Annotated in this window: 50 protein-coding genes and 4 pseudogenes (1 of these 54 running past the window's edge); 21 read left to right on the top strand and 33 right to left on the bottom strand. The window is 63.7% G+C overall.

What is annotated here, in order from left to right; all coding sequences use genetic code 11:
- From nadD to leuS, 4 genes are all read right to left on the bottom strand, one after another.
- On the bottom strand, nt 1-22 hold the 5' portion of the coding sequence (gene nadD, locus J9892_RS01320; protein ID WP_210537930.1) for a nicotinate-nucleotide adenylyltransferase. It extends 632 nt beyond the left edge of the window; 22 of the gene's 654 nt are visible here — the first part of the coding sequence; its start codon is at nt 20-22; its stop codon lies beyond the left edge, outside the window.
- Complete coding sequence (gene holA, locus J9892_RS01315) at nt 16-1,050, bottom strand: DNA polymerase III subunit delta (RefSeq protein ID WP_010673764.1); 1,035 nt, start codon at nt 1,048-1,050, stop codon at nt 16-18. Before holA ends, nadD begins: the two co-directional genes overlap by 7 nt.
- Nucleotides 1,051-1,077: 27 nt before the next feature.
- Nucleotides 1,078-1,560, bottom strand: coding sequence for an LPS assembly lipoprotein LptE (gene lptE / locus J9892_RS01310; protein ID WP_043153202.1), 483 nt, complete (start codon nt 1,558-1,560; stop codon nt 1,078-1,080).
- A 112-nt stretch (nt 1,561-1,672) separates the two neighbouring features.
- Nucleotides 1,673-4,261 (bottom strand): leucine--tRNA ligase, encoded by a 2,589-nt coding sequence (gene leuS / locus J9892_RS01305; RefSeq protein ID WP_210537929.1) that lies wholly within the window; start codon nt 4,259-4,261, stop codon nt 1,673-1,675.
- A gap of 251 nt (nt 4,262-4,512) precedes the next feature.
- Between leuS and J9892_RS01300 the strand changes: the two genes are divergently transcribed.
- Entirely contained in the window at nt 4,513-5,001 is a 489-nt protein-coding gene (locus tag J9892_RS01300; RefSeq protein ID WP_103243597.1) for a zinc ribbon-containing protein, read from the top strand.
- 85 nt (nt 5,002-5,086) lie between these two features.
- Here the strand turns inward: J9892_RS01300 and lnt are convergent, their stop codons facing one another.
- From lnt to miaB, 5 genes are all read right to left on the bottom strand, one after another.
- Complete coding sequence (gene lnt / locus J9892_RS01295; RefSeq protein WP_042014505.1) at nt 5,087-6,616, bottom strand: apolipoprotein N-acyltransferase; 1,530 nt, start codon at nt 6,614-6,616, stop codon at nt 5,087-5,089.
- A gap of 181 nt (nt 6,617-6,797) precedes the next feature.
- Nucleotides 6,798-7,679: a CNNM family magnesium/cobalt transport protein CorC gene (gene corC, locus J9892_RS01290; protein WP_010673769.1), complete on the bottom strand. Its 882-nt coding sequence runs from the start codon at nt 7,677-7,679 to the stop codon at nt 6,798-6,800.
- A gap of 95 nt (nt 7,680-7,774) precedes the next feature.
- On the bottom strand, nt 7,775-8,239 hold the full coding sequence (gene ybeY, locus J9892_RS01285; RefSeq protein WP_039041101.1) for an rRNA maturation RNase YbeY: 465 nt from the start codon (nt 8,237-8,239) through the stop codon (nt 7,775-7,777).
- Nucleotides 8,236-9,294 carry a PhoH family protein gene (locus tag J9892_RS01280; protein ID WP_010673771.1) on the bottom strand — a complete coding sequence of 353 codons (1,059 nt, stop codon included), beginning with the start codon at nt 9,292-9,294 and terminating at the stop codon, nt 8,236-8,238. The genes ybeY and J9892_RS01280 overlap by 4 nt, the downstream gene beginning before the upstream one ends.
- Nucleotides 9,295-9,344: 50 nt before the next feature.
- Nucleotides 9,345-10,778 (bottom strand): tRNA (N6-isopentenyl adenosine(37)-C2)-methylthiotransferase MiaB, encoded by a 1,434-nt coding sequence (gene miaB, locus J9892_RS01275; RefSeq protein ID WP_010673772.1) that lies wholly within the window; start codon nt 10,776-10,778, stop codon nt 9,345-9,347.
- A 224-nt stretch (nt 10,779-11,002) separates the two neighbouring features.
- Here miaB and J9892_RS01270 point away from each other — a divergent pair, with 224 nt between their 5' ends.
- From J9892_RS01270 to J9892_RS01260, 3 genes are all read left to right on the top strand, one after another.
- Nucleotides 11,003-12,166: an FAD-dependent monooxygenase gene (locus J9892_RS01270; protein WP_053288740.1), complete on the top strand. Its 1,164-nt coding sequence runs from the start codon at nt 11,003-11,005 to the stop codon at nt 12,164-12,166.
- A 140-nt stretch (nt 12,167-12,306) separates the two neighbouring features.
- Nucleotides 12,307-12,873 (top strand): isochorismatase family cysteine hydrolase, encoded by a 567-nt coding sequence (locus J9892_RS01265; RefSeq protein WP_160837068.1) that lies wholly within the window; start codon nt 12,307-12,309, stop codon nt 12,871-12,873.
- 103 nt (nt 12,874-12,976) lie between these two features.
- Nucleotides 12,977-13,612, top strand: coding sequence for a cold shock domain-containing protein (locus tag J9892_RS01260; protein ID WP_134996972.1), 636 nt, complete (start codon nt 12,977-12,979; stop codon nt 13,610-13,612).
- A gap of 45 nt (nt 13,613-13,657) precedes the next feature.
- Here J9892_RS01260 and J9892_RS01255 read toward each other — a convergent pair whose 3' ends face one another.
- Nucleotides 13,658-14,545 carry a LysR family transcriptional regulator gene (locus tag J9892_RS01255; protein ID WP_134996971.1) on the bottom strand — a complete coding sequence of 296 codons (888 nt, stop codon included), beginning with the start codon at nt 14,543-14,545 and terminating at the stop codon, nt 13,658-13,660.
- Between the two features lie 114 nt (nt 14,546-14,659).
- Here J9892_RS01255 and J9892_RS01250 point away from each other — a divergent pair, with 114 nt between their 5' ends.
- Both J9892_RS01250 and J9892_RS01245 read left to right on the top strand, forming a co-directional pair.
- Nucleotides 14,660-14,884 (top strand): hypothetical protein, encoded by a 225-nt coding sequence (locus tag J9892_RS01250; RefSeq protein ID WP_010673776.1) that lies wholly within the window; start codon nt 14,660-14,662, stop codon nt 14,882-14,884.
- Nucleotides 14,881-15,464, top strand: a pseudogene (locus J9892_RS01245) (HAD-IA family hydrolase). Before J9892_RS01250 ends, J9892_RS01245 begins: the two are co-directional and overlap by 4 nt.
- A 21-nt stretch (nt 15,465-15,485) precedes the next feature.
- On the opposite strand, the gene J9892_RS01240 reads toward J9892_RS01245, so the two are convergent.
- Both J9892_RS01240 and J9892_RS01235 read right to left on the bottom strand, forming a co-directional pair.
- A complete protein-coding gene (locus J9892_RS01240) occupies nt 15,486-16,946 on the bottom strand; it encodes a GGDEF domain-containing protein (protein WP_246876606.1) in 1,461 nt (486 codons plus the stop codon).
- A 105-nt stretch (nt 16,947-17,051) separates the two neighbouring features.
- Complete coding sequence (locus J9892_RS01235; protein ID WP_010673779.1) at nt 17,052-17,654, bottom strand: nitroreductase family protein; 603 nt, start codon at nt 17,652-17,654, stop codon at nt 17,052-17,054.
- 290 nt (nt 17,655-17,944) lie between these two features.
- Here J9892_RS01235 and J9892_RS01230 point away from each other — a divergent pair, with 290 nt between their 5' ends.
- Complete coding sequence (locus J9892_RS01230; RefSeq protein ID WP_010673780.1) at nt 17,945-19,489, top strand: sensor domain-containing diguanylate cyclase; 1,545 nt, start codon at nt 17,945-17,947, stop codon at nt 19,487-19,489.
- A 241-nt stretch (nt 19,490-19,730) separates the two neighbouring features.
- Nucleotides 19,731-20,221: pseudogene (locus J9892_RS01225) on the top strand (glycine zipper domain-containing protein).
- Between the two features lie 37 nt (nt 20,222-20,258).
- Here J9892_RS01225 and J9892_RS01220 read toward each other — a convergent pair.
- Entirely contained in the window at nt 20,259-21,215 is a 957-nt protein-coding gene (locus J9892_RS01220; RefSeq protein ID WP_039041095.1) for a D-2-hydroxyacid dehydrogenase, read from the bottom strand.
- Between the two features lie 116 nt (nt 21,216-21,331).
- Nucleotides 21,332-22,102: a DUF3530 family protein gene (locus tag J9892_RS01215; protein WP_042880268.1), complete on the bottom strand. Its 771-nt coding sequence runs from the start codon at nt 22,100-22,102 to the stop codon at nt 21,332-21,334.
- 309 nt (nt 22,103-22,411) lie between these two features.
- On the opposite strand from J9892_RS01215, the gene J9892_RS01210 reads away from it, so the two are divergent.
- Genes J9892_RS01210 through J9892_RS01195 form a run of 4 tightly spaced genes read left to right on the top strand, consistent with a single transcriptional unit; the run spans nt 22,412 to nt 25,733 of the window.
- The gene (locus J9892_RS01210; protein WP_210537928.1) at nt 22,412-23,452 is read left to right on the top strand and encodes an isopenicillin N synthase family oxygenase; all 1,041 of its coding nucleotides are present in this window, start codon (nt 22,412-22,414) and stop codon (nt 23,450-23,452) included.
- A 21-nt stretch (nt 23,453-23,473) separates the two neighbouring features.
- The gene (locus J9892_RS01205; RefSeq protein WP_010673785.1) at nt 23,474-24,286 is read left to right on the top strand and encodes a MetQ/NlpA family ABC transporter substrate-binding protein; all 813 of its coding nucleotides are present in this window, start codon (nt 23,474-23,476) and stop codon (nt 24,284-24,286) included.
- Nucleotides 24,283-25,077: an ATP-binding cassette domain-containing protein gene (locus J9892_RS01200; RefSeq protein ID WP_128273433.1), complete on the top strand. Its 795-nt coding sequence runs from the start codon at nt 24,283-24,285 to the stop codon at nt 25,075-25,077. Before J9892_RS01205 ends, J9892_RS01200 begins: the two co-directional genes overlap by 4 nt.
- On the top strand, nt 25,062-25,733 hold the full coding sequence (locus J9892_RS01195; RefSeq protein WP_124244808.1) for a methionine ABC transporter permease: 672 nt from the start codon (nt 25,062-25,064) through the stop codon (nt 25,731-25,733). Before J9892_RS01200 ends, J9892_RS01195 begins: the two co-directional genes overlap by 16 nt.
- 94 nt (nt 25,734-25,827) lie before the next feature.
- Here J9892_RS01195 and efp read toward each other — a convergent pair whose 3' ends face one another.
- The 3 genes from efp to J9892_RS01180 form a co-directional block, all read right to left on the bottom strand.
- Nucleotides 25,828-26,394, bottom strand: coding sequence for an elongation factor P (gene efp / locus J9892_RS01190; RefSeq protein ID WP_010673788.1), 567 nt, complete (start codon nt 26,392-26,394; stop codon nt 25,828-25,830).
- Between the two features lie 45 nt (nt 26,395-26,439).
- Nucleotides 26,440-27,636 carry an elongation factor P maturation arginine rhamnosyltransferase EarP gene (gene earP, locus J9892_RS01185; RefSeq protein ID WP_210537927.1) on the bottom strand — a complete coding sequence of 399 codons (1,197 nt, stop codon included), beginning with the start codon at nt 27,634-27,636 and terminating at the stop codon, nt 26,440-26,442.
- 95 nt (nt 27,637-27,731) lie between these two features.
- Entirely contained in the window at nt 27,732-28,775 is a 1,044-nt protein-coding gene (locus J9892_RS01180) for a GMP reductase (RefSeq protein WP_010673790.1), read from the bottom strand.
- A 379-nt stretch (nt 28,776-29,154) separates the two neighbouring features.
- On the opposite strand from J9892_RS01180, the gene J9892_RS01175 reads away from it, so the two are divergent.
- On the top strand, nt 29,155-29,646 hold the full coding sequence (locus tag J9892_RS01175; RefSeq protein ID WP_246876605.1) for a RimK/LysX family protein: 492 nt from the start codon (nt 29,155-29,157) through the stop codon (nt 29,644-29,646).
- A 67-nt stretch (nt 29,647-29,713) separates the two neighbouring features.
- Here J9892_RS01175 and J9892_RS01170 read toward each other — a convergent pair whose 3' ends face one another.
- The 7 genes from J9892_RS01170 to J9892_RS01140 all read right to left on the bottom strand — a co-directional run bounded on the left by J9892_RS01170 (nt 29,714) and on the right by J9892_RS01140 (nt 36,206).
- Entirely contained in the window at nt 29,714-31,156 is a 1,443-nt protein-coding gene (locus tag J9892_RS01170; protein ID WP_210537926.1) for an ATP-binding protein, read from the bottom strand.
- Nucleotides 31,153-31,845 (bottom strand): response regulator, encoded by a 693-nt coding sequence (locus J9892_RS01165; RefSeq protein ID WP_210537925.1) that lies wholly within the window; start codon nt 31,843-31,845, stop codon nt 31,153-31,155. Before J9892_RS01165 ends, J9892_RS01170 begins: the two co-directional genes overlap by 4 nt.
- A gap of 82 nt (nt 31,846-31,927) precedes the next feature.
- Nucleotides 31,928-32,575, bottom strand: coding sequence for a tetratricopeptide repeat protein (locus J9892_RS01160; RefSeq protein ID WP_210537924.1), 648 nt, complete (start codon nt 32,573-32,575; stop codon nt 31,928-31,930).
- Nucleotide 32,576: 1 nt separating this feature from the next.
- Nucleotides 32,577-33,419 (bottom strand): SDR family oxidoreductase, encoded by an 843-nt coding sequence (locus J9892_RS01155; protein ID WP_210537923.1) that lies wholly within the window; start codon nt 33,417-33,419, stop codon nt 32,577-32,579.
- Nucleotides 33,416-34,072 (bottom strand): iron-containing redox enzyme family protein, encoded by a 657-nt coding sequence (locus tag J9892_RS01150; RefSeq protein WP_210537922.1) that lies wholly within the window; start codon nt 34,070-34,072, stop codon nt 33,416-33,418. The genes J9892_RS01155 and J9892_RS01150 overlap by 4 nt, the downstream gene beginning before the upstream one ends.
- Nucleotides 34,069-35,550: an AMP-dependent synthetase/ligase gene (locus J9892_RS01145; RefSeq protein WP_210537921.1), complete on the bottom strand. Its 1,482-nt coding sequence runs from the start codon at nt 35,548-35,550 to the stop codon at nt 34,069-34,071. Before J9892_RS01145 ends, J9892_RS01150 begins: the two co-directional genes overlap by 4 nt.
- The gene (locus tag J9892_RS01140) at nt 35,547-36,206 is read right to left on the bottom strand and encodes a thermostable hemolysin (protein ID WP_210537920.1); all 660 of its coding nucleotides are present in this window, start codon (nt 36,204-36,206) and stop codon (nt 35,547-35,549) included. The genes J9892_RS01145 and J9892_RS01140 overlap by 4 nt, the downstream gene beginning before the upstream one ends.
- A 183-nt stretch (nt 36,207-36,389) precedes the next feature.
- Here J9892_RS01140 and J9892_RS01135 point away from each other — a divergent pair, with 183 nt between their 5' ends.
- Both J9892_RS01135 and J9892_RS01130 read left to right on the top strand, forming a co-directional pair.
- Nucleotides 36,390-37,031, top strand: coding sequence for a class I SAM-dependent methyltransferase (locus tag J9892_RS01135; RefSeq protein WP_210537919.1), 642 nt, complete (start codon nt 36,390-36,392; stop codon nt 37,029-37,031).
- A gap of 74 nt (nt 37,032-37,105) precedes the next feature.
- On the top strand, nt 37,106-38,326 hold the full coding sequence (locus tag J9892_RS01130; protein ID WP_210537917.1) for a winged helix-turn-helix domain-containing protein: 1,221 nt from the start codon (nt 37,106-37,108) through the stop codon (nt 38,324-38,326).
- A gap of 67 nt (nt 38,327-38,393) precedes the next feature.
- On the opposite strand, the gene frdD is transcribed toward J9892_RS01130, so the two are convergent.
- From frdD to mscM, 7 genes are all read right to left on the bottom strand, one after another.
- Nucleotides 38,394-38,750, bottom strand: coding sequence for a fumarate reductase subunit FrdD (gene frdD, locus J9892_RS01125; protein WP_043762147.1), 357 nt, complete (start codon nt 38,748-38,750; stop codon nt 38,394-38,396).
- A gap of 10 nt (nt 38,751-38,760) precedes the next feature.
- Nucleotides 38,761-39,159, bottom strand: coding sequence for a fumarate reductase (locus tag J9892_RS01120; protein WP_043762146.1), 399 nt, complete (start codon nt 39,157-39,159; stop codon nt 38,761-38,763).
- A 16-nt stretch (nt 39,160-39,175) separates the two neighbouring features.
- Entirely contained in the window at nt 39,176-39,910 is a 735-nt protein-coding gene (locus tag J9892_RS01115) for a succinate dehydrogenase/fumarate reductase iron-sulfur subunit (protein ID WP_210537915.1), read from the bottom strand.
- A complete protein-coding gene (gene frdA / locus J9892_RS01110) occupies nt 39,903-41,687 on the bottom strand; it encodes a fumarate reductase (quinol) flavoprotein subunit (protein ID WP_210537913.1) in 1,785 nt (594 codons plus the stop codon). Before frdA ends, J9892_RS01115 begins: the two co-directional genes overlap by 8 nt.
- 515 nt (nt 41,688-42,202) lie before the next feature.
- Nucleotides 42,203-44,080, bottom strand: coding sequence for a methyl-accepting chemotaxis protein (locus tag J9892_RS01105; protein WP_010673807.1), 1,878 nt, complete (start codon nt 44,078-44,080; stop codon nt 42,203-42,205).
- Nucleotides 44,081-44,236: 156 nt separating this feature from the next.
- On the bottom strand, nt 44,237-44,914 hold the full coding sequence (locus J9892_RS01100; RefSeq protein ID WP_109111952.1) for a glycerophosphodiester phosphodiesterase: 678 nt from the start codon (nt 44,912-44,914) through the stop codon (nt 44,237-44,239).
- A 29-nt stretch (nt 44,915-44,943) separates the two neighbouring features.
- A complete protein-coding gene (mscM, locus tag J9892_RS01095; RefSeq protein WP_045525588.1) occupies nt 44,944-48,219 on the bottom strand; it encodes a miniconductance mechanosensitive channel MscM in 3,276 nt (1,091 codons plus the stop codon).
- A 153-nt stretch (nt 48,220-48,372) separates the two neighbouring features.
- Between mscM and J9892_RS01090 the strand changes: the two genes are divergently transcribed.
- A complete protein-coding gene (locus tag J9892_RS01090) occupies nt 48,373-49,707 on the top strand; it encodes an MATE family efflux transporter (RefSeq protein WP_109111950.1) in 1,335 nt (444 codons plus the stop codon).
- 87 nt (nt 49,708-49,794) lie between these two features.
- Here J9892_RS01090 and J9892_RS01085 read toward each other — a convergent pair whose 3' ends face one another.
- Nucleotides 49,795-50,622: a M23 family metallopeptidase gene (locus J9892_RS01085; RefSeq protein WP_039039573.1), complete on the bottom strand. Its 828-nt coding sequence runs from the start codon at nt 50,620-50,622 to the stop codon at nt 49,795-49,797.
- 137 nt (nt 50,623-50,759) lie between these two features.
- Here J9892_RS01085 and J9892_RS01080 point away from each other — a divergent pair, with 137 nt between their 5' ends.
- Together J9892_RS01080 and J9892_RS01075 are read left to right on the top strand one after the other, a co-directional pair.
- On the top strand, nt 50,760-51,080 hold the full coding sequence (locus J9892_RS01080; RefSeq protein ID WP_210537911.1) for a hypothetical protein: 321 nt from the start codon (nt 50,760-50,762) through the stop codon (nt 51,078-51,080).
- Nucleotides 51,081-51,120: 40 nt separating this feature from the next.
- Nucleotides 51,121-51,903, top strand: a complete 783-nt coding sequence (locus J9892_RS01075; RefSeq protein WP_201921779.1) for a BPSS1780 family membrane protein — start codon at nt 51,121-51,123, stop codon at nt 51,901-51,903.
- A gap of 61 nt (nt 51,904-51,964) precedes the next feature.
- On the opposite strand, the gene J9892_RS01070 is transcribed toward J9892_RS01075, so the two are convergent.
- The gene (locus J9892_RS01070) at nt 51,965-52,879 is read right to left on the bottom strand and encodes a LysR family transcriptional regulator (RefSeq protein ID WP_109111949.1); all 915 of its coding nucleotides are present in this window, start codon (nt 52,877-52,879) and stop codon (nt 51,965-51,967) included.
- 120 nt (nt 52,880-52,999) lie between these two features.
- Here J9892_RS01070 and J9892_RS01065 point away from each other — a divergent pair.
- The 3 genes and pseudogenes from J9892_RS01065 (at nt 53,000) to oxyR (ending at nt 55,535) form a co-directional block, all read left to right on the top strand.
- A pseudogene (locus J9892_RS01065) lies at nt 53,000-53,869 on the top strand (Vmh family MBL fold metallo-hydrolase).
- Between the two features lie 74 nt (nt 53,870-53,943).
- Nucleotides 53,944-54,581 (top strand): annotated as a pseudogene (locus J9892_RS01060) (DsbA family protein); the annotation flags it as partial.
- Nucleotides 54,582-54,638: 57 nt separating this feature from the next.
- On the top strand, nt 54,639-55,535 hold the full coding sequence (gene oxyR, locus J9892_RS01055; protein ID WP_010673817.1) for a DNA-binding transcriptional regulator OxyR: 897 nt from the start codon (nt 54,639-54,641) through the stop codon (nt 55,533-55,535).
- Nucleotides 55,536-55,778 lie beyond the last annotated feature (243 nt).

Genomic DNA, 55,778 nt, shown 5'->3' with positions numbered 1-55,778 from the left:
TCCCGATGGGCGGTGTCAGCATGATTCCGTCTCCAGCAGGGGGAGCGGGGTACCGTCACGAAAGCCGAGGGCGATGGTTTGCAGCATCAACCAGGCCTGCTCGGTGTCGAAATGGCGCTGGGCATGGTCCAGCTGGGCCATCAGTTGCCAGAGTTGCCGGATCTTGGGGAAGGGAAGCCGGGTCAGCGCCTGCTGGATGAGCTGCTGGCGACTCTGCCAGATGCGCAGGCGGCTGAAATGCTCCACCAGGGGCTGTCCGGCGCGGGCGGCCAGCGCCAGCTCGGTGAGCTGCTCCAGTTCGCGGCACAGGGTCCAGGCCAGCATGCCGGGTTCGGTGCCTTCGGCGCGCAGGGCCAGCAGGATGCGCTGGGCCCGGTTCACCTTTCCTTCCAGCAGGGTATCGACGAGCTGGAAGGGAGTGAAGTGGGCGTGGCGGATGATGGTCTCCTGCAGATAGGCGACGCTGATGGGCTGGGGCGGCGAGAGCAGGGTCAGCTTCTCGATCTCCTGGCTCGCGGCCAGCAGGTTGCCCTCGTAGGCGTGGCACATGAAGTTGACCGCATCCGGCAGTGCCTTGAGGCCGAAGCGCTGAAAGCGGGCGCTCATCCAGCGCGGGAAGAAGCGGGGCTCGGGGTGGTTGACCGGCACATAGGTGCCGCTCTGGCTCAGCTTGTCGAACCAGGCCGCCTTCATCTGGGTCTGGTTGAGGCGGGGGCCCGAGAGCACCAGCAGCAGGTCGGGGTGGAGCTGCTTGCCAATGTCGCTGATGCGGGCGGCGAGATCCTTGTCGATCTTGGCGGGCAGCTCCAGCTCGATGATCTGGCGGGCCGAGAACAGGCTCATGGCCTGGCAGGCATCGTAGACCTGGTTCCAGTCCAGCCCCTGTTCCACCACGAAGCTGTGGCGCTCATCGAAGCCCTGTTTGCGTGCCACCTGACGCACGGCGTCGACAGCTTCCAGTTTGAGCAGGGGCTCGTCCCCAAAAATGAGATAGCAGGGCTTGAGCCCTGCCTTGAGATGATCCGCAAACTGCTCGGGATAGACTCTCATCAACACCCTCTCATCAAGATACGCGCATCAGAACTTGACCTGACTGAGCTGGCGAATAACCAGGTTGGCGGCCTGCTCCTGCATCTCCTTGCCCAGCTGCTCCTGCTCGCGGGAGGAGGCGAGTGCCGCATCCGGCTTGTTCAGGAAGCTGCGGTTGAAGGTGATGGGGAAGACCTGGGTCGGTTTTCCCGGCATGACCACGGTGAACTGGGTGCTGTAACTGAGCAGGTATTCGCGGTCCTGGCCGATGGAGTCGACGGAGGCGACCTGGCTGCGGCTACGTACCCCAGCCAGGGTCAGCACCGGGATGCCCTCCTTGTCGGCGAGTTCGACGCCAGCGGCCTTGAGACGGGTGGTGACCAGCCGGTAGAAGTCGCTCTTGTTGTCACCGACCACTTTCATGGTCATCAGCTCGGGGGGAATGGCGGTGCCCCGCATCTGAAAACCGCAGGCCTGCAGCAGCAGTCCTGCCAGCACGATGGCCATCCAGCGCGTGAAGATGGTGCCCATAAAAAATCCTCTTTGCATGAAGGGAAGAGCGGCGGGCGCAGGGCCCGCCGTCATCATCCGTGTGTCGTCAGCCCCTGGCCCAGACCGTCGGCCGCCGCCAGGGGAGGCGTCATCAGTTGGCCACGATGTTGAGCAGTTTGCCCGGCACGTACACGACTTTGCGCACGGTCAGACCGTCGGTGAACTTCTGTACGGACGCATCGGCCATGGCCAGCTTCTCGACGTCGGCCTGGCTTATCTCGGCCGGCACGGTCAGCTTGCCGCGCATCTTGCCGTTGATCTGCACCACCACCAGCTTCTCGGTCTCGACCATGGCCGCTTCGTCAGCCACCGGCCAGGCCGCGACATCGATGTCCCCTTCCTTGCCCAGCATTTTCCACAGCTCGAAGCCGATGTGCGGGGTGATGGGGTAGAGCATGACCACGACCGCTTCCAGCGCTTCCTGCATCAGGGCGCGATCCTGAGCGTCGCTGCCCAGTTTTGCCAGGTTGTTCATCAGCTCCATGATGGCAGCGATGGCGGTGTTGAAGGTCTGACGGCGACCCACGTCGTCGCTCACCTTGGCGATGGTCTTGTGCAGCTCGCGGCGCACGGCTTTCTGGTCGCTGGTGAGGGCGGCGACGTCCAGTGCGGCAACGGCGCCACCGGATACGTGCTCGAAGGTGATGCGCCACAGGCGACGCAGGAAGCGCTGGGCACCTTCCACGCCGGAGTCGGACCACTCCAGGGTCATCTCGGCCGGAGAGGCGAACATCATGAACAGACGGACGGTATCGGCGCCGTAACGCTCCACCATCAGCTGCGGGTCGATGCCGTTGTTCTTGGACTTGGACATCTTGGTCATGCCGGAGTGCATCACTTCACGACCCTCAAGGTCGACAGCCTTGGTGATGCGGCCCTTGTCGTCGCGCTCAACCTTGACGTCGAGGGGGCTGACCCAGACGTTGCCGCCCTTCTCATCCTTGTAGTAGAAGGCGTCGGCCAGCACCATGCCCTGGCAGAGCAGGCGCTTGAACGGCTCGTCGCTGTTCACGAGGCCCGCATCACGCAGCAGCTTGTGGAAGAAGCGGGCATAGAGCAGGTGCATACAGGCGTGCTCGATGCCGCCGATGTATTGATCCACCGGCAGCCAGTGGTTGGCAGCCGCCGGATCCAGCATGCCCTTGTCGTAGTCCGGGGAGCAGTAGCGGGCGTAGTACCAGGAGGACTCCATGAAGGTGTCGAAGGTATCGGTCTCGCGGAACGCTTCCTGGCCGTTGTAGGTGGTCTTTGCCCACTCGGCGTCGGCCTTGATGGGGCTCTGGATACCGTCCATCACCACGTCTTCCGGCAGCAGAACCGGCAGCTGCTCTTCCGGGGTCGGCACCACGGTACCGTCGGCCAGGGTCAGCATGGGGATGGGGGCGCCCCAGTAGCGCTGACGGGAAACCCCCCAGTCGCGCAGACGGTAGTTGACGGTGCGCTTGCCCTTGCCGAGCCCTTCCAGCTTGTTGGCGATGGCATCGAAGGCACCCAGGAAGTCGAGACCGTCGAATTCGCCGGAGTTGAACAGTACGCCCTTCTCGGTATAAGCCGCTTCGCTCACGTCGACGTCGCCATCAACCGGCTTGATGACAGGCTTGATGACAGGCTTGATCTCGAGGCCGTACTTGGTGGCGAATTCGTGGTCACGCAGGTCGTGACCCGGTACTGCCATCACGGCGCCGGTGCCGTAGTTCATCAGCACGAAGTTGGCGACCCAGACGGGCACCTTGCGGCCATCCAGCGGGTGAATGGCGTAGAGGCCGGTGGCCATGCCCTTCTTCTCCATGGTGGCCAGTTCAGCTTCGGCCACCTTGGTGTTCTTGCACTCTTCGATGAAGGCGGCCAGCTCCGGATTGTTCTGGGCTGCTTGCAGCGCCAGCGGGTGACCGGCGGCGATGCCCACATAGGTCACACCCATGAAGGTGTCCGGACGGGTGGTGTAGACCTCGAGGTGCTCGGCCTGACCGTCGATATTGAAGCTGATGTTGACCCCTTCGGAGCGGCCAATCCAGTTGCGCTGCATGGTCTTGACCATTTCCGGCCAGCCTTCCAGATTGTCGATGTCGTTCAGCAGCTCTTCGGCGTAGTCGGTGATCTTGATGAACCACTGAGGGATCTCTTTCTGCTCCACCGGGGTGTCACAGCGCCAGCAGCAGTTGTCCACTACCTGCTCGTTGGCCAGTACGGTCATGTCGTTCGGGCACCAGTTGACGGAAGAGGTCTTCTTGTAGACCAGACCCTTTTCGTAGAGCTTGGTGAAGAACCACTGCTCCCAGCGGTAGTAGTCCGGCTTGCAGGTGGCCAGCTCCCGATCCCAGTCATAGCCCAGACCCAGCATCTTCAGCTGGTTCTTCATGTATTCGATGTTTTCGTAGGTCCAGGGGGCCGGCGCCGTGTTGTTCTTGATGGCGGCGTTTTCTGCCGGCAGGCCGAAGGCGTCCCAACCGATGGGTTGCAGCACGTTCTTGCCATTGAGCCGTTGATAACGGGAGATCACATCACCTATGGTGTAGTTGCGAACGTGCCCCATGTGCAGACGACCAGACGGATAGGGGAACATGGAGAGGCAGTAGAACTTTTCCTTGTCTACTTTCTCCACCGCCTTGAAGGTTTTCTTGGCATCCCAGTGCTTCTGCACTGCTGGTTCTATGGATTGGGGAACGTATTGCTCTTGCATTGGTGACATCCGGATCTGTGAAATGAATAGATAAAACGGCTGGGAAATCCCGATAGAATACCCATATCCTGCGGCGGCAACAACCGCCAGCATCCGCCCGGTCTCGGGCCAGGTCCGGTACCCGCGAGGATTTGCAGAGCCGCAAGAGCCGCGAGAGTCGCAACGAAGTGAGAATGGCAACCGCCGCCCGTATCCGCCGAGCCCGAGGTCAGGGTCTGGCTCGATCGGGATTCAGCAGAGGAGTGATGGCCATGGACAAACGTCGACAAGGGTATGAAGCCTTTATCGCCCAGCTCAAGAAGCAGTGGGAAGAGACGGAAGCGTTTCAGGGAGAGCGCCTCAACCGGATGATCGCCAAGGTGCAGGCCTATCTGGAGGCGGCCGGGGATCTGACCCAGGACGAGCTGGCGCTGATCGCCGAGTATGTGAAGCGGGATCTGGGCAACTATGACGAAGGGCGCAAGGATGAGCAGGTGGAGGAGTCCGCCTTCATGCTGGCGCTCAAGGACACCGCCTGGTCCTGGCTGGCGGACGTGACCGACCGAACCCAGGTGGAGTGGCAGGAGTTGGCGGACGAGCTGGAACACAAGGGGGTCTACCGGGCGGGGGACTGGGTGGGACTCGGGGTGCTGGTGTGCGACCACTGCGAGTGGCGCCATACCGTGCTGCACCCGGAGCAGCTTGACACCTGCCCGGAGTGTGGGGCCGATGAATATCATCGCGAGCCGCTGTCTCCTTGAGCCGCCAGACTGTGCCAAGCCATAAGCCAAACCATAAAAAGAGGCGCCCAAGGGCGCCTCTTTTGTTTATCGGCGTTGTGTGGTCTTAGCCCTTGCGTGCCCAGGGGTGGGCACGTGGGCGCAGCCACAGGGCCAGCCCCAGCAGGGCGGCGGCCAGGCCATACATGGGCCAGCTGCCAAAACGCAGATAGGGGGTCTGGCCGTGGGCGGGGCGTACCTCGGCACGCAATACTCCAGCCTCGAATTGCGGGATCTGGGCGATGATGCTGCCGTCTATCTCGGTGACGATGGTGATGCCGGTGTTGGTGTCGCGCAGCAGCGGGCGGGCCAGCTCGAGGGCGCGCATGCGGGCGATCTCCATGTGCTGCCAGGGGCCGATGCTGGTGCCGAACCAGGCGTCGTTGGAGACGGTCAGCAGAAAGTCGGTATCCGGCTGCACATTGCGGCGCACCTCGTCCGGGAAGATGATCTCGTAACAGATGGCGGCGGCAAACTTGAGCCCCTTGGCGATCAGGTTCGGCTGCACCTCGTCACCCCGGCTGAAGGAGGACATGGGGAGGTTGAAGAAGGGGGCGATGGGACGCAGCAGATCTTCAAAGGGTACGAACTCGCCGATGGGCAGCAGGTGGTACTTGTAGTAGCGGTTCTTGTGCTCGTAGTAGTAGGACTCCTTGCCCTCAGCATCCTGTACCCCCATGCCGAGCACGGTATTGAAGAAGCGCTGCTGTTTCAGATCGTAATGGATGATCCCCGCCAGCAGGCCGGTGTCGTTCACCTTCATCGCCTTGTCCAGGCTCTCCAGATAGGTACCCATCTCCTTCTCGATGGCCGGGATGGCGGACTCCGGCCAGACGATGATGTCGGCATCCTGGTTCTCGCGGCTGAGATCCTGATACTTGCGCACGGTCGGCACCAGGGCCTCCGGATCCCACTTGAGGGACTGCTCGATGTTGCCCTGCACCAGCGCGACCTTGACCGGCTCACCCCGGGTCACCCAGTTGAGCTGCATCAGCCCCTGGGCGGCGCCCACCAGGGCGACGGGGAGCAGCAGCCAGGCCGGCTTGCGGTGCTGCCATACCAGCCAGAGGGCGGAGGCGGTGAGCAGCAGGGCGAGGGTGATGCCCTGCACCCCGAGAAGGGGAGCGAAGCCCTTGAGGGGGCCGTCTATCTGGGTGTAGCCGAACCAGAGCCAGGGGTAGCCGGTCATCACCCAGCCCCGCAGCCAGTCGGCCATCAGCCAGAGCGCCGGGAAGGCGAGCAGCCAGCGACTCCAGTGGCGGCCGGCAAAGAAGCGGGCGAAGAGCCAGCAGGCCAGGGTCGGGTAGAGGGAGAGATAGGCGCAGAGCCCGGCCAGCAGCACGAAGGCGGCCGGCAGCGGAATGCCGCCAAACTCCGTCATGCTGACGTGGATCCACCACTGCCCGGGCAGGAACAGACCCATGGCGTAGCCGAAGCCGCGCCAGGCTGCCTGTTTGGGGGTGGCCTTGTCCAGCAGGGCGTAAAGGCCGAGCAGGGAGGGGATCACCAGGGGCCAGTAGCCGAAAGGGGAGAAGGCCAGCACGGCGATGGCGCCGCTGGCAATGGCAAACAGGCTGGTCAGGAGTTTCGATTTCACGGGGGATCGGGGCTCGAATTGGACTGAATGGAAACACAATGGCCGACATCTTAACCGCAAACCGGGTCAACGGCGAGCCTCGCGGTCGGCGTGGGTCCAGGGGCGGTCGCGCGGCGGGAGAGAGGCAAAAAAAAGCGCCCCTGACGAGAGGGGCGCGGGATGTGCGTGGGGCTGGGCGGGATCAGGACTCCGGCTGCGCCGCCGCATGATGCTCGGGGATCTTCACCTGCAACTGTTGCAGGCGACGGCGATCGGCGTGCATCACCTTGAACAGGTAGCCGTCGAGTTCGATCTCTTCACCCTTCTTGGGCAGGTGGCTGAAGGCGTGCATCACCAGACCGCCGACGGTGTCCACCTCTTCATCGCTGAACTGGGTGCCGAAGAAGTCGTTGAAGTCCTCGATCTCGGTCAGCGCGCTCACCGAGAAGACCCGCTTGCTGATGCGGCGGATCTCTTCCGGCTCGTCCTCGATGTCGTCGAACTCGTCGTCAATCTCGCCGACGATGAGCTCCAGAATGTCCTCGATGGTTACGAGGCCAGAGACACCGCCAAATTCGTCCACTACGATGGCCATGTGGTAGCGCTCTTCCCGGAACTCCTTGAGCAGGCGATCGACCCGCTTGCTCTCCGGCACGATCACCGTGGGACGCAGGATCTTCTCCAGCTGGAGCGGTTCGCTGGCATGCTGGCCGCCAAAACCGAACGGCAACAGATCCTTGGCGAGCAAGATGCCCTCCACGTGATCCTTGTCTTCGTTGATCACCGGGAAGCGGGAGTGGCCGGATTCGATGATGACCGGCAGGAACTCGTCCACCGGCTGGGACTTCTCGATGGTCACCATCTGGGAGCGGGGGATCATGATGTCACGCACGCGTAGCTCGGCAATTTCGAGCACGCCCTCGATCATGTCCTTGGTGTCCTGATCGATGAGGTCCCGCTCTTCGGCATCGGCGATGACCTCTACCAGATCATTGCGGTCTTTTGGCTCGCCCTGGAAGAGTTGGCTGAGTTTGTCGAGCCAGGTTTTCTTCGGCGAGCCGGTACTAGGGTGATCGTCGGTCATTTTCTCTCTTGGTTACTCGTATGAACACACTTGAAATCGTTGTGGCTATATGAGGATGGGCACCGGCTGTTTCAAGACGATGACCATCCGGTTCGTTACTCTTCGTCGTTCAGATAAGGATCGGCGAAGCCCAGTTCCTGCATGATGTCGCGCTCGAGCTGCTCCATCTCCTCGGCCTCCTCGTCCTCGATATGGTCATAACCTAGCAGATGCAGACTGCCATGCACAACCATGTGAGCCCAGTGGGCCATCAGGGGCTTGCCCTGTTCGACGGCTTCGGCCTCGACCACCTGGCGGCAGATCACCAGATCCCCGAGCAGGGGCAGCTCGAGACCCGGTGGCGCTTCGAAGGGGAAGGAGAGCACGTTGGTGGGCTTGTCCTTGCCGCGATAGGTGTGGTTGAGCTCGCGGCTCTCCGCCTCGTCCACCAGGCGCACCGTCACCTCGGCCTCGGGCTGGAAGCCCAGAATGGTACCGTCGAGCCAGCCTTGCAGCTGGGCCTCGGTCGGCAGGCCGTCCGGGCTGGCGCAGGCCAGTTGCAGATCCAGGGTCACGCTCATTGGGCACTCTCTTTGCTGGTGTTCTCGTTGCGGGGAGTGGCTGCGCTCTTCTCGGCCGCCTGCTGGGCATCGAATGCCTCGTAGGCCTGCACGATGCGGGCCACCACGGGATGGCGCACCACGTCCTTGGACTCGAAGAAGTTGAAGGAGAGGCCATCGACCCCCTGCAACACCTCCAGGGCGTGGCGCAGACCGGATTTGGTGCTGCGAGGCAAGTCCACCTGGGTGATGTCGCCGGTCACCACTGCCTTGGAGTTGAAGCCGATGCGGGTCAGGAACATCTTCATCTGTTCCGTGGTGGTGTTCTGGGCCTCGTCCAGGATGATAAAGGCGTCGTTGAGGGTGCGGCCGCGCATGTAGGCAAGCGGCGCCACCTCGATGACGTTGCGCTCCATCAGCTTCTCCACCCGCTCGAAGCCCAGCATCTCGAACAGGGCGTCGTAGAGGGGGCGCAGGTAGGGGTCCACCTTCTGGGAAAGATCGCCGGGCAAGAAGCCGAGCTTCTCACCGGCTTCCACCGCCGGGCGGGTCAGCAGGATGCGGCGGATCTCCTGGCGCTCCAGAGCATCCACGGCGGCGGCCACGGCGAGATAGGTCTTGCCGGTCCCGGCGGGCCCGATGCCGAAGCTGATGTCGTGGCGCACGATATTGGCGATGTACTGGGCCTGGTTCGGGCTGCGGGGCTTGATGAGACCGCGCTTGGTCTTGACCGTGACCTCCTTGCCATACGGCAGGGAAGGGGCGGGTTCGTCGTCCTGCTCCAGCACGCGGGACTCCTGCACCGCCAGGTGCACCATCTCGGGGGTGATGTCGCTCACCTTGCTCCCCTTGAGGGGTTGGGTTTCCACATAGAGGTGTTTGAGGATGACGGCAGCCGCCTCCACCTGGGCCTGCTTGCCGATCACTTGGAAGTGGTTGTCCCGGTAGCTTATCTCGATGCCGAGACGGCGCTCCAGCTGCTTGAGGTTGTCGTCAAAGGGTCCGCACAGGCTGGCGAGGCGCTGGTTGTCGGCGGGTTCCAGATGCAGATTCAGGGTGGAGATGTGTCGGCTCAAGGTGTCCTCTTATCGGTTGTTCCCCCGCCACGGGGCGGGGGAGAGAGTCATCAATGGGGTCTGAAGGCCGCAACGCCCAGATCATCGGGCACGTTGTCAGGACGACGGGCGAGGATCTCGCTCGGGGCCGTGGCGATGCGCAGGTTCATTTCGTCCTCGCCGCGGATGAAGCGGCCGCGCAGGGAGTAGGGGCGTACGTCGGTGATCTCCACGTCGGCGAAGCCGCCGATGAGGCGGTGCGGCCCCTCGAAGTTGACCACCCGGTTGTTCTCGGTGCGGCCACTGAGCTGCATGGGATCCATCTTGGAGGGCCCCTCCACCAGGATGCGCTGCACCGAGCCCAGCATGGCGCGGCCGATGAGCATGGACTGGTGATTGATGCGGTTTTGCAGTCGGGTCAGGCGGGCCTTCTTCACTTCCATGTCGACGTCATCGGGCAGGTCCGCGGCCGGGGTGCCGGGGCGCGGGCTGTAGATGAAGCTGAAGCTCATGTCGAAGTTGATCTCCTCGATGAGTTTCATGGTGGCCTCGAAGTCTTCGTCCGTCTCGTTCGGGAAGCCGACGATGAAGTCGGAGCTCATGGTGATGTCGGGACGCACGGCGCGCAGGCGGCGGATCTTGGACTTGTACTCCAGCACGGTGTGCGGGCGCTTCATCATGGTCAGGATGCGATCCGAGCCGCTCTGGATAGGCAAGTGCAGGAAGCTGACCACCTCGGGGGTATCACGATAGACCTCGATGATGTCGTCGGTGAACTCGACCGGGTGGCTGGTGGTGTAGCGAATGCGGTCGATGCCGTCGATGGCAGCCACCAGGCGCAGCAGTTCGGCGAAGGTGCAGACCTCCCCGTCGAAGGTCGGCCCCCGGTAGGCGTTGACGTTCTGGCCGAGCAGGTTCACTTCGCGCACCCCTTGCTGGGCGAGCTGGGCGATTTCATAGAGCACGTCATCCAGTGGCCGGCTCACCTCCTCGCCACGGGTGTAGGGCACCACGCAGAAGGAGCAGTACTTGGAGCAGCCTTCCATGATAGAAACGAAGGCGGTCGCCCCCTCGGCACGGGGTTCGGGCAGGTTGTCGAACTTCTCGATTTCGGGGAAGGCGATGTCCACCTGGGCACCGCGCCCCTCCTGCACCTGCTTGATCATGGTCGGCAGGCGGTGCAGGGTCTGGGGTCCGAAGACGATGTCCACATAGGGCGCCCGGCTGCGCAGGTTCTCCCCTTCCTGGGAGGCGACGCAGCCGCCCACCCCGATCACCAGCCCCGGTTTTTTCGCCTTGAGCTTCTTCCAGCGACCGAGCTGGTGGAACACCTTCTCCTGGGCCTTCTCGCGGATGGAACAGGTGTTGAGCAGTAGCACATCTGCCTCTTCCGGCTCCTCGGTAAGCGTGTAGCCATTGCTGGCATCCAGCAGGTCCGCCATCTTGGACGAGTCGTACTCGTTCATCTGGCAGCCCCAGGTCTTGATATGAAGTTTCTTGCTCATTGCTTCTCGTGACTGGTTTTGAAATCGGCAGGATCAAAGGACCGGCCATTTTACTCCGCAATCCCGGTGCTGACCAGTCTGGGGCCGCCCGTCGCCATCAGGGCCGGCTTGTCGTCGGCAATTGCGCATCCCCCTCACTGTTTCTGCCGCCTCCTTGCGTTATCATGCCCCATTCGGTTCGGCCCTTGCCCCTTATCGCGGGGACTCCTTGCAGGAATCAAGTTATGGAACAGTGTGATATTGCCATCGTCGGCGCCGGCATGGTGGGCGCCGCCACCGCCTGCCTGCTGGCGGCAGAGGGGCTCTCGGTTCGGGTCATCGAGACCCGGTTGCCCGAGCCCTATGCCCCCGAGCAGCCGCTGGATCTGCGGGTTTCCGCCATCAGTCAGGCCTCGGTGGCGCTGCTGACCCGGGCCGGTGCCTGGCAATATCTGCAGCAGATGCGGCTGTGCCCCTATCGCCGGCTGGAGACCTGGGAGCTGGACGGCTTCGCTACCCGCTTCGACGCGGTGGATCTCGGGCTGCCCCAGCTCGGCTACATCATCGAGAACCGGCTGATCCAGCTCGCCCTGCTGAAAAGGATGGAGGATTTCCCGACCATCCAGACCCATACCCCGGCGGCGGTGACGAGTCTGCGCCAGAGTGCGGATGACGCCGTGCTGACCCTGGATGACGGCACCGAGCTGCAGGCGCGCTGGGTGCTGGCCTGCGATGGTGCCGAATCCCACACCCGGCGACTGGCCGGCATCGGGGTGTCGCGTTTCGAGTACCGCCAGCACTGCATGCTGATCAACATCGACACCGATTTTGCACAGGAAGACATCACCTGGCAGCAGTTCACCCCGAGCGGCCCGCGCGCCTTCCTGCCGCTGCCGGGCCGCCATGGCTCCCTGGTCTGGTATGACAGCCCGGCCCGCATCCGGGCGCTGGCCGCCATGAGCAACGAGGCCCTGGCCGTCGAGGTGCGCCGCCACTTCCCCAGCCGCCTTGGCGGTTTCACCGTGACGGCCAAGGGGAGCTTCCCCTTGGTGCGCCGCCACGCCAACGACTATCACGCCGGGCGAGTGGTGCTGCTCGGGGATGCGGCCCACACCATCAACCCGCTGGCGGGGCAGGGGGTCAACCTCGGTTTCAAGGACGTGGCCTGCTGGGCCGGGTTGCTCGGCAAGGCGGGGGCACAGTGGCATGAGCTGGCGCTGGCCGGGCGTTACGAGGGGCGACGCCGCCCTGACAACCTGCTGATGCAGTCGGGGATGGATCTCTTCTACGGGGTCTTCAGCAACGAGATAGGCCCCCTCAGGCTTGCCCGCAACCTGGCGCTGAATCTGGCGGACAAGGCGGGCCCCCTCAAGGAGATGGCGCTACGCTATGCGCTTGGGCTGGTATGAGGCAGTGCGTGGCACTGCCAGGTACCAATCGGGTGGCATATCAATCCGTGTGATGGTGCCAGCCGGTTTTTTATATGGCCGCGAGGAGTGATCCTGGCGGCGCAGGGGCAAAACGGCCTCAGGCAAGGGGGGAGCACACCATGAACAAGGCATTGCTGGTGATCGATTTCATCAACGACATCGCCCACCCGGACGGGCGCATCGCCGCCTCGGCGGCCCAGGTGATCGAGCAGAACGCCATTGTGCACGCCAATCAGGCGCTGGATCATGCCCGCGCTCACGGCTGGCTGGTGGTGCTCATCAAGGTGGGGTTTGACGAGGGCTATCTGCTGCAACCCAAGGGTTCCCCCATGTTTGGCCGTGCCCGGCAGTTCGGGGCCCTCTCCCTGGCGGACAGCGGCACCGACTTTCACCCGGAGCTCGATGTGCAACCCGGGGATCTGGTGCTGACCAAACCCAGGGTCAGCCCCTTCTACGGCACGGCGCTGGAGCCGGCGCTACGGGCCAATCGCATCGAGCATCTCTATGTGTGCGGCGTGAGTACCAGCTGGGCCATTCAGGGGGCGGTGCGAGATGGTCACGATCGGGACTACGCCATCACCATCCTGGAGGATGCCTGTGCGGCGGCGGATGCCGCAGAACACCAGGCTTCCCTGCGCATGCTCGGTCGCATTGCCGAGATCATCAAGGTCGCGGAGCTGCTCTGACCACTCGTATCTAATCCACTCATTTTTCATGCCAATGCTCTGTTGAAACCGAACCAATTTCGGGCAACATGAGTGGAACCGTACTGGCCACAAGGATGAGGACATGCGTTATCAGGGCAGGATCGCGAGCTGGAATTCACAACGCGGTTTCGGGTTCATCAAGCAGGAGCAGGGCGGAGCCGATCTTTTTGTTCACATCACCACCCTGCAATTCGATGGCAGGCCGCCGGAGGTGGGGGAAAAGGTTTCCTATCTGATCGGGAGCAGCAAGGATGGCAAGCCTTGTGCCGTACAAGTGTTCTTTCCCGACCGCCCGCTCTCGCTGGCTGGCGGACCTATGCCATCCATGCCGGATCGTGGGAGCAGGGAGGATTTGAGCCCTCGGGCACCACACGCCACCACATATAGAACCCGGGAGTATCATGCTCCTCGTCGCAAGGGGCGCTGGGGTGGCAAGTTAATCCCCCTATTGGTGCTGGCGGGGTTGTTCTCCCTCTATTCCCGCTTCTCGGCCGAGTTTGCCTCACTTCCATCCGCTCCCTCTTTTAGCCAGGAGGACAGTACTTCGAACAGTACGATTCAGGCACCGACTTTTGTTCGTCAGTGCGATGGCCGTCAGCATTGCTCCCAGATGACTTCCTGCGAGGAGGCGACCTGGTTTTTGCAAAATTGCCCCAATACCAAGATGGATGGGGAAGGAGACGGCATCCCCTGCGAGCGGCAGTGGTGTGGCCATTAGCCAGCCGTTTTGTACTTCAGGATTCCGGTTCGGGCTGCGCTCCTCTCAGAGGCTGTGGCTCTGCGGATATGCCGCCCTGACCAGGGCCAGAAAGCGATCCCGAATGGGATCGGCAAATTCCGGGTTCCACACCAGGCTGATTTCCCATTCCGACCAGGGGCCGGAGAGGGGGTAGAGGGTCACCTCCTTGCCTGCGATGAACCCCACGCTGCGCGGCAGGATGGCGTTGCCGATACCGGCGGCCACCAGGGCGACCAGGGTCTGGATGTCTTCCGCCTCCTGGATGAGACCGGTCAGCCGGTTGGCGCCGAGAAAGCGGGCGATCTGCTGGCTGAGACCCGGGCAGCGATGGCCCACCATCTGCAGCAAGGGATCGCGGATCAGCGCCCGCTCCAGGTCGAAGTCCGGCCCTGCCACCTGGGTGGGGACGGCCAGCACCAGTCTGTCCGTCAGCAGCCTGTGTTCCCTCAGCTGCGGCGCATCAGGCCGTCGCATGAAGCCCAGTTGCAGCCTACCCGCCAGCAAGTGCTCCTGCTGGATGGCGGAGGTGGTGTCCCGCAGGTGAACCAGCACGTCGGGGGCCTGCTGCTTGAAACGGGCTACCAGGGAGGGGGCCAGTGCGAAGCTGGAGAGCCCGAACCCGATGTTGAGGCGTCCGGCGGCACCGCTTGCCAGCGCCAGGGCATGCTGCTCAAATCCCTTGCCGTGATCCACCAGAGCCATGGCCTGGGGCAGCAACTGGAGGCCGATGGCGGTCAGCTCGGCCCCGTGGCGGCCCCGGTTGAACAGGGTGCTGCCGAGGGCCTGCTCCAGCCCCTGGATCTGCTTGGTCAGGGCCGGTTGCGTCACAAAAAGCCGGCTGGCCGCCTCCCGGTAGTTGGCACTCTCGGCCAGCGTGACGAAGGCCTGCAATTGTCTCAGGTCGAATCTCATTCCATTTGGTTATCCAATGTGGTGATTTATTGATTATAAATTATCTAATCTCCTTGTTCTAATGGTCTCGAAACGGGCCTGCTTGCCCGCTGTTCAGTCACAAGGAGTCATGTCATGTCGAGCGAACGCTATCTGTTTTTGATCAAGGGGAGCCTGGTGATGGCTCAGCCGCTGGCCGCACCGGAGACCGGGGAGCTGCTGACCAGTCTGTTGCAGCAGGGGTTCGTCGTCGCCCCCTTGCCGGTGTGGGCCAGCAATGCGGAGCAGGCGCTCGCCTGTTACGAGGCCGCTGCCCAGCGGCAGGTCTTCGCCGATGCGCTGGCGGGGAGAGCCCTGTGAGCGCGGTGCGCGTGAAGGCCGCGGCCCTGCTGCTGGACATGGACGGGACCCTGGTCCACTCCACCGGCGACGTGGAAGTCGTGTGGCGGCGCTGGTGTCAGCACCATGGGCTGGATCCCGCTCCCGTGCTCGCCATGTGTCACGGCGTGCGCTCACGGGAGGTGATAGGGGCCCTGGCTCCCCAGCTGGACGTGGCAGTGGAGGTGACCCTGCTCGACGATTTGGAGATGGAATACGCTGCGGCGCCGATGCCCCTAGACGGTGCCCGGCGACGGCTCGAACAGCTGCCGTCGACGCGCTGGGCGCTGGTGACTTCCGCAAGCCGGATCCCGAGCCTTATTTGCTGGCTGCCAGCCGGTTGGGACTGGCTCCGGCCGATTGCCTGGTGTTCGAGGATGCGCCAGCGGGCATCGCCAGCGCCCTGCAGGCGGGTTGCCAGGTGGTGCAGATGGGGGGAACAAGGCGGTATGACGGCAGGCTCAAGGGCTGGCTGCGGGACTGGCGCGGGATCGAGATCGAGGTGACACCGGACGGGCTCCATCTTCATCTGCCCGCCCCGCTGCCGGCAGAGGCAGGATGATGACGACAAGGGGCACGCCATTCAGGCGCCGCAAGATTGCCCGATGCTGGGGGAAGCCTGCTCAGCCGAATAGCGTTCCACCCGGTTGCGGCTATTGTGCTTGGCCAGATAGAGCGCCTGATCGGCGCGAGAGAGCAGCTCGTCCAGATTGAAGGGGCCCTCTCTCTGGGAGGCGATACCGATGCTGACCGTGATGCAGACGGCGGGCTCGGCTCCCTTTTCTTCCCCTGGCTGCGCGACGATTTTTCGCAGCCGCTCGGCCACCGCCATGGCCTGCTCCTCGCTGAGGCCGGGCCAGATGGCCACGAACTCCTCTCCCCCCAGGCGACAAAAGAGATCCCCCGGTCGAAGCTGGTCGTGCACACGGGCCGCGAAGCTGCTCAACTGGTTGTCACCCTCTTCGTGACCGTGACGATCATTGATGCGTTTGAAATGATCGATGTCCAGCATGCAGATCGCCACAGGGTAGCGCTGCACCGTGAGGTGCTGGAGCAGTTCATTGGCGGCCGACCAGAAGCCGGCCCGGTTCAGCGCACCGGTCAGGTGATCGTGGTGGGCCAGGTGTTTCATCTCCCGCAGCAGGCTGTTGCGGGCCGCCATGATGCTGGCGGCGGTCAGGGGGGTGAGAGCGATCAACATGACCCCTATCCGGACGGAGAACATCCAGTACTGGGTCTGGACATCGTGATTGATGACGAGGTGGCCGTTTGAGAGGGCGATCAGGATCAGGGTGCTGTAACTCAGGGTCAGCAGGCTGGTGGCGAAGACGGAGTAGGTGACGGCGCACCAGAGCAGCGCCGGTACCGGGAAGGCGATGGATCCCGGCCCCTCGATGAGCAGGGTGAGCAGCAGGGAGGCCACCAGGCTCAGCAACGGCATCAATCCGGCCCAGGAGAACTCGGTGCGATAGAGGAGGGTACGCCAGGGGGGCACGCTGTCATGGGGAGGCAGTGTCAGGAGCACCGGCAGTATGGTCATGTAGTTCACCAGCTCGCTGGCAAACCAGAAGCCCAGCCCGTAGAGCGGGGGGCCCAGAGACAGGATGGGATTGATGATGGCGCCGACCACGCCGGCGGCGAGGGAGGCGGCCAGGGTGTTTCGCAGCAGGAGCACGAGGGAGGTGGGGCGCCTGAGGAGCTTGTCGGCAGGCGCGAGCCGATGCATCAGCAGATACCCGACGCCGATGCCGGCCAGGTTGCCGCAGGTCAGCAGGATGGTTTTGAACAGGGGCTCACCGGTGAAGAGGGCGGCGAGAAAAAAGCCCAGTATGCCGCCGGCCCAGCCCGCCGGTGTGGCCAGGCGTGGATAGCGCACCATGCAGCCGAGCATGACCGCATTGGCAGGCCAGAAGGCCGCCAGCAGGTTGGGGGGGCGGGTGAAGATGCCGATCAGCGAGAACAGCAGTACCAGGGCGGCGACACACAACAGAGCGGACAAGGGCGTCAATGTGCATGAGGTACGTTGGCGTGCGATGTCCCCCATGGGGACCTCCTGACAAGAGAGGGTTTGCTCAGAGTATGGCTGGCACGTGACAAGGGTGAACGAGTGCGAGATGAAAACGCCCCCTGGTGGAGGGGGCGTGAAGGCTTACTTGAAGACCCGGAAACGCACGTCGTCGTCGATGAAGGTCTTGTCGCCGGCAGGTTGCTCTATGCTGCCAAAAGGCATCTGGGCACGGAGCAGCCAGCTGGCGGGCAGGTCCCACTCCTTGCGGACCGCATCGTCGATGAGCGGGTTGTAGTGTTGCAGGGAGGCGCCGATGCCCTCCTGGGCCAGGGTGGTCCAGACCGCGAACTGGGCGATCCCGGTGGCATGTTCGGACCAGATGGGGAAGTTGTCGGCATAGAGAGCGAATTTCTGCTGAAGATCCTCGATGACGGCGGTGTCTTCGAAGAAGAGCACGGTGCCAGCCCCGGCGCGGAAGCTGCCGTTGATCTTGGCTTCACTCTGGGGATAGGCCTCCGGCGGCACTATCTTCTTGAGCTCCGCCTTGACGATGTCCCACAGCTTGTGGTGCTGCTCGCCGAACAGGATGACGGCGCGGGAACTCTGGGAGTTGAACGAAGAGGGGCTGTGCTTGACGGCATCCTTGATGAGGGCGGTCAGCTGGGCCTCGGAGTGGGTCACCCGGTTGCCCAGGGCATAGATGGTACGACGTGCTTTGATCTGTTCGATAAACGGACTGCTCATAACATCTCCTTGGTTGATGAATCATCACCGCCAGCGTTGCCGACAAAGGTCATCTGGCTCCGATTTCTCGAGTCATCGACTATATCACCTTGCGGGCAATAAACCGTCAACGAGGAGTAATGACTGTTTCTACTTTTTATGGATATTCACATGACGGATGTGAATATGGCCGTGAGACACCTTGATATCTTTTTTATCATTAGCAGTGGATGTTAATGACTTCAATCAATATCTTTTGCAGATTTTTAATCTATAAAATTCATCCAATATGACATTTTATAGAGGGTGGCATGACGGCGGCGCTGATCAAGGAACGCTATTACATACTGACTCCGCTGTCGTTTCTCCTGGGAGGGCTGGTGCTGATCGCCACCCTGTTGCTGGCGGCAGCCAGCTACCTGAGCAGCATCGACAAGACGGTGGCGGGTTACGGTCACATGCTGGCCGCCCTCGACGCCACCCTGTTCCAGGACATGGCGCAGGACAACCGCCGCCAGCTTGGCGTGCTGGAGGCGTCCCTGGACAAGCAGGCCATCGCTGCCGGGGCATCGGCCATCAATCCCATCTGGGCCATTGCCCATCAGTTCAAGTACGACGCCCACTTCCTCTATTTCTACAACGCGCGCACCCATCGGCTCGACGGCTATCCCGACTGGCAGCAACCGGAGGGCTACCGGGCACAGGCGCGGCCCTGGTTCCAGACCCTGTCCGGCGAGGGCGATGATCTCGTCTGGTTCGGTCCCTACCCGGCGTTTGATTTGGCCGGAGAGGTACTGACTCTCATCAAGCGGGTCAAGGATGATGAGGGGCAACTGCTTGGGCTGCTGATGGTGGACATGTCGTTCAGTGCCTTGCAGGGGGCGTTGCACCGGGCAGTGGGTGAGGATCCGGTGGCTCTTTACATCACCGAGCGCAAGGGCGGCAAGCTGGTGGTGGGGCACAATTTGTCGCTGTTGCCGCCCCGTCTCGAGCGGGAGACGCAGGCGGTCGGCCTGGACGGGTTCTGGGCCGGTCGCCACCTGCAACACGCTCTGGAGGGGATGGAGTGGGATCTCAACGTCTATCTCCCCCCCTCCCATTTTCATGAAAACCTGCAAGACACCCTGCTGATGGTGGTGCTGCCCGCCCTGGCATTGCTCTGCATCTGGCTGTGCAGCCTGTGGTTTCTGATGCGGATCTTTCGTCAGGAGCAGGCGCTGGTGCAGGGCTCGCTCAGCGGCCTCATCCGGGATGAGGCGAGAAAGGAGATCCAGCGGCGTCAGCGAACCTGGTTCGTGCACGGCAGCCTGGGAGAGATAGAACAGGTGCGAAACAGCCTGCTGCAAGGGCAGGATGCCCTGCTCCACGACCCTCTCACCGGCATCCTGAACCGGCGAGCCTTCGATCAGCAGCGGGCGGAGCTGGAGCAGGCGAGGAGGCCCTACTGGCTGGTGCTGTTCGATGTGGACAACTTCAAGCGCGTCAACGACAGCTGGGGACACGGTGTGGGGGATGCGGTGCTGTTTCGGGTAGCCACCATCATGGCGAGAACCCTGGGGGATGAGCAGGTCTACCGCATCGGGGGCGATGAATTTGCGGCCTTGCTGCCCTGGGAGCAGGCGGAGGTGGAATGTCGCCTGACCCACCTGCTCGGTCGGGTGAAGGCCCTGAAATGGCGGGAGTTCGCCGACGCCATCACCCTGAGCGCCGGCGGCGCGCGCTATCCGGATGATGCCCTGACGCCGCTCGAGCGGGCGGATGCCTGCCTGTACGAGAGCAAGCACCAGGGGCGGGATTGTTGGCATCTGGCGGCGTCGTCGCCCGTTGACGGGGAGGTTGTGACAGTATCTGTCTGACGGTGATTGCTGCAAAAAAGGGCCTTTGGGCCTAGAAAAGGGTCATGACGGGGATGATTTCTCGTGTGACCTTTTTTTTTGATGTGGTTTCAGGTGGTTAGCCTGCTTTCTTGCATCGTGTCGCGAACCGGAGACAGGGAGGGCTGGCCGTGAGGTGCCCCTTGCGGCAGTGGCGCAGGTCAGGGGGCTTTGTATAGTGCAGGGAAAAATAATCAATCATCAGGTTTGACAGGAGTACCCCATGAAAATGAAACCGTTTGGCATGAGCGCACTGGCGCTGCTGGGGGCGTTGCTGTTGGGCACAGGACAGGTGCAGGCATCCGAGACCCTCAATACCATTCTCGGCGGCGGAGCCGGCGGGGTGGCGGGCACCATGATCGGCAAGGAGCTGGGTGGCGACACCGGCGCCCTGGTGGGGGCCGCCCTGGGGGCGCGGCCGGTGGTGCGGCCACGGCCAATAGGGGCAACAAGAACGAAGCTGCGCTCGGCGGCGCCGTCGGTGCCCTGGGCGGGGCAGCCATCGGCAAGAGCGTCGGTGGCAGTACGGGCCAGCTGATCGGCGCCGGTATCGGTGGTGCCGGTGGCTCCGCCATCGGAGCCAGGACCGGGGATGGTCACGAGAGCCGCGGCGATCGCTATTACGATGACAGGCGCTATCACAAGCACCACAAGCACCACAAGCACCACAAGAAACACAAAAAGCACCGCAAGCACAGATGGCATGACGACTGATCCCGCTGCCGGCCCGTGAGGGGCGGCGAGCGGCCTCTTACACCAGCCGGTGCTGGCGCCTGCCAAGGGAGAAGGCGTTGATGTTGTCGATGAGCTGATCCGCGAGGCGCTGCATCGACTCTTCGCTGGCCCAGGCCACGTGGGGAGTCAGGATGAAATTGGGGTAACGCAGGGCCTGCATCAGGGGGTGGTCGGGGGGCGGCGGCTCGACGCTCGCCACATCGAAGCCGGCGCCCCCCAGACGGCCGTTGCCGAGGGCTTCGAGCAGCGCCTGCTCGTCCACCAGGCCGCCACGGCCCACGTTGATGAGCAGGGCGCCCGGTTTCATCAGGGCCAGCTCCCGCTCCCCGATGAGATGGCGGGTGTAGGGGGTGAGCGGGCAGTGCAGGCTGATCACATCCGAACTTTGCAGCAGGGCATCCAGGGGCAGCCTGTCGTCATCCCCCGGGGAGCCGACCTGGCTCTGGGCATAGTAAACCTCCATCCCGATGGCGCTGGCCCGCTGTCCCAGCGCCTGTCCCAGGGTTCCCTTGCCGATGATCCCGAGGCGCTTGCCATGCAGATCCGTGATGGGGTGGTCGAAGAAGCAGAACTGGCCGCTTTGTTGCCAGCGCCCCTCCAGCAGGGACTGGCGCCAGGCGAACAGGTTGCGCGACAGGGCGAGCATCAGGGCCATGGCGTGCTCGGGGACGGAAGGGCCCGAGTAGTTGCGGATATTGCACACGGCGACATTGGCGGCGCGGCACGCCTCCAGATCCAGGTTGTCGCTGCCGGTGGCGGCCAGGGCGATCAGGCGCAGTTCGGGCAGCTGGGCCAGTTCATCGGCCCCGATGCGCACCTTGTTGATGATGGCGATGCTGGCGCACTTGAGCCGCTCCACCACCTGATCCGGTGCCGTGGTCGGGTAGCTTTGCCAGTGATGGGGAAAATCGGGGCGGCGCAGATTGATGCCGGTGTCCAGGGTGTCGCTGTCGAGAAACACGATTTGCTGCATGAAGCCTCCTGCCATTGATGAGGCCATCATGCCAAAGATGGGGGCGGGATGACCAGTCCGCTGGCCTGGGGGGCAGCTTTGGTTTGGCCCAATCCTTTTGATACTCAGTGATTGGGTCAGATCCAGCCCAGGTGCGTCAGCCAGCCCTGGATGCGCCCCGGCGTCTCCTCCAGATCCATCAGGGCATAGGGGCGGTAGTTGAGCTTGTGGCTGCGGCGGCTCTCGCTTCTGCGGGCTTCGGCTGCCAGCAGGGGCCAGCGTCCTCCCTCCTCCTGATAGAGATCCAGGGTAGGGATGCTGCCCTGGGCTATCTGCTTGGCGAGGGTCTGGTTGCTCAGCTGGTTGGGGAAGAAGCCGTCGAGCAGCACCAAGGCATCGGGGGCGGGCAACTGTTCGCTGGCGATGAGGTTGGCGGCCCAGGCAGCGCTGGTACCCTGGGCCAGCAGCAGCTTGAAGCCCCCCTCCTGCAGCTTGGCATCCCCCAGCTTGCTGATGCGGGAGGCAAACTGCTTGCGAAAATCGTCGATGACCTGCTGTTTCTTCTCGGCGGCGGGGTCGAGCTCGGTCTGCTGCGGCGAGGGGAGCAGCAGCAGGGTATCGAAACCGAGGCGCCCCAGCTCCCGGGTCAGTTGCCACAGCTGGCCGCTGCGCTGCCAGTCGGGCAGCAGGATGACCAGACCCACGTAGTTGTCGCTGTTGTGCTTGGCAAACAGTATCTGTTGTTTGTCCACCCTGGTGCTGTCGGGTATTCCCTGCCAGTCGCTGCTCTGCCAGTAGTCGGGGGGAACCAGGGGGGCTGGATCCGGGGCGGCGCCTGACGGTGCCTGCCCGGCGCCGTGGGCGGCAAAAGCAAGCAGGGTCAGCAGCAGATAGGGGCGAAATGTCATGGGGGATCCTCCAGCACTCCCTCATAGCGGCCTCGCCGGGGGTTTCTTTAGGGCAAGGGGGCACATCGGCATCGGCGGTGGCGAAGAGGGTCTGACCGGCGGGCCGGACACGGGCCCGGGATTGTTCCAAATGGCAAAGCATTCCCGGTTTTGATTGTTCCATCCCGTGACCCATACATGGTTCAGTAAGGGCAGACAGACAGGGGGCCGGGGCATGTCGCCACTGGCCGCAGGCGGAGAATTCTCCCCCCTGTCTCGTCAGAACGAGAGGTTCACCCTCATTTTCCATCGACAGGGAGCGTTATCGCCATGAGCACCTTGGTTCACTTGCCCATCCTCGACCTGAGGCAGCTGGATGCCTCGCCCGACGCCCGGGCCGATTTTCTGGCATCGTTGCGCGATGCCGCGAGAGAGACGGGATTTTTCTACCTGACCGGCCACGGCATCGATCCCGCGCTGCAACAGGAGGTGCAGCAGCTGTCGCGGGCCTTCTTTGCGCTGCCTCTGGCGGCCAAGCAGCAGGCCGCCATGATCCACTCTCCCCATTTTCGTGGCTACAACCGACCGGGGGCGGAGCTGACCCGGGGTCAACCCGACTGGCGAGAGCAGTTTGATATCGGTGCCGATCGCCCTGCCTTGCCGCGCGCGGCGGGCGACCCGCCCTGGTGGCGGTTGCAGGGGCCGAATCAGTGGCCGGAGGCGCTGCCGACACTGCAACCCGTGCTGACGCGCTGGCGTGGGCAGATGACCCGGATGTCCCGTACCCTGCTCGGGGCTTTTGCCGAGGCGCTCGCACTGTCGCCAGATGCCTTCGATGCCCTGCACGGAGAGCGTCCCAACGAACATATCAAGCTGATCCGCTATCCCGGTGAGCGGGGCGCCACCCAGGGGGTCGGTCCCCACAAGGATTCGGGCTTCCTGAGCTTCCTGCTGCAGGATGACCAGCCCGGCCTGCAGGTGGAGGTGGCGCCGGATCACTGGATCGATGCGCTCCCGCTCCCCGGCACCTTCGTGGTCAACATCGGTGAGCTGCTGGAGCTCGCCAGCAACGGCTACCTGCGGGCGACCGTGCACCGGGTGGTGCCGTCGGCGCCGGGGCAGGAGCGTCTCTCCATCGCCTTCTTCCTGGGGGCCCAGCTCGACGCCGTGGTGCCCGTCTATCCGCTGCCCGAGGCACTGGCCCGTGAAGCCAGGGGGCCTGCCACCGACCCGCACAATCCGCTGCTGCGGGAGGTGGGCTGGAACTACCTCAAGGGGCGGCTGCGTTCCCACCCTGATGTGGCATTGCGCCACCATGCCGATCTGTTGCCGGCGCCCCGGGCGCTGGCGGTCGGCGAAACCACCCATTGATTGCATGGCAAGGAGCACAAGATGAACAAGCACGGACTGTTTTCCCTGAGCGGCCTGGTATTGGCCCTCGGACTCTCTCTCTCCGCCCAGGCAGCCCAGGCGCTGCGGGTTGCCGCGGATCCACTGCCCCATGCGGATATCCTCGGCGAGGTGAAACGCCAGGACCCTTCGCTGGATCTGCAGGTGATCGAGCTCAGCGGCGGCATCAATGCCAATGCCCTGCTGGTGGCGGGTGATGTGGATGCCAACTACTTCCAGCACGTCCCTTACCTGCGGGATCAGGAGAAGGCGCTCGGCACCGAGCTGGTGGTGGCCGCGACCGTACACGTGGAGCCCCTTGGCATCTATTCGAAGAAGTTCAAGCACCTGAGGGAGGTACCGGAAAAGGCGGTGATCGCCCTGCCCAACAATGTCACCAACCTGAGCCGGGCCCTCTATCTGTTGCAGCACGAGGGGCTCATCACCCTCAAGGCCGGCCATGAGGATCCGGCGCGGGATCTGGCGACGGTGCACGACATCGCCACCAACCCCAAGGCGCTCAAGATCCTGGAGATCGAGGCGCCACAGCTGCCGCGCTCCCTCGACGACGTGGATCTGGCGGTGATCAATGGCAACTATGCCCTGGAGGCGGGGCTGGAGCCTGCTCGCGATGCCCTGGGGCTGGAGAGCGCCCAGAACAATCCCTACGCCAACATCCTGGTGACCACCCCGGCGCTCAAGGATGATCCGCGGATCCGCCAGTTGGCGCGGGATCTGGAGTCCAGGGCGATCGCCGACTTCATTCGCAAGAGCTACAAGGGGTCGGTGATCCCGGTGGCCGGGCGGCAGTCATGATAGTGCTGGAGGGGCTCGGCAAGCAGTACCCGGGGCACGGGCAACCCGCTCTGGAGGGAGTGTCGCTCGAGATTCCGGATGGGGCCATCTACGGCATTCTCGGGCGCAGCGGCGCGGGCAAGAGCACGCTCATTCGTTGCCTCAATCTGCTGGAGCGGCCAAGCCGGGGCCGCATCCTGTTCGATGGCCGCGACATCACGGCCCTGGAGGGGGCGGCCTTGCGCCGCCACCGTCAGGGGACCGGCATGATTTTCCAGCACTTCAATCTGCTGCACGCCCGCAGCGTGGAGGAGAACGTGGCGGTCCCGCTGGAAATCGCCGGAGTGGCGCGCCGGGAGCGGGCGGCCCGGGTCAGCGAGCTGTTGGAACTGGTGGGGCTTGGCGAGCACCGTCGCGCCTTTCCCTCCCAGTTGTCGGGGGGACAGAAGCAACGAGTGGGCATCGCCCGCGCCCTGGCCGCCAATCCGCGCCACTTGCTCTGTGACGAGGCGACCAGTGCCCTGGATCCGGAGACCACGGAGTCGGTGCTGGCGCTGCTTGCCGACATCAACCGCCGCCTCGGGATCACCATAGTGCTCATCACCCACGAGCTGGAGGTGGTCAGGGCCATCTGCGATCACGCAGCATTGCTTGAACAGGGTCAGCTGGTGGAAAGCGGCGCTCTGGGCACCCTGCTGGCCAACCCAGACTCCCGCGTGCGGCAGGCCCTGTTGCCGGATCCCGAGATCCTGCGGCGTTTCATGGCGCGTCACGGAGTCACAGAGGAGGTGCGTTTATGCAGAGTCGCCTGAGTGTCGATGCCTTGCTCGAACTGATGTATCAGGGGTCGCTCGAAACGCTCTACATGGTGGGGGTGGCGGCCGTGTTCACTCTGTTGCTGGGGCTGCCGACCGGGGTGATGCTGGTGGTGACCCGTCCCGGGGGCGTGCTGCCCTTGCCCCGTCTCAACATGGTGCTGGGGATCGGTATCAACATCGGGCGGTCGCTCCCCTTCGTGGTGCTCCTGATCGCCCTGATCCCCCTGACCCGGCTGGTGGTCGGCACCTCACTGGGCAGCACCGCCGCCATCGTTCCCATTACCCTGGGGGCCTTCCCCTTCTTTGCCCGGGTGGTGGAGAGCGCCCTCGATGAGGTGGACAAGGGGCGCGTCGAAGCCGTGCTCGCCATGGGGGGCAGCGGCTGGCACGTGGTCGTCAAGGCGCTGCTGCCCGAGGCCTTGCCGGCGCTGCTGGCCGGACTCACCCTGACGGTGGTGATGCTCATTGGCTTCTCCTCCATGGCGGGGGTGGTCGGTGGCGGCGGGCTCGGTGATCTGGCGATCCGCTACGGCTACCAGCGCTTTGATGACAAGGTGATGGCAGGGACAGTGGTCATGTTGCTGCTGCTGGTGCAACTGGTACAGGGGGTGGGGGACAGGCTGGTGCGGGCACTGGCCCATCGCCGCTAGGGGCACGGCTTCTCATCAGGCCGGCCGTGAGGTGCCAGCCAATAAAAAAGCGAGCCTTGGCTCGCTTTTTTTGCAATCACATCAAGGGGTCAACTTAGTTGACGCGACGCTTGAATTCACCGGTACGGGTGTCGATTTCGATCTTGTCACCGATCTCCACGAAGGCGGCAACGGCCAGCTCGTAGGAGGTGCCCTTCAGGCGGGCAGGCTTGGTCACTTTACCGGAGGTGTCGCCACGGGCGGCCGGCTCGGTGTACTCGACTTCACGCACGATGGTGGTCGGCAGTTCTACGGAGATGGCTTTCTCGTTGTAGAAAGTCACTTCGCAGAGGTCTTCCATGCCGTCTACCAGGTAGTTCAGGGCATCACCCAGGTTGTCTTTCTCGACGTCGTACTGGTTGTACTCGGTGTCCATGAAGACATACAGCGGGTCGGAGTAGTAGGAGTAGGTGCACTCTTTACGCTCCAGCTGAACGACTTCCAGCTTGTCGTCGGCCTTGAAGACGGTCTCGGTGGCGCTGCCGTTCAGCAGACCCTTCAGCTTCATCTTGACCACGGCGGAGTTACGGCCGGATTTGTTGAATTCAGCCTTCTGGACCACCATCGGCTCGGTGCCGATCATGACTACGTTACCAGCGCGGATTTCCTGTGCGGTTTTCATGTAAAAAATTCCTGTTCGTGAAACGGACGGATAAAAACTGCCAGATTATATACGGCTTTCTAAAAATTTCACCAACCTCGTGACGAGATCCCCGTCCGCCAGCAGCCTCTGTGGCCAGGTGCGCCCATGTTGCTGCCATATGGCCGCGTATTGCGGCCATTGTGCCCAGAGTTCACCGGTGTGTTCCCCCCGGTTGAGGGCATGGTTGAAGCGGCGCAGCCACTGACCGGCCGACGTTGGCAAGGGGGAGAGGTAGTGGTCGAGAAAACCGTCCAGCTTGACCATGTGGGCATCCTCTTCCTGCTGGTAGATATGCCAGAGGAAGGGGCGCCCCGCCCACTGGGCCCGCACGAAGGAGTCCTCCCCGCGCACCAGGTTGAGATCGCAGCTCCACAGCAGGCGATCGTAGCCCCTCTGATCGGTCATCGGCAGCAGCTTGATGGTGAGGTTGCCCGCCTGGAGCAGATCTCCGGCCCGGGCACCGGGAATGGCCGCTGCCAGCCCTGCGCCGATGAGCGCGTCGTCGAGGGAGCGCCCCAACGGCAGCAGCAGGGTGACGGGGGTGACGCTCTGGCGCCAGCCCTCGACCAGGCTCCTGAGCGCCTCGCTCTCGTAGGTAAAGAGGCTGACCCGCAGCTCGTCTTCTCGTTGGGGTGGCAGGCCGAGGCTGGCCCAGTAGGCGGTCAGTCCCGCTTCATCCTGTTGCCAGCGCTCGCGCTCGACGATGAGGCCGTGCTCGCACAGCAAGCCGCCGGTTCTGGCGGTGAAACCCGGGAAGAAGAAGTACTTGTCGAGGCGCTGGCTGCCGACCTGCTGGGGCGAGGCGAGGCCATGGCAATCCTCGACCCAGCTCTCGGCCGAGAGGTATTCGAGGTTGAGCCAGCAGGGGGGCGTGGTCTGCTCGGCCATGCGTTCGATAAAGGGGGCGGGCAGCTGGCAGGCAAACGCCTCGATGACCACCCTGGCCGGGGTCATGTCGGCGGGGAGGCGCTCGTGCCAGTGCTGGACATAGATGCCATCGACCCACTGACCGTCCTGTGCGGGGTCGAGCGCCGGGCAGATGCGGGCGAAGCTAGCCAGATCGTCCACCCAGAGCCGCACCTGCACCTCACTCTTCTGCGCCGGGAGCGCGCCTTCCTGTTTGAGCTGGCGGGCGAGTCGCCAGGTGACGCCGATGTCACCAAAGTTGTCGACGACGCAGCAGAAGATGTCCCAGTCGAAGGGGGGGAGAGGGCTTGTCATGGCGCGGGATCCCAGATGCAAAAAAACCGGTGCGCAGGGTAGCACACCGGTTGGTCGGCTTCTAACCGTCAGCGCGTGACGGGGTCTGTGGCAGGTTACTCCTTGCCGTAGACGTTGTTCTCCTGCTCGCGCACCCGGATGAAGGTGGTGCGTTTGGTGAGCTCTTTCAGCTGGCTGGCCCCCACATAGGTGCAGGTGGATCGCACCCCGCCCAGGATGTCGCGCACCGTGTTCTCCACCGGGCCGCGGTAGGGCAGCAGCACGGTTTTGCCTTCGGAGGCGCGATACTCGGCGACGCCGCCAGCGTGCTTGTCCATGGCGCTGGCCGAGCTCATGCCGTAGAACTTCATGAAGGGCTCGCCATCGACCTCGACGATTTCACCGCCGCACTCTTCGTGAGCGGCCAGCATGCCCCCCAGCATCACGAAGTCGGCGCCGCCGCCAAATGCCTTGGCCACATCCCCCGGGCAGGTGCAGCCGCCGTCACCGACGATCTGGCCACCCAGGCCGTGGGCCGCATCGGCACACTCGATGATGGCGGAGAGCTGCGGGTAGCCGACCCCGGTCTTGACCCGGGTGGTGCAGACCGAGCCCGGGCCTATGCCCACCTTGACGATGTCGGCGCCGGAGAGGATCAGCTCCTCCACCATCTCGCCGGTCACCACGTTGCCCGCCAGGATGACGTGGTTCGGGCAGGCCTCGCGGATCTTGCGCAGAAACTCGACGAAGTGCTGGGAGTAGCCGTTGGCCACGTCCACGCAGATGAAGCGCAGGGCGCTGGACATCGCGAGGATCTGGCGGGTCTTGGTGAAGTCCTCCTCGGAGGTGCCGGTGGAGACCATTACGTGGCCCAGCAGGGCCGGGTCGGTCTCATTGACGAAGGTTTGCCACTGCGCAAGGCTGTAGTGCTTGTGCACCGCCGTCATCATCTCGAAGCTGGCCAGGGTACGCGCCATGGCGAAGCTGCCGACGGTATCCATGTTGGCGGCGATGACGGGCACGCCCTGCCATCGGGTCTGGGTGTGCTTGAAGGTGAACTGGCGGGTCAGGCTGACTTGGGAACGGCTCTTGAGAGTAGAGCGCTTGGGGCGAAACAGGACATCCTTGAAACCGAGCTTCAAGTCTTCTTCGATACGCATTGCGAATTCCTTATTGAGCCTTGTGTGAGAGGTCACTTTGCAGTGGCAACTTTTCGGCAGGCGCAAAAAAACCGGTGGTTTTCAGGCCCTCCGGTTTACAGCAGTGTAGGCAAAAATCCCGTCAGAACAAGACTGATAATTCACGCACCGCTGTGGTAGCCTTTGGCGTCACAACCTGAGGATGGCCGCCAGCGTCATCCCGCACCCTGTTCTCCCCTCGTTTTCCTGCTTCATTCCCCACTCACGCGCCGTACCCGGCATGGATTGTCGTCTGTTGGTACCGCGTCCAGAGCCCGCTCCCCTGCGCGCCAGAATCCGGTTGACCCGCCGGGCGGCTGTGATAGATCTGGGCCCAGGTTACACAAGGCGAGAGAGCGAGATGGGCAAAATGATGGTGGGTGCGGCCATGCTGCTGGCGTTGTGCGGCAGCAGCATGGCGGCGCCGGCCAGCTACGGCTGGATCGAGAAGGGGCTGCTCATGCCCTCCGGGGTGGCGGTCAAGATGAAGCTGGATACCGGCGCCCTCACATCCTCTCTGGATGCCCGGGATCTGCGACACTTCAAACGCGACGGCAAGCCCTGGGTGCGCTTCAACCTGGAGCTGACCGACGCCAACACCGACAAGGTGGTGCGCCAGACCCTGGAGCGGCCGGTGGAGCGCAGCGTCACGGTGCGGGGGGCGGGCGGCATGGAACAACGCCCCACGGTGACCATGAGCATCTGCGTCGGCGACAAGGTCTATGAGGAGTGGTTCACCCTGCGGGATCGCAGCAAGATGATCTACCCCGTGCTGCTCGGCCGCCGTTTGCTGGCCGAACTGGGGCCGGTGGATGCGAGGCGTACCTTCACGGTACAGCCCAGCTGCCGCTGAGGGGCGTGGAGAAAAAACGGGGGCCAGGCCCACGTTTTTCATGGCTGAACGCCGGGCTTGCCAACCCTCATGCCGAACGCGGCGGGGCGGGCAGCAGCACGCTCACCTCCAGCCCCCCCTGCGGCCGGTTGTGGATGTCGAGATCCGCCCCGTGCAGCTGGGCGATGCGCGAGACGATGGCCATGCCGAGCCCCACGCCGTCCCCCTGCTGGGGGTTGACCCGGAAGAAGCGCTCGCACAGTCGCGACAGGGCGGCGGTGGGGATGCCGGGACCGTTGTCCCGCACATCCACCCGGACCCGGTTGCCCTCCTGGCTGACCATCACGGCGATCTCGCCACCCGCCTGGGTGTAGCGCAGCGCATTGTCGATGAGGTTGCCGAACATCAGGTCCAGCAGCATGGCTTGCCCCATCACCTGCAGATGCTCGCCCCCCTCCAGGGAGAGCTGCTGATCCTTCTTCAGGGCGATGGGGGCCAGGGTGGCCAGGGTGCCCTGCAGCAGGGGGAGCAGGGGGAGGGCGGTGAGCGCCGGCGTCTGCTGGTTGTCGATGCGGGCCTGGGTCAGCAGCTGGCGGATCAGGCGATCGCTGCGATCCAGGGCCAGGAGCATCTTGCGCAGCGCCTGCTCGCGACTCGCCTCGTCCTCGGCCGCCATGGCATTCTCGCTGTGGATGCGCAGCACCGCCAGCGGGGTGCGCAGCTCGTGGGCCGCCTCGTTGGTGAACTGTTTCTCCCGCTCCAGGGTGTCCGCCAGGGCGTGCATCAGCCGGTTGATCTCCCCCACCAGGGGCGTCAGCTCCTCGGCCTTGATGGCCAGGTTGAGGGGACTCAGGTTGGCGGGGTGGCGCTCGCCGATGGCCTGGGCCAGCTGGTGCAGCGGGGCCAGGCCACGGGTGATCAGCCACCACAGCAGGCCGAGCAGGAAGGGCAAGGTGATGAAGAGCGGCAGCATGGTGAGGGTGGCCATCTTGCTTGCCAGCTCCCCCCGCTCGTCGTCCCGCTCCGCCACGATGAGCCAGGTCTGCTCGTCCTTGTTGTAGAGGGTGAAGGTGCGCCAGTCGTGGCCGTCGCGGTGCACGGCGCCAAAACCCAGTTCCGGCTTGCCGAACAGCTGGCGCGGGGCGCTGGGGGAGCGCAGCAGTATGTTGCCCTCCTCATCCGTCATCTGGAAGGTGAGGTTGCGCTCGAACTCGTGGCCATAGGGGGTGAACTCGTTGTCCTCCCCGATCTGGCCGAAGCCGCTCGGCTCCTGGTGGGGGGCGTTCGGCTCGGCCTGCTCCCACTCCTGGTAGATGGCGCCGTTGCTCGGCAGATCGCCGCTCTGCTGCAGATAGCGGTTGAGCAGCTGGTTGGTGATGCGGGCGGACTGGGCCAGGCGGGCATCGAACAGCTCCTCCATCTCGTGGTTGGCCTCCAGATAGCCGATGAGGCCGCTGACGGCGAGGCTGACGCTGACCAGGGCCAGGATGCCGGAGAGCAGGAAGCGGCGGATGGAGCGGACGCGACTCATGGTGCCAGGGCTCCCTTGCCAGCCTGGCTGTCGAGCTGGGGCACTATGTAGCCGACCCCGCGTATGTTGCGGATGAGCTCGGGGAAAAACTTCTTGCGCAGGTGGTGGATGTGCACCTCCACCGCATTGCTCTCGGCCCCCTCGTCCCAGCCGTAGAGGCTCTGCTGCAGCTGGTCGCGGCTGAGCACCCGGCCGCTCTGGGTGATGAGCTCTTGCAACAGCTTGTACTCGTGGGGCGTGAGCTTGACCGGCTCCCCCCGGTAGGTGACCTGCTGGGAGGCCGGGTAGAGCTGTAGCTCCCCGTACTCCAGCACCGCCTGGGCCTGCCCTTTGCTGCGGCGCACCAGGGCGCGCAGGCGGGCGTTGAGCTCCTGCAGGGCGAAGGGCTTGACCATGTAATCGTCGGAGCCCGCGTCCAGCCCCAGCACCCGGTCGTCCAGGGCATCCCGGGCGGTGAGGATGAGCACCGGCAGGCTCTGCCCTTCCCGGCGCAGCTTGCGCAGCAGGCTGATGCCGTCGATGTCGGGCAGGTTGAGGTCCAGAATGAGGGCGGCGAACTCCTCGCTCTTGAGCGCCGACAGGGCGGGCAGCCCCTGTTGCAGCCAGTCCACCGTGTAGCCGCTGCTGCGCAGTGCATCCACCATGCCGTCCCCCAGCATCACATCATCTTCCACCAACAGGATCCGCATTCTCTTCTCCCCTCAAACGGCACTGCCCACCAGTATGCAAGCTGGTGGGCTGAGTTTAAATAGCGCACTGTTCTGCCTGTATTTACAGCTTGGCGAGACGCTCGCGGATCTCCTGTCTGCGGCCCTCGTCCGCCAGCTCGCGCCCCGGGCGGGCAGGGGCGGCCAGGGCCTTGTCTAGGTAGACCTTCGCCTGGGCCTTGTCCCCCTGATCCAGCAGGAAGTCGCCGTAGAAGAAGTTGGGGTCGATGCCGGTGGGGTTGATGGCGAGCGCCTGCTTGAGCAGCTGCTCCGCCTTCTCGTCATCGCCAAAGCCTACCGGCCAGCCCGGCACCTGGTAATAGAGCGAACCCAGGCTGGTGTAGGCCGAGCCGTCCAGCGCCTTGGGATCCTGCTTGATGGCGATCTCCAGCTTGGCCTTGGCCTCCTTCACCAGACTCAGTGCCCCCAGCCCGCCCTTGGCACCAGCCCAGGTGCTCTTGACGATGGCGGACCAGATCAGCAGATCGGTACGAAACGCCTCCTTGGCACTCGCCTCATCGGCCTTTGCACTCAGGGTCTCCAGGCAGCTCTCCTTGGCCTTGCCGGTCTGCTGGTACTGGCAGTGGGCCCATTGCTGCTGGATGGCTGGCAGGGCATCGGCGGCCCGGGCCAGGGGGCTGACCAGCGTACCTCCCAGAGTGAGCAGCAGGAGGCCGTGGGCGACGCGGGGACGGAATGTGGCGTGTTTCATCTCAATGTTCCTTCTCGTTCGTAGCGGAGGACCCGTGGGGAGGGTGACCCGGGGCGTGGGAGCGGCGGGCATGGCGTTCTATGATGGGGAGCTGCCTGGCCAGCGCCAGATCCACCACGGCGGGCAGCAGGGCGTTGAGGCGCACGAACAGCTTCTCCGGCCAGCCGAGCCAGTAGCGTCGCGTCTCGTTGCACAGGGCGATGACGGCCTCCTCGGCCACGTCCTGGGGGCTGTCGGTGTGGGTGCCGAGCTCGGCATTCATGGCGTAGGCCGCCTCGGAGTTGAGCAGGGTGCGGGTGGCACGGGGGGCGAAGTGGATCACCTTGATGCCGCTCCCTTCCAGCTCCCGTCCCAGCGCCTCGCTGAAGCCGCGCAGGGCGAACTTGCTGGCACAATAGACGCTGTAGCCAGCAAAGCCGATGGCCCCGAGGCTGGAACCCACGTTCATGATGATGGCGGGTTTGCGCAGCCTTGGCAGCAGGGCGCGGGTGAGCTGGATGGGCGCTTCTATGTTGAGCAGCACCTGGCGCGTCACCTGCTCGCCGCTCTGATCTTCCAGCCAGGCGAACTGGTTGCAGCCCGCGCTGTTGATCAGCACGTCCAGTCCCTCGTCCAGGGCCGGGTGTTGCAGCAACCGGGCACGCTCCTGGGGCGAGCCGAGATCGGCGCTCACCGACTGGTGGCGCTCCGGGTGGGGCAGCTCCTTGCGCAGGCGCTCCAGTGCGCCCGCCCGGCGCCCGTGCAGCAGCAGGTGAGCGCCCTGGGCCGCCAGCTCCATGGCCAGGGCTTCACCGATGCCGCCGCTGGCACCGGTGAGCAGTATGCGTTTCCCTTCTAACTTCATTGAGCGGATCCCGTGAGCTGATAGAGCATGTCGCCGTAGAGGCGGTAGACCACCTTGGCGGCGTGAATGATGGCGGCCTGATCGGCGGGGTTCTCCACCCGGTCCATCAGGGACTCGAAGAACTTGAGGTGTTCCTGATCCAGGGCACCGTGGGAGCTCAGGTAGCTCATGGCCTGGGGGGGCAGGCCGAGGCCGCTCTTGAGCTGGTCTGCGACGGTCAGGGCGATGGCGACGCTGGTGCCTTCCAGCACCTGGACCATGCCGAAGAAGCCCATGGGATTGCCGCGCTGGATCTGGTCGTAGAGGAAGGCCACCATCAGCTCGATGGGCAGGCCGGGCTGGCCGTGGCGCACCGCCTCGGCATCGCCGCCACAGGCGCGGATGTCATTGAGGATCCACTCCTGATGGCCGTACTCCTCGTCGATGTACTCCCGGATGGCGCCGCGTACCCACTCGTACTCCTGGCCCAGCTTGCCACCGGTCGCCATCAGGAGCGGCACCGTGTGGCGCACGTGATAATAGGCCTGCGCGAGGAAGGCAAGGTAGGTGTCGCGATGAATGTCGCCACGGCGACAGGCCTCGATGATGGGGGCGTTGAACAGGCGCTCGCGCTCGGTGGCGGTGGCCTGTTGCAGGGTCTGGTAGAAGCTCATGAGGTTTCTCCTGTGAGGCATTGGCGTATCTGCCGGGAAAAGTGCTGATAAATCTCGTCGCGACGGGGGCGGCCGTTGGCGGTCAGCAGGCCGGGGTGTTGATCCAGGGCCGCCGGCAGCCAGTGATGAATGCGGGCGTAGTCGGGCAGCTGCTGGTTGAGCCTGGCTATCTGCTCCGGCAACTGGGGCTGGGTGCCCGGCAGCGGCTGGATCAGGGCCACGTTGGCGGGCTGGCCGTCGCCGAAGACCACGATGCGGGCGATGGCCGGACAGAGCTGGGCCTGGGCCTCCACCCATTCCGGCGAGAAGTTGCGGCCAAAGGCGGTGATCTGCACGTTCTTCTTGCGCCCGGTGATGTGCAGGAAGCCCTCGGCATCCAGGTGGCCCAGATCCCCGGTGGCGATGGTTCCGGCGAGGGGGGCCTCTTCCCCCAGATAGCCCAGCATGGCGCTGCCGCTCACTAGGACCTCGCCGTCGGCGGCGATCGCTACCTGACAGTGGGGCAGGGGCAGGCCGACGCTGCCGGGGCGATCCCCCAGCGGGCCGTTGAGGGCCACGACGGAGCCGCACTCCGACAGGCCATAGCCCTCGTAGACCGGCAGCCCCAGTGAGCGGGCGTGGGCGATGAGATCGGGGGCGACCTTGCCCCCGCCGACGGCGATGAAGCGCAGCCTCTTGAGTGGCTCGGTCAGGGCCGGGGTGGTGCGGCACAGGGCCAGCAGCAGGCGCAGCAGTTCGGGCACCAGCACCAGGCTGTGGCTGGGCCAGCGTAGCAGGGCCTGGGCCAGGGTGGCCGGGTCCAGGGCGCTGGAGCCGGAGAAGCCGAGCTCCGCCAGCGAAGGAATGCGACTGCAGGCGCCGGTCAGCAGCGGCACATAGAGGCCGGTCAGATTCTCCAGCAGGGTGGCCAGCGGCAGCAGGGTCAGGTGCTGCTCAACCCGGGCCGGGGCGACCCGCTCTGCCAGGGAGGTGCAGACGGCGGTCATCTGTGCCAGGGATAGGCAGACCCCCTTGGGCTGGCCCGTGGTGCCGGAGGTATAGGTGATCTTGGCGGTGCCGTCGGGCAGCGCCGGGCGTCTGGCCGGGGTGCGCCGCCACAGGGGGAGCGCCTGCGCAGCCGGAGTGCCCGTCAACAGTTGCAGGTGGGGGGCGGCCTGCCAGCCCTCGTGCTTGGGGCCCACCAGGGCATCGGCGCCGCTGCTCTCCAGCAGCCAGGATTGTTGGGCCGGACTGAAGAAGTGGGGCACCGGGATGACGACGATGCCCGCCCGGGTGCAGGCCAGATCGAGCAGCGCCCAGGGCAGGCCGTTGTCGAGCTGCAGGGCCAGGCGTTCAATGCCGGCCTGTTGCAGGCGGTCGGCCAGCTGCTGGATCTGCTGCCACAGGGTCTGGTAGTCCAGCGCCCCCTGGCTGCCTTGCAGGGCCGGCTGGTGCGGTGTCTGGCTGGCGTGGCGGGCGATGGCGTCGAACAGGCTCATTGAGCGCACCTCATGTGATGGTCGAGACAGTGCTGGCTGAACAGGGTGGGCATGGTTTCCAGCAGGTTGAGCAGCAGGCTGTTCTGGGCCAGCACCTCGCGTCCCTGATTGATGTCGCCCACCATCACCCTGGGCTGGCAGCGGTAGTATTCCCCCCAGGCGCTGGCGTCGTCCCCCACCTGGTGAGCCTGGGCGGGGGCCAGCTCCACCGGGTTGAGGCGCAGACGGGTAAAGCTGTTGCGCAGTTTGGCGGTGCCGGTGAAGACCACGTAGTCGAGGGCGTTGTCGCACAGCAGCCGGCAGAGGGCGGCAAACATCAGGCGGGCATTGCCCGGCTGGCTGCAGGCAAAGTTGCCCACCTCTATGATGCGGTTGCGGGCCGGGCGCACCCCGAGGCAGGTCTCGATGGCGGCCTCCACGGGTTGCTCCAGATACTGTTCCAGATAGAGGCGCTCACCGCTGGCCTGCTTGAGCCCACAGGCCCCGACCAGCACGCCGTCGGCCCTGTAGAGCCCGAGCAGGCAGGGGAGAAAGTGGGGAATGCGGGCGTTGAACTCCAGGGTGTAGGCCGACTGGATATAGGTCTGCAGCGCCATGACCTGCTGCGGGGACTCGGCCAGGATCAACCTGTAGGGGGCTTGGATCTCTGTGGTCATGGTTGGCTCCTTCTTTTGCGATGGGTTGAGAGTAAAAGGGCAAACTTAAGAAACCCTTAAGGCATGAAAAAAGAGGCGAACGGGAGAGGGAGGCCGCACCGACCATGGGCACACAGACAAAACAGTTGCCAGCGGCGGGCGTGGCAGGCACTATGCCCCGCTGTCGCCACCCGAGGAGTCCCCATGTCATCCCCAGTTCGCTGTCCCCTCTGCTCATCCAGCCAACACTACCCCCTGCCGGTGGCAGGCAAGGGCTATCACCGCTGTCTGGCGTGCGAGCTGGTCTGGCTGGACGAGGCGGACCACCTGGACGAGGCGGCCGAAAAGGCGGTCTATGACGGGCACGACAACCGGGTGGACGATCTCGGTTATCGGCGCTTTCTGATGCGCGCGTTCGGGGAGGTGCTGGCGCGGGTGTCGCCCCCGGCCAGCGGCCTCGACTTCGGCTGCGGCCCGGGCCCGGCGCTGGTCGCCATGGGGCGGGAGGCGGGCTATGAGATGGCGGGCTACGACAAGTTCTATGCCGATGAGCCAGAGCTGCTGACGAGACAGTATGACTTTATCACCAGCACCGAGGTGGTGGAGCACCTCGCCGAGCCACGCGCCGTGCTGGACGGGCTCTGGGCCCGCCTCCACCCCGGCGGTGTGCTGGTTCTGCAGACCCAGCGGGTGCTCGGGGACGAGCGCTTCAAGACCTGGCGCTACCGCCACGACCCGACCCACATCGTCTTCTTTGCCGAGGCGTCGTTTCGCGCCTTGGCCGCGTGCTGGCAAGCAGAAGTCGAATTTCCCCATGCCGATGTGGCGGTCTTCACCAAACCCTGAGCGGGGCGTTTTCATTTGGTCATGAGTTGGGCATGCTGGTGGTTTGAATCCCAGGAACGGATGCCCCCATCGTCATGTCGACTCCCCACCTCTCACTGCAAGACGCCCGCCACCTGCAGCTCGCGGCCCAGGGGCTGCTGACGCCCCCCAGGCGCAAGGCGAGTCAGGCCGACGTGCTGGCCTGCATCCGCCGCATGGCGCTGCTGCAGATAGACACCATCTCGGTGGTGGCCCGCAGTCCCTATCTGGTGCTGTTCAGCCGCCTCGGCCAGTATGACCCCCGCTGGCTGGAGCAGCTGCTGGCCGGGGGCGACATCTTCGAGTACTGGGCCCACGAGGCCTGCTTCGTCCCCCGGGAGGATTACCGGCTGCTGCGCCACCGCATGCTGGATCCCGCCGCCATGGGGTGGAAGTTCTCGGCACAGTGGCTCAAGACCCACGGCGGCGAGATAGAGCAGATCGTGGCGCGCATCCGCGAGGAGGGGCCGGTGCGGGCGGCGGACTTCGAGCGCAAGGGGGGCAAGGGTAACGGCTGGTGGGACTGGAAGCCCGAGAAGCGCCACCTTGAGGTGCTGTTCACCGCGGGGCGCCTGATGGTGCGCGAGCGGCGCAACTTCCAGCGGGTCTACGATCTCGCCGAGCGGATCCTCCCCGAGTGGAACGACGAGCGGGATCTGCCGAGCCGGGAGCTGGCACAGCGGGACATGGTGCGGGCCAGCTGCCGGGCGCTGGGGCTGGTCAAGACCGGCTGGGTGGCGGATTACTACCGGCTGCGCCGCGGCAAGTACGACGCCCTGCTCCACCAGCTGGCGGACGAGGGGGAGCTGTTGCCGGTGCGGGTGGAGGGGTGGCAGCACGGCGCCTTCGTGCACGCCTCCCTGGCCGGCGAGCTGGCTCAGGCGCAGGTCGGCACCCTCAAGGCGACCCATACCACGGCCCTGTCACCGTTTGATCCTCTGGTGTGGGATCGCAAGCGGGCCAGCGAGTTGTTTGGCTTTGACTACCGCATCGAGTGCTATACCCCGGCTCCCAAGCGCCAGTACGGCTACTTCGTGTTGCCCCTGCTGCATCGCGGCAGGCTGGTGGGCAGGATGGACGCCAAGGCCCACCGCAAGGAGGGGGGGTTCGAGGTGAAGAGCCTCTATCTGGAGGCGGGGGTCAGAGTGACGCGCACCCTGGCGCAGGACTTGCTCAAGGCGCTGCAAAGGCTGGCCGACTGGCACCAGACCCCGCAACTGAGATACGGCGCCGTGCCCGCCCCCTTGCTGGGACTGTGGCAAAACGAGGTGGTGTGATTCGCCGGCTCCCAGACAAAGAAAAACCGGGCACCAGGCCCGGTTTTTTGATGGCGATCGGAACCGCTTACTGGAACACCAGCACCATCAGCAGGCCGACGGTGATGGCGGACACCAGGAAGGCGAAGCCATAGAACACGTAGTGGTGCAGCTTGGTGGTGTGGATCCCCAGGTCGTGCAGGCCGTGGTAGATGCGGTGCATGCCGTGCCAGACGGGCAGGGCGATGATCACCAGCAGGATGCAGGCACCCCACCAGGAGCTGGCGAATTCGAGCACGCGCTCGTAGCTCATGGTCTCCACGTCCATGATGCCCATGGGCACCAGCAGACCTGTGATGAGGACAATGACCGGCAGCAGCATGGCAACGACCATGCCACCCGCACCAAACAGACCCCAGTAAATTGGCTCGTCAGAACGTCTCATTGTTTTCTCCTCAGGCCACGATGATCAGGACAAGCAGGGATACCACCGCCAGCGCCACATACTGGGCGATGACGATCGGCTTCTCCGGCACCAGGTCTTCACCACGGAAGATGCGCATGGCTTTCGGGGCCAGGGCGAACCAGGTCTTGGCGTGGAACAGGCAGGCTGCCAGGGCGACGACGTGGAACAGGATGGCGATCGGGCTCTGCAGGGATTCCAGCCAGCCGTTGAACGCCTCCTGACCCTGGACCAGGCGCATCAGACCCCACATCAGCACCACGGCATAGATGGAGACGAAGATGCTGGTGCCTTCGCGGATCATGTAGCCGGTGTAGAAGGCATTCTTCAGCCACCAGTCTTTCTTCATCTCGCGCACGTAGGGCTTACGTTTGCTCTCAGTGTTGTTCATGGTCTCACTCCTGGTCTCAATCCGGCTTGAACATGGCGATCATGTAGTCCTTGGCGCTCTCGACCTTGCCAAGCTGGATGGCGGCGGCCGGATCCACGCCCTTCGGGCACACTTCGGAGCAGTAGCCCACGAAGGTGCAACCCCAGACGCCTTCGTCCTGGCTGATGATCTTCATCCGCTCCTTGGACGCGCTGTCGCGGTTGTCGGCGTTGTAGCGGTAGGCCAGTGCCAGGGCCGCCGGACCGGTGAACTTCTTGTTGATGCCGTACTGCGGGCAGGCGGCGTAGCACAGACCGCAGTTGATGCACATGGAGAACTGGTGATACTTCGCCATGTCGGCCGGGGTCTGGGTGTACTCGCCATCGCACAGGTTGCGCGGCTCGGCCGGGATGATGTAAGGCTTGATGCTCTCCAGCTTCTCGATGAAGTCGGACATGTCCACCACCAGATCGCGCTCGATCGGGAAGTTGTTGAGCGGCTCAATGGTCATCTTGCCCGGCAGGTAGTCCCGCAGGAAGGTCTTGCAGCCGAGTTTCGGAATGCCGTTGACCATCATGCCGCAGGAGCCACAGATCGCCATCCGGCAGGACCAGCGGAAGCTCAGGGTGGAGTCCAGTTGATCCTTGATGTACTGCAGGGCATCCAGCAGGGACATCTCTTTGAGGTAGGGCACCTGGAAGGTCTGCATCCAGGGCTCGTTATCCTGCTCCGGACGGTAGCGCAGGATTTCAATTTCGATCATCTCAGCCATTCTTCTTAGCCTCGTCTTGTTTCTCACCCTCGGAACCGTACACGCGCTTGGCCGGTTGGGATTTAGTGATCTTCACATCGGAATAGTCGATGGTCGGGGCCCCTTCGCCGTTGTAGAAGGAGAGAGAGTGCTTGAGGAAGTTCACGTCATCACGCTCTTCGTAACCGTCCAGACGCTGGTGGGAACCGCGGGACTCTTTCCGGTTGATGGCGGAGTGCGCCATGGCTTCGGCCACGTCCAGCATGTAGCCAAGCTCGATGGCGTACAGCAGATCGGTGTTGAAGACGGAGGACTTGTCGTTGATCTTGATCTTCTTGTAACGGGCCTTCAGCTCGTTGATCTTGTCGATGGTGCCCTGCATCAGCTCTTCGGTACGGTAGATACCGACGCCCGCTTCCATGGACATGCCGAGTTCATTGCGGATATCCGCCGGGTTTTCGGTGCCGTCGATGTCGAGCAGGGAGAGGTGCTGCTTGATGAGCGCCTCGGCCTTGGCGGCCAGGGCGGCGGTGTCGCCGTGAGCCTGGGTCTTGGCGAATTCACCGGCGTGTTCACCGGCCACCTTGCCGAAGACCACGATCTCGGACAGGGAGTTGGAACCCAGACGGTTCGCGCCGTGCAGACCGACGGAGGCACACTCGCCCAGGGCATAGAGGCCCGGCAGACGGGTGGCGCACTGGCCGTTGGTCTCGATGCCGCCCATGGTGTAGTGGGCAGTCGGACGCACCGGGATCGGCTCCTTGACCGGATCCACACCCACGTAGGCCTTGGCCAGTTCGCAGATGAAGGGCAGACGCTCCTTCAGATATTTCTCGCCGAGGTGGCGCAGGTCGAGGTGAACCACGTCGCCCATGGGGCCCTGGATCACGCGGCCTTTCTGCTGCTCCTGCCAGAAGGCCTGGGAGAGGCGGTCGCGCGGACCCAGCTCCATGTGCTTGTTCTTCGGCTGGCCGACCGGGGTTTCCGGGCCCAGACCGTAGTCTTGCAGGTAGCGGTAGCCATCTTTGTTCAGCAGGATGCCGCCCTCACCACGACAACCCTCGGTCATCAGGATGCCGGTGCCCGGCAGACCGGTCGGGTGGTACTGGACGAACTCCATGTCCCGCAGGGGCACGCCGTGGCGGTAGGCCAGGGCCATGCCGTCACCGGTGACGATGCCGCCGTTGGTGTTGTAGCGATAGACGCGGCCGGCACCGCCGGTGGCCAGCACCACGGACTTGGCCTGGATGAAGCGGGTGATACCGTTCTGGATGTCAAAGGTGACGACACCCTGGACGCGGCCATCTTCCACGATGAGATCCAGGCAGAAGTGCTCGTCGAAGCGCTTGATGCTCGGGTACTTGATGGAGGTCTGGAACAGGGTGTGCAGGATGTGGAAGCCGGACTTGTCGGCGGCGAACCAGGTACGGGGGATCTTCATCCCGCCGAAACGGCGCACGTTGGCCTTGCCATCGGGCTTGCGGCTCCAGGGGCAGCCCCAGTGCTCCAGCTGGATCATCTCGTTGGTGGCGTTTTCGACGAAGTACTCGACCACGTCCTGCTCGCACAGCCAGTCGCCGCCGGAGACGGTGTCATTGAAGTGGTTTTCGAGGGAGTCGTCATCGCGGACGACGCCGGCGGCACCACCTTCGGCAGCGACGGTGTGGCTGCGCATGGGGTAAACCTTGGAAATCAGGGCGATGTCCAGGTCGGGGTGGGCTTCTGCAATGGCGATTGCGGCACGCAGGCCACCGCCACCGGCACCGATGATGGCAACATCGGTCTTGATAATATCCACATCTGCCTCCTTAGGGATAGATTTGCTGGGCACGATTTTGCTCTATGAAAAAAATTCAGGCTTGATGCAAGTCAAACTGCTTTGTTTTAGTGCTTGGCAACGGTGATTTTTATTACAACCACCCCATTCCTTGGATGAAAATGCCGTCATTATCGCCATCCATCAGTGATCTGGATCAGCCGTACTCGCTACTCTGGTGATTTTAACTCCAAGATTATACGTAGTTTTCTTTCAAAAAAATGAGAAATGCCTCTCTTTTTGGGTATTACCCATAAAGTTTTTAAGTTTTTTATCAAAACAGTTTAATGATAACTATTATCACGATGACATATCGATATTAGGCATCAAAAAAGTAATGCGAATATAGCCATGACAGACTGCGCCCGTCTCCCACACATGGGCAAAAGGAGATGTCGATCACAGGGTTGAGGGTCTCGAAAGGGGATTATAACCGTTGAAACAAAAAGGGTTTATAAAAAAAGGGGCCTGAACGGCCCCTTTCTTCCCATGGTCGATCAGATGCGGAACATGCCGACCTGATTATTCAATTCACCTGAAATATTTTTAAGCTGGGCCGACAGATTGCGGGAGCTGTCCGCATCCACTGCCAGCTCGTCCGAGACATCCTTGACCGCCTGGATGTTGCGGCTCACCTCGTCGGTGACGGCACGCTGTTCCTCGGCGGCGCTGGAGATCTGGGTCGCCATGTCGGAGATCTGGTTGATGGAGGTGGTGATCTGCTCCAGTGCCTGGGTCGCATCGTTGGCATCTTCCACGCTGTTCTGGGCCAGCAGCTGACCCTCGTGCATGGTACTGACGGCGCCCTGGGTGTTGCGCTGCAGGGTCTCTATCATGCTGCGGATCTCGACGGTGGAGCTGTGGGTGCGCTGGGAAAGCACCCGCACCTCGTCGGCCACCACGGCAAAGCCGCGTCCCTGCTCGCCAGCCCGGGCGGCCTCGATGGCGGCGTTGAGCGCCAGCAGGTTGGTCTGCTCGGCGATGCCCTGGATGGTGGAGAGGATGGTGTTGATCTCCTGGGCGTTCTTCTCCAGTTCCTGAATGATGCCGGAGGCCTGCTTGACCTGGGTAGCGAGATCCGTGATGGAGCGCTGGTTGCGGGCAATCACCTGCTTGCCGTGCTCGCAACTGCTGGAGGAGCTGCGGGCCGCTTCCGCGGTCTGCTCGGCGTTGCTGGCCACTTCGACGGCGGTGGCGGACATCTCGTGCACTGCGGTCGCAATCTGGGAGATCTCGTTTTGCTGGCGGGCCAGCCCCTGGTTGGATTTCTCCGCCATGTCGTGGGAAGACCTGGCCTGCTGGTTGAGCTGGGTGGAGGAGTTGGAGATGTCCTGCACCATGACGTGGATGCGCTCGATGAAGGTGTTGACGTGCTTGGCGACGGTACCGACCTCGTCTTCACGCTCGATCTTGATGCGACGGGTGAGATCGCCGTTGCCGCGGGAGAGATCGGCAATCGCCTCGCCCAGGGTTTTCAGCGGCGCCAGGGAGCCGTTGATGGCGACATAGGAGAAGCCCGCCACGATGAGGATGGTCAGCAATCCCTGGATGAGGGCGGAGGTGACCATGCGGGAGACGGACTGGTAGGCGACCGCTTCGTCCACCACGATGCCGAAATACCAGTTGGTGTTGGGGATCTCGGTGAGGTCGAATACGCTTGCCTTGCCGCTGATATCCATCTCGGAGATGGTGTTGTCATGGGCCAGCTCGTTGACCTTGGCTGCCGTCAGCTCCGGGGAGATGGCGGTGGCGGGTTTGAGGGTCAGATCCTTGTCCGGGTGGGCGATGATGGTGCCGTTGCTGTCCACCAGAATGGCATAGGTGCCTTCCGAGTTCATGGCGAGCACGTCTTTCACCAGACCGTCGATGGAGACGTCACCGGCGATGACGCCGTCGGTGTTGCCACGACTGAAGGGCTCGGCGATGGTGATGATGAGCTGGCCGGTGGTGATGTCGGCATAAGGGGCCGTGATGGCGAGCTTGCCGGCGGCCATGGCGTCTTTGTACCAGGGGCGCTGGCGCGGATCATAGCCGGCCGGCAGATCGGTCGGCTTGCTCTGGATCATCCGGCCATCCTTGGTGCCCACATAGACGAGATCGAAGTTGCCCGCATTCATGGACTGGGCCAGGTGGCTGAGGGGCTCGTCTTCCTTGGCGAAGGCTTCCTTGGTGGCGGTGACGAGATTGATGCGGGCGTCGAGCCAGCGGGAGATCCCCTTGACGTTGGCGACCGAGCTGTCGTCGATGAAGCTCCAGATCAGCCGCTGGGTTTCACTGCGCAACTGGGAGGTGTTGTACCAGACCTGCAGGCCGGTGATGACCAGAATGATGGCCCCGATGGAGAGGACCAGCTTGTTCTTGATGGATAGGTTCATGTTTACATCCTTGTGAGCGTCAGTCAGAGATCCATGGTGTTTGTTATTGTTATGAGCCAACTCTGTATCGGCTGGCTATGGACTTTATGTATCCCGGTGCACCGCATTTTTTCAATTCTTTTCACCTCCTTGTGGCCTGCCAGGCCGCGCCGATACTCAGCTGAATCGATCTGGCCGGTTGGTGAAGATGCCATCGACACCCATGCTGGCGAGGGCGCTCCCATCACTCACTTCGTCGACCGTGTAGACCAGGATCTTGAGCCCCCGGCGATGGGCATCCGCCACCAGGGTCTCTTCGACGAAATCCACGTCGCAGTTCAGTGACCAGGCCCCCAGCGTCTCGGCGAAGGCGGCGCCGTCGAGGGGCAGGCTGGCCGTGAGGGCGCCGATCCTGATTTCCGGTCGCAGTCCCTTGAAGCGTAACAGCTCGGGATGATGAAAGGAGGAAACGATCCAGTGCGCCTGGGTAAAGCCAAGCTCGGCCTCGGCCCGCCTGGTCAGGGCGGCCACCGGCTCGGCGGTGTGGGCGCCCTTGAGCTCGATGTGCAGTTCGCAGCGCCCCGCCACCAGTGCCATCACCTGCCACAGGGTCGGGATCCGCTCCCCGTCCCCCGCATCCAGGCTCGCCAGGTACTCCCGGGATTGCCCGGTCAGCACACCCTGGCCGTTGGTGCAGCGCTCCAGCCGCCGGTCGTGGAAGACCCAGAGCTCTCCGTCGGCCCACTGCACGTCCAGCTCGATGGCTTTGGCACCCAGATCCAGCGCCAGGCTCATCGCCTTGAGGGTATTCTCCGGGGCCAGGCCGCTGGCACCGCGATGGGCAATGATCTGCATGATGGCTCCTGTTGTCGTCTTTGGGGGCTTCATCCCCGGCTCATCCGGATGTCGATCTGCTGATGTGGCAGATGCATGCCGACCTGGCCGAGTTTCTCCAGGATCAGGGAATGTACCTCGTGCGTAATGGGCATCCGGTGATCCATGTTGTTGACGTAGAGCCGGATCTCGTAGATGAGGGCCGAGTCGGTGAACTCGATGAGGAACACCTCCGGGGCGGGCGTATCCAGCACCAGGGTGGACTCGCGCACGCTCTGCTCCAGCAGTTGCTGTACCTGCTTGGGATTCTGGGTCAGGCCGATGCGAATGCGCAAGCGGACCCGGGTGATGGCATCGGACAGGGACCAGTTGATGAACTGCTCGGTGATGAAGGCCTTGTTGGGGACGATGATCTCCTTCCTGTCCCAGTCCACTATGGTGGTGGCGCGGGTCTTGATCTTGGTGACGGTGCCGGTGAGATCACGGATGGTGACGGTGTCACCCAGGCGGATCGGTTTTTCGAACAGGATGATGAGGCCGGAGACGAAGTTGGCGAAGATCTCCTGCAAGCCGAAGCCCAGCCCCACAGAGAGTGCTGCCACCAGCCACTGGGTCTTGGACCAGTCGATGCCGAGCATGGAGAAGCCGGTGAGGGCGCCAATCAGCAGCACCAGGTACTTGCTCACCGTGGTGAGGGCGAAGCCGGTGCCGGGGGAGAGGCTCAGGTGCTGGAGCAGGGTGAGCTCCATCAACCCTGGCAGGTTGCGGGCGGTGACCACCGTCAGGATAAACGCGAAGACGGTCAGCATCAGATCCTGCAGGGTGATGGCGGAGAGCTGCTCGATGCCGGCCACCTTGCTGCTCACCTGCCACACCTCGATGCTGCTGAGGAAGCTGAATGCCGAGTTGAGATCCGACCATTGCACCACCACCAGCATGGTGAAGCCCAGCATCAGCAGGGTGCGCACCAGGCCGAGGGACTGAGCGCTGATGGTATCCAGATCCAGCTCGGGCTCCTCCACCACATCGGGGATCTCGGAGCTGAGATCGTCCTCTTCCCGCTCCCGCTGCGCCAGGATCTCGGCCCGCTTCTGCTTGGCGCGATCGAAGGCGAGTCGGCGGCGCTGGATCAGCATCCAGCGGTGGGCCAGATAGTAGACGAGCAGGCAGCCGAGCCCCGCCAGAAGGCTCAGCTCCAGCTGGCGCAGCAGGGTGCGGGAGGTGTAGAAGTAGCCGAACAGGGCGCCCAGCACCGCCAGCAGCGGGGCCAGCATCAGGCTGTTCCAGATGAAGTGGTGCAGCAGATGGGGCTTGGTCATGTCTGCCTGACCCCAGGTGAGGGGCAGTTTTTCCCGGTTGAGGCGGGCAAAGAAGAGCAGCAGCCAGAGGGCCCCGATGATGAAGGCGAGGCGCCCCAGGGAGTCGTAGAAGGCGTGTTCCTGATAGCTGCTCGCCATGCCCTGTACGAAGAAGCTCGGGATCAGCACCAGCAGCAGGGTACGAAACTGTCCCCACACTCGCTGCACCCGCTCCTTCTGCCAGCGGAAGTGGAGGATGAGGATCCCCTTCTCCAGAGTGAGGTGGCGCGCCACCAGCAGGGCCAGCAGCAGGAACCAGATTTCACCCAGGCCCCGGGCCACCGCCACCGCGAAGGGATATTGCCAGGCGCCGTCCAGCAGGCCGTGCACCATGAGCACCATGGCGGGCAGCGGCAGGGCGGCGAGCACGGAGCGCACCAGCAACCGGCTGGTGAGGCTGAACTTGTCCTGGGTTACCTTGCCGATGCGCGGGGCAATGTACTGGCTGTATTGAATGAGGTGGCGGGCCAGTTTCAGCCAGCACCAGGCCAGCCCCAGCAGCCCGAGGCCAGCCAGGGTCAGGCTCAGGGGGTTGTTCTCGGCGATGGCCCTGGGCAGTTGCAGCCAGTTGGCCGGGTTGAAGGCAAGGCCGAGGGCGGCCGGGACGCCGAGCAGCACCGCCGGGCTCAGGGGGCGCACGTCCGGCATCCAGAACAGATGGCTGGCGCTGAGTTCGCGGATCTCGTCGATCTTGCTGTTCTGGCGGCTGTAGAGCAGCTTGAGGCGGGTCTGCTCCTGAATGAGGGTGTCGGAGGCATCGTTGAGCCGGGTCAGCAGTTGCCGCCTTGCCTTGAGCAGGTTGTCCAGCACGGCGCGCTGGGCCCTGTCCAGGGTGATGCCGTCTCCACTGAGCAGGCTGTTGCGCAGCTGGACCGGATCCTTCAGGGCATCCTGCTCGGTCTCGTACTGGTATTTGGCCATGCGCGCCTTGACGATGGCTGACTCCAGCCGCTCCAGCGGGAAGTAGGCGGGCAGATCGGCCAGCTTGCTGCGCAGGTTCTCGCCGTAGGCGTTGCTTATCTGCAACCACTCCAGCTGTTCGCGCACCGAATTGACCAGCTCGTTGAGCCCGGAGAGGGAGGTGTCCACCCCCCGTTGCTCGTCCTGCACCCGTTCAATCTGGTCCTCGAGGGCCCCCAGTTGCAGGGAGAGGGCCTGGTTTTGCTGCTGTTGCTCCTGCAAGAGGGGTAGGTCAGAGGTGAGCTGGCGGCGCAGGCGTTCGCTCTCGGCCAGGGCCTGCTCGGTCTTGTCCCGGCGCAGCTGGTTCTGCTGGGCAAGCAGACTGGTCTGCCACTCATCCTCGTCGGTGATGGCGAGGTTGAGCTCCTGCAGCTTGAGCTTGCCCAGATCGTTGCGCTGCTGGGCGGAGAGCTGCTCCAGCTCCAGCATCTGGATCCGGTCGGAGAGGCTCTGCTCCTTGAGTCGGGTGGCCAGTTGCTGGGCCTCCTGCAACCTGTCCGACTCGTTGCTGAAGCTCAGGCGATCGAGCAGGGAGCGGGTCTGGAGCAACTGCTTGCGCAACTCGTCGACCCGCAGGTGATACTCCTGGCCCGTGCTCTCAAGCTGGTTGAGGCTGTCGGTCACCGCCTGACGCTCCTTGCGCAGGTTGAGCTGGCGGTTGCTGCTCAGGCTGATGGCCTGGCGCAGGGCATCCTCCTTGAGGGAGGAGAGGGACGGGCGGGACTGGGGCTGATAGTTGTGCAGCCCCTCCTTGAGACGGGCGGACTCCTTGGGGTAGTCGATGAGGATCTGCTGGTAGGCCTTGCCCTGTTCCCGGTAGCGCTGGGCATCCCGGGCATATTGCAGGGCCTGCTGGTAGCTCTCCCGCAGTTGCTGGTTTTCCGGGGTATCCGTCTTGGGGATGCTTTGCAGCAGCTCCTCTACCTGAGTGATGGCATCATCAGCCTGGACAGCGGAGAAGGGGAACAGGCTGAGACAGAGCATCAGACAGAGCAGGCGTTGCAACATGGCGCACGTTTCCGTTCAGGAGAAGTCGCCCTAGCCTAAAGCAGGGGCCGGGGCGGGTAAAGCCCTCAAGATGAATGATCCACGGCACAAATAACGGGTGATCCGGGTCTTGTTTGGCTATTATTCTGGCCGTTCCCCTTCATTGAGCAATTTATGTCCTCCGTCGATCTGGGCACGGCCCCCCTTTCCCGCCTCTTCTTGCGTTACGTCACCCCCACGGTGGCCGCCATGCTGGTCACCGGCATCTATGTCACCATAGACGGCATCTTCGTCGGCCATATCCTGGGCCAGGACGGGCTGGCCGGCATGATGCTGGCGTACCCCATCTGCGCCGTGCTCTACGCGGTGGGGGCCCTGATCGGCATGGGATCCTCGTCGCTGGCCTCCTTCTATCTGGGCAAGGGGGAGCAGGCCAGGGCGCGCCACATCGTCGGCAATGCCCTGGTGATGGTGCTCATCGCCTCCGCGCTGCTTGCCTTCATTGGCATTCGTTACGGCGAGGCCATGCTTGTCTGGATGGGGGCGCAGGGGGTCATCTTCGACGCAGGCTTTGCCTATCTGCAGTGGTACGCCTGGCTCGGGGTGTTTGCGGTGCTCTCCATGGCCTTTACCGCCCTGCTGCGCAACGACGGGCGACCCGGCCTCACCACCTGGATCCTGGTGGGGGGCGGCGTGCTCAACGTGCTGCTCGACTACCTGCTGATGGCGGTGATCCCCTGGGGGCTGGCGGGGGCCGCCATCGCGACCATGCTCTCCCAGGCGGTCACAGGGGGCCTGTGCCTGTGGCACTTCTTCACCCCCCGCAGCCAGTTGCGCATTCGCTGGGATACCCTGGTGCCCGACTGGCGGCTGATGGGGGAGACATTGCGACTCGGGGTGTCGAGTTTTCTGATGTACCTCTACCTCTCGGTGGTGCTGGCGCTGCACAACAAGGCGCTGCTCTCGGTGGGCACTTCGCTGCACGTGGCCGCCTATGGTGTCATCAGCTACAGCGAGGCCTTCTTCTATCTCATCTTCGAGGGGATCGCCATGGGCATCCAGCCTATCGCCAGCTTCAATGCCGGGGCGGGCAACTGGGCACGGGTGCTGCGGGTGCGCAACCTGGCATTGGGAGTGACCATGGCGGTGGCACTGTGCGGGATGATCCCGCTGTATCTGTGGCCAGAGGCAGTGGTTTATCTGTTTGCGGGGGACAATGCTTCCCTGTTGCCGGTGGCGACCCTCGGTATCTGGCTCTACTTCTGGGGGCTGCCCATGGAAGGCTTGCTGCTGGTGGGGGCCACCTATTTCCAGGCCATCAACCGGGCCCGCATCGCTTCCCTGCTCACCGGCGGCAAGCTGGTGCTGATCGGCGGTTTCCTGTGGGGCTTCTCCTCCCTGTGGGGAGTGGCCGGTGTCTGGCTGGCGCTGCCCACTTGCAGCACTCTGCTGGCCCTGGTGATGTGGCGGGCGATGAGCAGGGAGGGGCGCCAGCACAGCGCTGCCTGAGATGTGGTCATGCGTCCATGAAAAAGGCAGCCAAGGCTGCCTTTTTCATTTTGAGTGCCCCTGCCTGTGGGCGGCAGGTTGCCGGCCTCAGGGCTTGAAGGCGCCGATAAAGATGGCGGGGTCGACGCGGGCGTCGTTGAGGCTGACGTTCCAGTGCATGTGGGGACCGGTGGCGCGGCCGGTGGCGCCGACCCGGCCGACGATGCCACCGCGGGGCAGGCTCTGGCCCAGCTTCACGTCCACCTTCGACATGTGACAGAACATGCTAATGAGGCCCTGGCCGTGGTCGACGAACACCGTATTGCCGTTGAAGAAGTAGTTGCCGATGAGGATGACCTTGCCAGCGGCTGGTGCCTTGATGGGAGTGCCAGCTCCGACCGCGAAGTCGAGGCCGGAGTGGGGGTTGCGCTCCTCGCCGTTGAAGAAGCGGCGCAGCCCGAAGGGACTGGAGAGCGGGCCCTGGACCGGCTTGTCAAACAGCAGGTTGCTCGGCTGAGCCGGACTGAAGGTCTGGTAGGCGCGGGTCTGTTCGGCAAGCTCCCGGTTGATGCGGGTCATGTCTTCGGCCAGCGGATTGACCTGGCGGCTGTTCTTGAGCTTGATGTGCTGCTCACGGTAGTGCTTGGTGCCGACCGTGAAACTCAAGGTGCGGCCATCGCTGGTGGTCACCTGATGGGGGCCGGGCGCGCTCTTGAGCGGGATGCCGACGATGGCAATCCACGTCTTCCCGTCTTCCTGTACGACCAGCACAGGCTTGTCCTGATAGCGCACTGCGGGCGCCTTGGCCCCGCTTCCCAGTGGTACCACGGCCACGCCCCCCGGCACCGGGTGGTTGAGCAGGCGGCTGATAAACCCCGGTTCGGCGTGAAGCGCAGGGCTGCCGAGCAGCAGGAGAAGAAAGAAGAGGCGGCGCATGATGGCTCCATCGGATCAGGGGGAAAGCAAGAGGGGGGAGATGATGCCACATTCTGGCAGTGCTGTCCGTCAACCGTGGCCGATAAACTCGTCGGCTGCGGCCCAGAAGGACGCAACGGACACGCCATTGCAGCGAGGTGAATGCTCTGGTTGCGGGTGCCCGCTTTCCCTTCGACCTTGCCAGCCTGATCAGGGGGCCGCTGCGCTACCGCTTCTCGGGGGGGCTCGCGAGCGACAACCGCTTCATCACCACCAGCCTGGCCGGTGTCGGGGTGGGCATGGTCGAGCAGGGGGCCCTGACCCCTATTCCATTCGATACCGCCATCGCGGTACCCTACTCGGCGGCGACCCAGGCCACCGACTGCAAGATGAGGCTCTCCCCGACCCAGCTGCCGGGCCAGGTAGTACGCACCGGCCCCTACACCGGCACCATCATGGTCACGGTGAGCGTGCCCTGAGGAGACGCCGCTTCGCCCCTATTTTTCGACGAGGTCAATGATGAACAGTGACAGGGCCCTGCGCCACGAACCCAAACGCCATGGCATAGGACAGGGCTGGATCTGGATCCGCACCGGATTCGACATCTTCAACAAGGGGATGGGTGCCAGCGTGGCCATGATAGTGCTCTGGTTTGTGGTGGGCATCGTGCTGGATCAACTGCCGGCGGGGGGCTTGATCTCCCAGTTGCTCTACATGGTGTGGGGGGCTGGCTGGGTGGCGGTGGCGCGGCGAGGTCACCAAGGCGAGGCGCTGCAATTTGGCGACTTCTTTGCCGGTTTCCGCCATCGGTTGACCCCCTTGATGCTGGGGGGCCTGATGGTGCTCGGCCTCATCATGGGGATCCTGATGATCTGTGTGTTCCTGCTGCACCAGTGGGGACTTACCGGCCTGTTGTCCGCGGATCCGGGCTCCCTGGCGCTGACCCCGGAGCAGGCACGGGGCTTCCTCGTCTGCGCCCTGGTGGGATTGGCACTGTTCGTTCCCGTGCTGATGGCCATCACCTTCGCCCCCGCCCTTATCCTCTTCCATCAGGTCGGGGTCTGGCAGGCAGCCATGCTCAGCTTCAAGGGATGTCTGCGCAACATGTGGCCCTTCCTCTGGTGGGGGCTGCTCGGGGCCGTGCTGATCTTCTTTGGCGCACTCCTGATGCTGGTGGGCCTGCTGGTGGTGCTGCCTGCCATCAACTACTCCATCTATGCCGCCTATCACGACATCTATCTGGAGGATCAGGAGGCCGAGGAGGGAGAGACCCCGGTCAAGGCATTCGGTTTCGAAGCCTGACCGGGCACAGGATGGAGCAAAGAGGGGCCGCGAGGCCCCTTTTTTGTGCGGCTCGCAGGGATCAGAGAGAGGGAGGGGCTTCCTGCCACAGGGGATCGTCCGCCATCCGCTCCACGAGAAAGTCGAGGAAGCTGCGCAGCAGGGGGGACATCTGTTTGCGGGTGCCATAAACGGCATAGACGCCGAGGCGCTTGGGCTGCCACGGGGTGAGCAGGGGGACCAGGGCGCCGCTTGCCAGATGGGGCTGAACCGAGTAGGCGGGTTGCAGGCTGATCCCCGCCCCGTCCAGGGTGGCGGCCAGCAGCAGGTTGGAGATGTTGGCGCTGAGGTTGCCGCTCACCGGGACGGATTCGGGACCATCGGGCCCCAGAAACTCCCACAGGCTCTTGCCGAAATAGGTGTAGGTGAGGCAGTTGTGCAGTGCCAGATCCTGCACCTGCTGCGGCGGAGCATGGCGGGCCAGGTAGGCTGGGCTGGCGCACACCACCGAGTGGCAGGTGCCGAGCCTGCGGGCCACCAGGTTGGGATCGAGGTCGTTGGTGATGCGCAGGGCGAGATCGATTCGCTCCTCCACCAGATTGACCGTCCGGTCCAGCAGCAGGATGTCGATCGCCGTGCCGGGGTAACGGGCCAGGTAGTCGTTCGCCGCCCCGACCAGCAGGGCTTCGGAGAGAGAGTAGCTGCAGGTGATGCGCAGTTGCCCCTTGGGGGCCTCGTCATGGCGGATGGCCAGGTGTTCCATCTCTTCCCCCAGGGCCAGCATGGCTCTGGCCCGGTTCAGCGCCTCTTCTCCCGGCCCGGTCAGGCTCAGCCGGCGGGTGGTGCGGTGCAGCAATCTGGCCCCCATCCAGCGTTCCAGCTCGGCCAGGTAGCGCGACACCATGGCGCGGGACATCTCCAGTTTCTCCCCGGCGCCGCTCAGGCTGCCCTGTTCCACCACGCAGACGAAGACCCGCAATGCGGTCAGCCTATCCATCTTGTGCCCCTATATGATCGATTTATGCAACAGTGATGCGCCTATTATGCGGTATTTGTATCGATGGTGATGCAATAAACTGCGCTCATTCCATTAATCCACACCGATGAGCGTTATCTGATGAACAACACACTGCGTACCCTGACCCTGACCCTGACCCTGACCAGCCTCCTGATGACGGGCTCCGCCCTGGCGGCCCCCCTGACCGTGACCGTCTACAACCCCGGCGAGAAGGCGATCTTCCCCGTCTCCTCCTCACTGGTAACCGGTGACAAAGAGGCCATCCTGATCGATGCCTAGTTCGATGTGCAACATGGTCAGGCGCTGGTGGACATGATCAAGAAGAGCGGCAAGAAGCTGACCACTGTCTATATCAGTGCCGGTGACCCCGACTTCTACTTCGGTCTGGAACCCGTCATGGCTGCGTTCCCGGATGTCAAAGTGCTGGCCGACCAGCATGTGGTCGACCATATCAAGCAGACCAAGGATGCCAAGCTGAGCTACTGGGGCCCGATCCTGGGCAAGGATGCACCCAAGAGCCTGACCGTGCCGCAAGTGATGACGGCCAGCCACCTGACCCTGGATGGCGAGAAGATTGAAATCAAAGAGATGAACACCCCGAATGCCTACCTCTGGGCCCCTTCCATCAAGACGGCCTTTGGTGGTGTACCGGTCTACAGCGGCGTGCACGTCTGGATGGCGGACAGCCAGTCCAAGGCCGCTCGCAGCAACTGGGTCAAGGCGCTGAACAACCTGCTGGCCCTGAAACCCGAGCGTGTGGTGCCGGGTCACTTCCTGGGAACTGCGCCCAAGGGTACCGAAGCCGTGACCTTCACCCGTGACTACGTGCAGCGTTTTGAGCAGGAGCTGGCCAAGACCAAGCACTCCGGCCAGCTGATTGAAGCGCTGAAGAAGGCTTACCCCTCCCTGCCGGTCGACGATGGCCTGGCCATCGGTGCCAAGGTCAATACCGGCGAGATGAAGTGGTAACTCCCTGACGCCTACTTCCCTGTGTTTTTTACCGGGCCCGAGGGCCCGGTTTTTTATCCAGCATTGAAGCGAGAATGATGATGAACGAAGCGCAAACAACCCTCCATTATGTCTATGACCCCCTCTGTGGCTGGTGCTATGGCGCCGCCCCCCTGCTGAAAGCCGCTGCCGAGATCCCGGGTCTTCGCATCGAACTTCATGGGGGGGCCTCTGGATGGGCGCCAGGCGCCAGGCCATGGGCCAGCCCCTGCGGGACTATGTGCGCCCCCATGACGAGCGCATCCACGCCCTCACCGGACAGCGATTTGGTGAGCGCTACTTCAGCGAGCTCCTGCTCAACGAGTCGCTGCTCCTTGACTCCGAGCCGCCCATTCGCGCCGTTCTGGCGGTGAGCGAGCTTGGCGGCGACGGCCTTGCCTTGTTGCACCGCATTCAGGAGACCCACTACCGGGATGGGGAATGGGTCGGTTCCCCGACACGGTTGGCGGCGCTCGCGCTGGAGCAGGGGCTGACACCGGAGGCATTCGCCCTGGCCTTTGGTCGGGTCGATCTTGTGGGCCATCTGGCCACAAGCCAGGCGTGGCTGCGCCGGCTCGGCGGGCAGGGGTTCCCGACCCTGGTATTGATACAAGGGGAGCGCGTCGTTGCGCTGCCTGTCTCCTCCTATCTGGGAGAGCCATCGGCATTCGCGGATCACATCGCCTCCCTTGTCCCCCGCACCGTTCTTGTGCATGCTATCGGCCTCATTGAACGGCAGGATGCAGTACCTATGAACCTTCGCGATCTCGAATATCTGGTAGCGCTGGAAGAGGAGAAACACTTTCGCAAGGCAGCGGAGCGCTGCTTTGTCAGCCAGCCGACCCTGAGTGGTCAGCTGCGCAAGCTGGAAGATGAACTGGGAGTGATCCTCATCGAGCGCACCTCCCGCAAGGTGCTGTTCACGCCCGCCGGCGATGCCATGGCCCGTCAGGCGCGCAAGGTGCTCAAAGAGGCGCGAGAGCTCAAGAGCATAGGCCAGCACTTCGCCGAGCCCATGTCCGGCGAGATCCACATCGGTTTCATTCCCACCGTGGGCCCCTACCTGCTGCCCCACATCATCCAGGATCTGCGTGAACACTTCCCCAAGCTGGAGTTCTACCTCTACGAAGATCAGACCCAGGTGCTGCTCAAGCGGCTGGAGGAGGGGGAGCTGGATTGCCTCGTGCTGGCGGAGCTGGAAGGGATGGAGGGGTTTGGCGCCATCCCCCTCTATCAGGAGCCCATGTGGCTGGCCGTCCCCCAGCATCACCCGGAGGCGAGCGCCAAGGCGGTGCCCCTGCACAATCTCAAGGGCAAGAAATTGCTGATGCTGGCCGACGGTCACTGCCTGCGGGATCAGGCGATGGGTTTCTGTTTTGCCGCAGGCATCGGTGAGGATCAGCGCTTCAAGGGCACCAGTCTGGAGACCTTGCGCAACATGGTCGCCGCTGGCAGCGGCATGACGCTGGTGCCCAGGCTCGCCGTGCCCGCCAACCCGGAGGAGGGGGGTGTCAGCTATCGCCCGGTAATCAACCCCGTGCCGGGGCGCACCATCTCCCTGCTCTATCGTCACTACTCGGTGCGCCGCCCCTGCTTCAATGAGCTGGCGGCCCGCATCTCGAGTCTGATGAAAGCCCTGCTGGGCTGACGCAGCCCGCTCGTCATCCCGAAACAAAAACCGGCGCCTGGGCGCTAATGCCGATCAGTTAAGGATCCATTGACCGATCCTCAGGCTGTGTAAGAACCCGAAACTCCTTGTTGGGTTTCGGATTTTTTTATGCGTATCGACCAAGCTCTCGACTTCATTCACGCCTGTCCTCCCGGAAAGTTTGAGTCCCTGTCTGACCTGCTGTCACCTGAACTGGTGCAGGCTTGCTTGGCCGAGACGGGC

This window comes from Aeromonas sp. Prich7-2, from assembly GCF_017939255.1.
In the GTDB taxonomy this organism is placed as follows: domain Bacteria; phylum Pseudomonadota; class Gammaproteobacteria; order Enterobacterales; family Aeromonadaceae; genus Aeromonas; species Aeromonas caviae.
Note: the sequence above shows the minus strand (reverse complement) of the source record. Positions and strands in the feature narration are given on the sequence as shown.

Coding starts and splice junctions, on each gene's coding strand:
- J9892_RS01215 (WP_042880268.1), bottom strand. CDS start 22,102: ATGACATTTCGCCCCTATCTGCTGCTGACCCTGCTTGCTTTTGCCGCC.
- J9892_RS01085 (WP_039039573.1), bottom strand. CDS start 50,622: ATGCGCCGCCTCTTCTTTCTTCTCCTGCTGCTCGGCAGCCCTGCGCTT.
- J9892_RS01255 (WP_134996971.1), bottom strand. CDS start 14,545: ATGAGATTCGACCTGAGACAATTGCAGGCCTTCGTCACGCTGGCCGAG.
- J9892_RS01160 (WP_210537924.1), bottom strand. CDS start 32,575: ATGAAACACGCCACATTCCGTCCCCGCGTCGCCCACGGCCTCCTGCTG.
- mscM (WP_045525588.1), bottom strand. CDS start 48,219: ATGTTGCAACGCCTGCTCTGTCTGATGCTCTGTCTCAGCCTGTTCCCC.
- J9892_RS01180 (WP_010673790.1), bottom strand. CDS start 28,775: ATGCGTATCGAAGAAGACTTGAAGCTCGGTTTCAAGGATGTCCTGTTT.
- J9892_RS01070 (WP_109111949.1), bottom strand. CDS start 52,879: ATGGATAGGCTGACCGCATTGCGGGTCTTCGTCTGCGTGGTGGAACAG.
- J9892_RS01230 (WP_010673780.1), top strand. CDS start 17,945: ATGACGGCGGCGCTGATCAAGGAACGCTATTACATACTGACTCCGCTG.
- ybeY (WP_039041101.1), bottom strand. CDS start 8,239: ATGAGCGTGACCCTGGATCTGCAACTGGCCTGCGCCAGCCCGGACGGC.
- J9892_RS01260 (WP_134996972.1), top strand. CDS start 12,977: ATGCGTTATCAGGGCAGGATCGCGAGCTGGAATTCACAACGCGGTTTC.
- J9892_RS01090 (WP_109111950.1), top strand. CDS start 48,373: ATGTCCTCCGTCGATCTGGGCACGGCCCCCCTTTCCCGCCTCTTCTTG.
- earP (WP_210537927.1), bottom strand. CDS start 27,636: ATGACAAGCCCTCTCCCCCCCTTCGACTGGGACATCTTCTGCTGCGTC.
- J9892_RS01145 (WP_210537921.1), bottom strand. CDS start 35,550: ATGAGCCTGTTCGACGCCATCGCCCGCCACGCCAGCCAGACACCGCAC.
- J9892_RS01175 (WP_246876605.1), top strand. CDS start 29,155: ATGGGCAAAATGATGGTGGGTGCGGCCATGCTGCTGGCGTTGTGCGGC.
- J9892_RS01155 (WP_210537923.1), bottom strand. CDS start 33,419: ATGAAGTTAGAAGGGAAACGCATACTGCTCACCGGTGCCAGCGGCGGC.
- J9892_RS01250 (WP_010673776.1), top strand. CDS start 14,660: ATGTCGAGCGAACGCTATCTGTTTTTGATCAAGGGGAGCCTGGTGATG.
- J9892_RS01205 (WP_010673785.1), top strand. CDS start 23,474: ATGAACAAGCACGGACTGTTTTCCCTGAGCGGCCTGGTATTGGCCCTC.
- J9892_RS01210 (WP_210537928.1), top strand. CDS start 22,412: ATGAGCACCTTGGTTCACTTGCCCATCCTCGACCTGAGGCAGCTGGAT.
- J9892_RS01120 (WP_043762146.1), bottom strand. CDS start 39,159: ATGAACAACACTGAGAGCAAACGTAAGCCCTACGTGCGCGAGATGAAG.
- oxyR (WP_010673817.1), top strand. CDS start 54,639: ATGAACCTTCGCGATCTCGAATATCTGGTAGCGCTGGAAGAGGAGAAA.
- J9892_RS01240 (WP_246876606.1), bottom strand. CDS start 16,946: ATGGGGGACATCGCACGCCAACGTACCTCATGCACATTGACGCCCTTG.
- J9892_RS01195 (WP_124244808.1), top strand. CDS start 25,062: ATGCAGAGTCGCCTGAGTGTCGATGCCTTGCTCGAACTGATGTATCAG.
- J9892_RS01100 (WP_109111952.1), bottom strand. CDS start 44,914: ATGCAGATCATTGCCCATCGCGGTGCCAGCGGCCTGGCCCCGGAGAAT.
- J9892_RS01165 (WP_210537925.1), bottom strand. CDS start 31,845: ATGCGGATCCTGTTGGTGGAAGATGATGTGATGCTGGGGGACGGCATG.
- frdD (WP_043762147.1), bottom strand. CDS start 38,750: ATGAGACGTTCTGACGAGCCAATTTACTGGGGTCTGTTTGGTGCGGGT.
- efp (WP_010673788.1), bottom strand. CDS start 26,394: ATGAAAACCGCACAGGAAATCCGCGCTGGTAACGTAGTCATGATCGGC.
- J9892_RS01130 (WP_210537917.1), top strand. CDS start 37,106: ATGTCGACTCCCCACCTCTCACTGCAAGACGCCCGCCACCTGCAGCTC.
- J9892_RS01235 (WP_010673779.1), bottom strand. CDS start 17,654: ATGAGCAGTCCGTTTATCGAACAGATCAAAGCACGTCGTACCATCTAT.
- corC (WP_010673769.1), bottom strand. CDS start 7,679: ATGACCGACGATCACCCTAGTACCGGCTCGCCGAAGAAAACCTGGCTC.
- miaB (WP_010673772.1), bottom strand. CDS start 10,778: ATGAGCAAGAAACTTCATATCAAGACCTGGGGCTGCCAGATGAACGAG.
- J9892_RS01170 (WP_210537926.1), bottom strand. CDS start 31,156: ATGAGTCGCGTCCGCTCCATCCGCCGCTTCCTGCTCTCCGGCATCCTG.
- J9892_RS01115 (WP_210537915.1), bottom strand. CDS start 39,910: ATGGCTGAGATGATCGAAATTGAAATCCTGCGCTACCGTCCGGAGCAG.
- lptE (WP_043153202.1), bottom strand. CDS start 1,560: ATGGGCACCATCTTCACGCGCTGGATGGCCATCGTGCTGGCAGGACTG.
- J9892_RS01220 (WP_039041095.1), bottom strand. CDS start 21,215: ATGCAGCAAATCGTGTTTCTCGACAGCGACACCCTGGACACCGGCATC.
- J9892_RS01270 (WP_053288740.1), top strand. CDS start 11,003: ATGGAACAGTGTGATATTGCCATCGTCGGCGCCGGCATGGTGGGCGCC.
- holA (WP_010673764.1), bottom strand. CDS start 1,050: ATGAGAGTCTATCCCGAGCAGTTTGCGGATCATCTCAAGGCAGGGCTC.
- J9892_RS01140 (WP_210537920.1), bottom strand. CDS start 36,206: ATGACCACAGAGATCCAAGCCCCCTACAGGTTGATCCTGGCCGAGTCC.
- J9892_RS01135 (WP_210537919.1), top strand. CDS start 36,390: ATGTCATCCCCAGTTCGCTGTCCCCTCTGCTCATCCAGCCAACACTAC.
- J9892_RS01265 (WP_160837068.1), top strand. CDS start 12,307: ATGAACAAGGCATTGCTGGTGATCGATTTCATCAACGACATCGCCCAC.
- J9892_RS01075 (WP_201921779.1), top strand. CDS start 51,121: ATGAACAGTGACAGGGCCCTGCGCCACGAACCCAAACGCCATGGCATA.
- J9892_RS01300 (WP_103243597.1), top strand. CDS start 4,513: ATGGACAAACGTCGACAAGGGTATGAAGCCTTTATCGCCCAGCTCAAG.
- J9892_RS01200 (WP_128273433.1), top strand. CDS start 24,283: ATGATAGTGCTGGAGGGGCTCGGCAAGCAGTACCCGGGGCACGGGCAA.
- leuS (WP_210537929.1), bottom strand. CDS start 4,261: ATGCAAGAGCAATACGTTCCCCAATCCATAGAACCAGCAGTGCAGAAG.
- J9892_RS01150 (WP_210537922.1), bottom strand. CDS start 34,072: ATGAGCTTCTACCAGACCCTGCAACAGGCCACCGCCACCGAGCGCGAG.
- J9892_RS01105 (WP_010673807.1), bottom strand. CDS start 44,080: ATGAACCTATCCATCAAGAACAAGCTGGTCCTCTCCATCGGGGCCATC.